The organism is Pseudomonas gozinkensis (assembly GCF_014863585.1).
GTDB lineage: Bacteria > Pseudomonadota > Gammaproteobacteria > Pseudomonadales > Pseudomonadaceae > Aquipseudomonas > Aquipseudomonas gozinkensis.
Window position 1 is genome coordinate 4,869,778 of the sequence record NZ_CP062253.1, and the last position, 56,091, is coordinate 4,925,868.

Consider the following 56,091-nt stretch of genomic DNA (forward strand, 5'->3'; position numbering starts at 1 on the left):
TCCAACCCGCGTACCGGCCTGATCGCAGGTTCCGGCGGCGCATCGACCCTGAACCAGATGGAAGCGCTGGACATCCTGCGCGAGAAAGGCGTCAAGCGCGTCGGCCCATACCGCGTAACGCGGACCATGAGCAGCACCGTTTCGGCTTGCCTGGCCACGCCGTTCAAGATCAAGGGCCTGAACTACTCCATCGCTTCTGCCTGCGCCACCAGTGCTCACTGCATCGGTACCGCCATGGAACAGATCCAGATGGGCAAGCAGGACATCGTTTTCGCCGGTGGCGGTGAAGAAGAGCACTGGAGCCAGTCGTTCCTGTTCGACGCAATGGGCGCTCTGTCCAGCAAGCGTAACGACACCCCTGAACAAGCCTCCCGTGCCTACGACGCCGACCGTGACGGTTTCGTCATCGCTGGCGGTGGCGGCATGGTGGTGGTCGAGGAGCTGGAACACGCTCTGGCCCGTGGCGCGAAGATCTACGCGGAAATCGTTGGCTACGGCGCGACTTCCGATGGCTACGACATGGTGGCTCCAAGCGGCGAAGGCGCAATCCGCTGCATGCAGCAGGCGCTGTCCACCGTCGACACCCCGATCGACTACCTGAACACCCACGGCACTTCGACTCCGGTCGGCGACGTCGCGGAAATGAAAGGTGTGCGTGAAGTGTTCGGCGACAAGGCCCCGGCCATCAGCTCCACCAAGAGCCTGTCGGGTCACTCCCTGGGCGCCGCCGGCGTTCACGAAGCGATCTACTGCATGCTGATGATGGAAGGCAACTTCATCGCCGGTTCCGCCAACATCGACGAACTGGACCCTGAAGTGGCCGATCTGCCGGTGCTGACCAAGACCCGCGAGAACGCCACCATCAACACCGTGATGAGCAACAGCTTCGGCTTCGGTGGCACCAACGCCACCCTCGTGCTGAAGCGCTGGGAAGGCAAGTAATTCCCTCCCGCTCAGCCGCACATGAAAACGCCCCGACTGGTTCGGGGCGTTTTTTTTCGCCTGGAGAAAAGCGCTTGTCCCTGTGGGAGCTGGCTTGCCAGCGATGACGTCGGCACTGCAAACATCCCTGCCGACTGACACTCCGCAATCGCTGGCAAGCCAGCTCCCACAGGGTTCTTTGGAGCGTCTGAAGATGAAACGTTTGTCATGCAACTTACCGCCCTGCGACTGAATGTCGCGGATTCTGCGGGCTCCAGCGCTGTTGCAGATTTCGCAAGAATACATTGCATAAATCGGGCGTTTACTTAGCAGGCTAACAAAATCTATAAATGAAGCCTGCACACGCCTTGCTGCAGATAACAGAGATTGGAGCTAGCAGATGACTGTAAAAGTAACTGAACGCGACGATTCACACATGTCCCATGAAGGCGTAGCCGCCGGCGTACGGATCTGGGATGTGCATCAACAAGACTTGCTGGTCGGCATGTTCCACAACGAGATCGACGCCCACAACTACAAGGCCGAACTGGAACTGCAAGAACGCCAGCGGGATCTGAAATCCGCCTGAAGCAAAACCACAGCATTGAAAACGACAAACCCCGCCATGAGCGGGGTTTGTCGTTCTACCTCAGGGCCACTTCGCAGCCAGGTAAAGTCTTTACCACATCAGATCATCAGGGATCACATAGGCCGCGTACGGATCGTCCTCGGCATTGACCTCTTCGACCTTCTCGTTGAGCTGCACGATGCGCTGTGGATCGCGTTCCTGGATCTTCAGGGCCGCCTCACGAGGAATCACTTCATAGCCGCCGGCATGGTGCACGATCGCCAGCGAACCGCTGCTGAGCTTGTTGCGCATTAGCGTGTTGACGGAGATGCGCTTGACCTTCTTGTCGTCGACGAAGTTGTAGTAGTCCTCGGTGGTCAGCTTCGGCAGACGCGAGACTTCGATCAACTGCTTGACCTGGGCGGCGCGGGCCTTGGCTTCCGCCTTCTCCTGCTGCTGACGGTTCAGCTCCTGGTCGCGCTTGACCTTCTCGGCCTGGGCTTCCTGGGCAGCACGCTGCTGGGAGTCGTCCAGTTCGATCTGGCCCTTGTGGGCCAGGCGCTGCTGTTTCTGTTTGTCTTTGCTGACCTGCTTGGCCTGCTTTTGGTTGACCAGCCCTGCTTTGAGCAACTGGTCGCGAAGGGAAAGGCTCATTGATGCTTACTCACTTAGGCAACAGCTCAGCCGCAGCTGGGCAAATTCTTTTCCTGACGTTTGGCTTCGCCCCACAGGGCGTCCAACTCTTCGAGGGTGCAATCTTCCATGGGGCGGTGGGTGTCGCGCAATGCCTGTTCGATAAAACGGAAACGTCGTTCGAACTTGCCGTTGGCGCCACGCAGTGCGGTTTCCGGATCGACCTTCAGATGCCGGGCCAGATTGACCACGGAAAACAGCAGATCGCCGATCTCGTCCGCCACCGCTTGCGGGTCATTTTCGGACATGGCTTCAAGCACTTCATCGAGCTCTTCACGCACCTTGTCCAGCACCGGTAACGCGTCCGGCCAGTCGAAACCGACTTGCCCGGCGCGCTTCTGCAATTTGGCCGAGCGGGACAGTGCCGGCAATGCGGCCGGCACATCGTCGAGCAGTGACAGTTGCTGCGGCTCGGTGGATTTCTCGGCGCGTTCTTCGGCCTTGATCTCCTCCCAGCGCTGCTTGACCTGCTCCTCGTTCAGACGCGGCACGTCCAGCGGCGCATACAGATCGCCAGTGGGAAACACGTGCGGATGGCGACGGATCAGTTTACGGGTGATGCTGTCGACCACCCCGGCAAATTCGAACCGCCCCTCTTCCCGTGCCAACTGGCTGTAATACACCACCTGAAACAGCAGATCGCCCAACTCGCCCTGCAAGTGGTCGAAGTCGCCGCGCTCGATGGCGTCGGCGACTTCGTAGGCCTCTTCAAGGGTGTGCGGGACGATGGTCGCGTAAGTCTGCTTGATGTCCCACGGGCAACCATACTGCGGGTCGCGCAGACGGTTCATCAGGTGCAGCAGGTCTTCAAGGCTATACATCATATTCTGTCTCACCACAAAACCTTGTGGGAGCTGGCTTGCCAGCGATGCAAGCACCTCGGTGTTCAGGATAATCGAGGTGATGCATTCGCTGGCAAGCCAGCTCCCACAGTTGATCGGGGTCGTTCATCAAGGAGTACGGTTACGCCGCGTTTCGATGATGTTCGGCAACTGGGAAATCCGCCCCAGCAACCGCCCCAGTGCGTCCAGCCCCGGAATCTCGATGGTCAGGGACATCAGCGCGGTGTTGTCCTCCTTGTTCGAGCGGGTGTTGACCGCCAGCACGTTGATCCGCTCGTTGAGCAGCACCTGCGAGACGTCACGCAGCAGACCGGAACGGTCGTAGGCGCGGATGACGATGTCCACCGGATAGGTGAGCACCGGCACCGGGCCCCAGCTGACCTGGATGATCCGCTCCGGTTCGCGCCCGGCCAGTTGCAGCACCGAGGCGCAGTCCTGACGGTGAATGCTCACGCCACGGCCCTGGGTGATGTAGCCGACGATCGCATCGCCCGGCAACGGCTGACAGCAGCCGGCCATCTGGGTCATCAGGTTGCCGACGCCCTGGATCTGGATGTCACCGCGCTTGCCCGGCTTGTAGCCGGTCGCCTTGCGCGGGATCAGTTCCAGCTGTTCGTTGCCGCGTTCCGGCTCGACCAGTTGTTGTGCCAGGTTGACCAGTTGCGCCAGACGCAGATCGCCAGCGCCCAGGGCGGCGAACATGTCTTCGGCGGTTTTCATGTTGGCCTTGTCGGCCAGCTTGTCGAAATCCACCGCCGGCAGGCCGAGGCGATTGAGTTCGCGTTCGATCAGGGTCTTGCCCGCCGCGACGTTCTGATCGCGAGCCTGCAACTTGAACCAGTGCACGATCTTCGCCCGCGCCCGGGACGTGGTGACGTAGCCGAGGTTCGGGTTCAACCAGTCACGGCTCGGAGTGCCGTGCTTGCTGGTGATGATCTCGACCTGCTCACCGGTCTGCAGGCTGTAGTTGAGCGGGACGATGCGCCCGTTGATCTTCGCGCCACGGCAGTTATGACCGATTTCGGTGTGGACGCGGTAGGCGAAGTCCAGCGGCGTCGCGCCCTTCGGCAAGTCGATGGCGTGACCGTCAGGGGTGAAGATGTAGACCCGGTCCGGCTCGATATCGACCCGCAGCTGTTCGGCGAGGCCACCAATGTCGCCCAGTTCTTCGTGCCACTCGAGCACCTGACGCAGCCAGGAGATTTTCTCTTCGTAGTGGTTCGAGCCCGACTTGACGTCGGTGCCCTTGTAACGCCAGTGCGCGCAGACGCCGAGTTCGGCCTCTTCGTGCATCGAATGGGTACGGATCTGGACTTCCAGCACCTTGCCTTCCGGACCGATCACCGCCGTGTGCAGCGAGCGGTAGCCGTTCTCTTTCGGGTTGGCGATGTAGTCGTCGAATTCTTTCGGGATGTGCCGCCACAATGTGTGGACGATACCGAGCGCGGTGTAGCAGTCGCGCATTTCCGGCACCAGCACGCGCACCGCACGCACGTCGTAGATCTGGCTGAATTCCAGACCCTTGCGCTGCATTTTGCGCCAGATCGAATAGATGTGTTTGGCCCGGCCGCTGATGTCGGCTTCGACGCCGGTAGCCTGCAATTCGTCCTTGAGCTGGGTCATCACGTCGGCGATGAATCGCTCGCGGTCGAGCCGCCGCTCATGCAGCAGCTTGGCGATCTGTTTGTATTGATCGGGTTCCAGGTAACGGAAGGACAAATCCTCCAGTTCCCATTTGATATGACCGATGCCGAGTCGATGCGCGAGCGGCGCATAGATGTCGAACACTTCCCGGGCGACCCGGTTACGCTTTTCGTCGTCGGCGGTTTTCACCGCGCGGATCGCGCAGGTGCGTTCGGCGAGCTTGATCAGCGCGACACGCACGTCGTCGACCATCGCCACCAGCATCTTGCGCAGGTTTTCCACCTGGCCCTGGGTGCCGAGCACCATCGACTGACGTGGGCTAAGGCTGGCACTGATCGCCGCCATGCGCAGCACGCCGTCGATCAGTTTGGCGACCACCGTGCCGAAGCGCTGGCTGACGGCCGCGAGTTCGATCTGGCCTTCGCGCACACCGCGATAGAGAACCGCGGCCACCAGCGAATCCTGATCGAGCTTGAGGTCGGCAAGAATCTCGGCGATCTCGAGGCCGGTGCTGAAACTGCCGCTGCCTTCGGACCAGAGATTCTTCGCCGCATTGGACTGTTGCTCGGCCTGGCGAGCGTACTCGCAGGCCTCTTTCAAGGCTTCGCGATCCAGTGCCAGATCGACACTGACCGCATGATCGAGCCAAGCCTCGAGATTGATACTGCCGTCAGTGTTGATCGGCTGGTGTGCTCTCACCTGTACCATCTTGCTTTACCTTCCCTACGACGCAGATTCAATGCGTCAAATCACTGACCTTCAATGCCCGCTCGCGCTCGCAGGGCCAATGCGAGCGCTACGGACGACCAGTCGGATCAGACGAGCCATCCTGGCTCGCTTCAAATAACGCCATGGCCTCGACATGTGCCGTTTGAGGAAACATATCGAGAATCCCGGCACGTTTTAACCGGTAGCCCTGCTTGATCAATTCGACCGTATCGCGCGCCAGAGTTGCAGGGTTGCACGACACGTACACCAACCGTTTGGCGCCCAGGGTCGCCAGCTTGCGCACCACCTCGAAAGCACCGTCGCGCGGTGGGTCCAAGAGTACCGCAGAAAAGCCGTTTCCGATCCACTGGGCATCGGTCAAAGGCTGGGATAAATCGGCCTGAAAAAACTTTGTGTTATGCAAATTGTTGCTAGCGGCATTCGCCGCCGCGCGATCGACCATGGTCTGTACGCCTTCGACCGCCACCACTTCACACGCGGCTTTCGCCAGTGGCAGGGCGAAGTTGCCCAGGCCGCAGAACAGGTCGAGCACGCGCTCATCGGCAGTCGGTTTCAACCAGTCCAGCGCCTGGGCGACCATGGCCTCGTTGACGCCAGCATTGACCTGGATGAAATCCCCCGGCCGGTAGGCCAGTTGCAGGTCCCATTGTTCCAGGCGGTAACCGAGCGACTGTGCTTCATCCACCGGCTGCGGTTCGCCTTCGCCATGCAGCCAGAGCTGCGCTTCATGGAACGCGCAGAAATCCTTGAGGATCGTCAGATCGGCCTCGGACAGCGGCGCCATGTGACGCAGCAGAACGGCGAGTGACGAGCCACTGAACAATTCGACATGCCCCAGCGCCTGAGGTTTGCTCAAGCGACGCAGCATCTCCGGCAAGCGGGTCATGATCGGTTGCAAGGGCTGTACCAGCACCGGACATTCGCTGATCGCGACGATGTCCTGGCTGCCGGCGGCGCGGAAACCGACTTCAAGCTTTTTGGCCTTGCTGTCCCAGCGCACGGCGATTCGGGCGCGGCGACGGTAGCCGAATTCGGGACCGGTCAACGGCGCCGCCCACTCCTCGGGTTCGGCACCGGCGACTCGCGACAACTGCTCGGCGAGCATGCGCTGTTTCAGGGCAAGCTGTTCGTCGTGGGGCAGATGCTGAACGCTGCAACCGCCGCAACGGCCGGCGTGCTGGCAAGGTGCGGGACGACGCAGTTCACTGGCGGTGAACACGCGCTCGGTGCGCGCCTCGACCACTTTGCCGTGAGCGCCGAGCACCCGGGCTTCGACCTCTTCACCGGCGAGGGCGCCGAGGACGAACCAGGTCTTGCCTTCAAAAAACGCGATGCCGCGACCGTCATTGGCCAGGCGCTCGATGCTCAGGCGCTGCTTTTTGCCGGTCGGGATTTGCGGGGCCTTGCTGCCGCCGGTGGGCTGGAAGCGCAGGCCTCTCTCATGCTTGGCCATCAGTTGGGCGCGTCGAAAATGCCGGTCGACAGGTAACGGTCGCCACGGTCGCAGATGATCGCGACGATCACCGCGTTTTCAACTTCTTTGGACAGGCGCAGCATCGCTGCCACCGCACCGCCCGAGGACACGCCACAGAAGATGCCTTCTTCGCGGGCCAGACGTCGGGTCACGTCTTCGGCTTCGCTTTGCGCCATGTCGACGATACGGTCGACGCGCTCGGCCTGATAGATCTTCGGCAGGTATTCCTGCGGCCAGCGGCGGATGCCGGGAATGGCCGAGCCTTCCATCGGTTGCAGACCGACGATCTGCACGTTGTTGTTCTGCTCCTTGAGGTAGCGCGACACGCCCATGATGGTGCCGGTGGTGCCCATGGAGCTGACGAAATGGGTAATCGAACCCTGGGTCTGACGCCAGATTTCCGGGCCGGTAGTGGTGTAGTGCGCTTCAGGATTGTCGCCGTTGGCGAACTGATCCAGCACCTTGCCACGGCCTTCGGCTTCCATCCGCTGGGCCAGATCGCGAGCGCCTTCCATGCCCTCTTCCTGGCTGACCAGAATCAGCTCAGCGCCATAAGCGGTCATCGCCGCTTTACGTTCGGCGCTGGAGTTGTCCGGCATGATCAGGATCATCTTGTAACCCTTGATCGCGGCGGCCATCGCCAGGGCGATCCCGGTGTTGCCCGAGGTCGCTTCGATCAGCGTATCGCCTTCGTGGATCTGCCCGCGCAACTCGGCACGAGTGATCATCGACAGCGCCGGACGATCCTTGACCGAACCCGCCGGGTTGTTCCCTTCGAGCTTGAGCAAAAGGGTGTTGCTGGTGACACCGGGCAGGCGCTGCAAACGCACCAGCGGCGTGTTGCCGACGCAATCGGCGATGGTTGGGTACTGCAAGGTCATGGCGTTTTTCGCAATCCGGACAGCGGGGGCGCCTATCATACCGGCAAACCTGCGCAGGCCATATCACGCAAAGTGTGGTGCTTATGGTTTCTTGGAATAAGCAATAAAAGTCGCGCCAGTGGTGAGACTTTTTGGTGATGCAAAAAGCCTCATCGCTGGCAAGACAGCTCCCACAAGGGGAAGTGCCGTTGATGGAAAGTCTCACCAGTGGTGAGACTTTTGCGGTATTCACACAATCTGCGGGCGAGTCATGTGCACGGTGGGAGCTGGCTTGCCAGCGAAGACGTCGGGACTGACAGCACTGTCATCCGCCACCAACCGAAGATTCAAGCGCAATCCCGACGGGCCGTTCTCGGCCCACAGGGTTCCGCCCTGACGTTGCACCGCGTTCCTCGCGATGCTCAGCCCCAGACCAAATCCACCATCCCCCGGCCGCGAACCATCGAGTCGGGTGAAGGGCGAGAAGATCCGCTCAAGATCCGCTTCGGCCACGCCGCCGCCCTCGTCCTCCAGCCACAGGTGCCAGTAATCGCCATCTCGTCGCCCGTCGAGCCGCACGATGCCGCCCGGTGGCGAATGACGAATGGCGTTGCGCAGAATGTTTTCCAGGGCCTGGGCCAGGGTGTTGAGATTGCCGCGCACCCAGCAGGAAGCTTCAACGCCGCACTGCAACTGCCCGACCGGGCAGCAGCTTTCGTAGCAGGCGTTTTCGGTGAGCATTTCCCACAGCGCCTGAATCTGGATCGCCTCGTCCGGCAACGGTGCGCGTTCGGTGTCGAGCCAGGCCAGTTGCAGGGTGTCTTCCACCAGCCGTTGCATTACGTCGACTTCGCGACCGATGCGTTCGCGCAACGGTTGCAGCTGCTGCTCGCTTTCGCTGGCGACCCGCAGCCGGCTCAAGGGTGTGCGCAGTTCGTGGGACAAATCGCGCAGCAATTGCTGTTGCAGGGCCACGGTGGATTGCAGGCGTTCGGACATCGAGTCGAAGGCACGGGCCAGTTCGCCGAGTTCATCGGGGCGCTGGGTGATGCCGCTCGACAACCGCACATTCAGTTGATCGGCGCGCCACGCATTGGCCTGCTCGCGCAGATTGTTCAGCGGCACCACCAGCAGGCGATACAGGCCGACGCACAGCAGCAAGGTGAACAGACCGGGAATCACACCGTTGGTGATGACCCGCCAGAACACCCGGTATTTTCCCGGCAGGAATCTTTCGGGCAATTCGATGACCAGACTTCCGGCGGCAGGCTCAGTCGGGAACGGCACACGCAGCCATGGCCGACCTTTCTTGTGAATCGGCCAGTCGAGGCCGCGTAGAAAGGTCAGGTGCTGGATTTCCTGTTCGTTCAGCGGATCACTGCTCAGCGACTGCAAGTTACCGCTGATTACGCCAACCCAGCCGGCTTCGCGCATCTCCATGCTCTGCAACCAGCTATCGATGCCTTTGCGTTCGCCCTGCTGCCAGGCTCGCTCTGCCTCGGCGGCGTAACGGGTCAACGTGCCACGGGCCTCGTCGGAGAGGAACTGGTTGCGCTCCTCCATGTACCGGCCCCAGGACCAGCTCAGCCAGATCATCAACAGACAGAACGCCACCAGCAGACAGGCGAGTTTCCAGAACAGCGAGTACCGGCCCGGCAGGTCAGACACTTTCATCGACGGCACTCAGTACGTATCCCTTGCCCCACACCGTGCGCACTTCACGCTCGGTGTAACCGACCGACTTGAGTTTGCGGCGGATCTGGCTGATGTGCATGTCGAGGCTGCGGTCGTGGGCCGCATAACCGCGCTGCAGAACGTGCTGATAAAGGAAGGCCTTGCTCAGCACTTCCTCATCGTTGCGGTTGAGGGTTTCCAGCAGGCGGTATTCGCTGCGGGTCAGGCCGGCGGGTTGATCGAGGTAAAACACCTCGCACTGCTCGTCGTCGAAACGCAGCCCGCCGACCGGCACCACCGGGGTGACAGTAGCCGGACGACGGTCGAGGGCGACGCGGCGCAGGATCGCTTCGATCCGTACATGCAGCTCGGCCATGCTGAAGGGTTTGGGCAGATAGTCGTCGGCGCCGAGGCGGAATCCGCTGATACGGTCGGCCTCGGCTCCCAGCGCCGACATCAGCAGCACCGGCGTGGAATGACTCTGACGCAGTTGGGTCAGGACATTCAATCCGTCCAGCCCCGGCAACAGAATATCCATCAGCACCACATCGAACGGCTGGCGTCGCGCGATGCTCAGGCCTTCGCTGCCGTTCTGGCACCAGGTGACCTGAAAGCCGCTGCGGCCCAGTTGTTCATGGACATAGGCACCGAGGACGGGATCGTCCTCGATGGAAAGAATGCGGGGCTGGCCAATAGAGACAGGAGTCATGACTATCTGCAAATAATTCTCAGTTGGGCGATTATTCAAGATTGCCCGGCGCCCGGCAACCCAAGCTTGACCTGTCGGACAGATGACCGGCCTGCGAGTGAACAACCACGACATCATTTTTCCCAAGATTGCCCGCAAGCAAATCGCTACACTGCGCCGATACCGCGTGCCGGACGCACGTGTGAGTCAACGATCAGCGGGATGCAGGAGAAAGGCGTGCTCAAGAAACTGGGAATCAAAGGTCGCGTATTGTTGCTGACCCTGTTGCCGACCAGCCTGATGGCACTGGTGCTGGGCGGGTATTTCACCTGGACGCAGCAGTCCGACCTGCAAGCCCAACTGATGCAGCGCGGCGAAATGATCGCCGAGCAACTGGCTCCGCTGGTGGCACCGGCCATGGGCCACGGCGATGCCGAACTGCTCGAACGCATTGCCACCCAGTCCCTCGAACAACCGGACGTGCGCGCCGTGACCTTCCTCGCGCCCGACCGCTCGCCCCTCGCCCACGCCGGCCCGACCATGCTCAATCAGGCGCCGAGCGGCGACAGCGCGCATTTGCTGCGACGCAGCGGCAACGATGCCACTCGCTATCTGCTGCCGGTCTTCGGCAAACACCGCAACCTTGCCGGCGAACTGATCCCCGCAGAATCCGACCGCCTGCTCGGCTGGGTCGAACTGGAGCTGTCGCACAACGGCATGCTGTTGCGCGGCTATCGAAGCCTGTTCGCCAGCCTGCTGCTGATTGGCGCAGGCCTGGCCGGCGCCGCACTGCTGGCCTTGCGCATGGGCCGCACGATCAACCGCCCGCTGAGCCAGATCAAACAGGCCGTCGCGCAGCTCAAGGACGGTCACCTGGAAACCCGCCTGCCACCGCTGGGCAGTCAGGAGCTGGATGAACTGGCGTCCGGCATCAATCGCATGGCCGGCACCCTGCAAAACGCCCGGGAAGAGTTGCAGCACAGCGTCGATCAGGCCACCGAAGACGTGCGCCAGAACCTGGAAACCATCGAGATCCAGAACATCGAGCTGGACCTGGCCCGCAAGGAAGCGCTGGAAGCGAGCCGGATCAAGTCCGAGTTCCTGGCCAACATGAGCCACGAGATCCGCACGCCGCTCAACGGCATTCTCGGCTTCACTCATCTGTTGCAAAAAAGCGAGCTGACCCCGCGCCAGCTCGACTACCTGGGCACCATCGAAAAGTCCGCCGACAGCCTGCTGGGGATCATCAACGAGATCCTCGATTTCTCGAAGATCGAGGCCGGCAAACTGGTGCTCGACCATATACCGTTCAACCTGCGCGACCTGTTGCAGGACACCCTGACCATCCTCGCCCCCGCCGCCCACGCCAAGCAGCTGGAACTGGTGAGTCTGGTCTACCGCGACACGCCGTTGTCGCTGGTCGGTGATCCGCTGCGGCTCAAGCAGATCCTGACCAACCTGGTGAGCAACGCGATCAAGTTCACCCGCGAGGGCACCATCGTCGCCCGCGCCATGCTCGAAGAAGAACACGAAGACAGCGTGCAATTGCGCATCAGCATTCAGGACACCGGCATCGGCCTGTCGAACCAGGACGTGCGCGCGTTGTTCCAGGCTTTCAGCCAGGCCGACAATTCGCTGTCGCGCCAGCCCGGCGGTACAGGTCTGGGGCTGGTGATTTCCAAGCGCCTGATCGAACAGATGGGCGGCGAAATCGGGGTCGACAGTACGCCGGGCGAAGGCTCGGAATTCTGGATCAGCCTGAACCTGCCCAAGACCCGCGACGACGCCGAAGACCTGCCCGCCGCGCCGTTGCTCGGGCGCCGGGTGGCGGTGCTGGAAAACCACGAACTGGCGCGTCAGGCCCTGCAGCATCAACTGGAAGACTGCGGCCTTGATGTCACGCCGTTCAATACCCTGGAAAGCCTGACCAATGGCGTCACCGGCGCCCATCAGACCGATCAGGCCATCGATCTGGCGGTGCTCGGTATCACCAGCAACGACATGCCGCCGGAACGCCTCAATCAGCACATCTGGGACCTTGAGCACCTCGGTTGCCGGGTGCTGGTGTTATGCCCGACCACCGAGCTGACGCTGTATCACCTGTCCGTGCCCAACCCCCACAGCCAACTGCAGTCCAAACCGGCCTGCACCCGCAAACTGCGCCGGGCGTTGTCGGACATGGTCAACCCGCGCCAGTCGCGCAGCGAACCGGGCGAACCGTTGTCGAGCCGCGCGCCGAAAGTGCTGTGCGTCGATGACAATCCGGCCAACCTGTTGCTGGTGCAGACGCTGCTCGAAGACATGGGCGCCAAGGTGCTGGCCGTGGAAAGTGGTTATGCCGCGGTCAAGGCGGTGCAGAACGAAACCTTCGATCTGGTGCTGATGGACGTACAGATGCCCGGCATGGACGGACGCCAGAGCACCGAGACCATTCGCCAGTGGGAAAGCGAGCGGCATTGCACGCCGCTGCCGATCGTCGCCCTCACCGCCCACGCCATGGCCAATGAAAAACGTGCGCTACTGCAAAGCGGCATGGACGACTACCTGACCAAGCCGATCAGCGAACGCCAACTGGCGCAGGTCGTGTTGAAGTGGACGGGCCTGGCGCTGCGCAATCAGGCGCCGGACCGTGGCGGTGAAAGTCTGCTGGGCAATCAGGAACTGCCAATTCTCGATCACGAAGAAGGCTTGCGCCTGGCTGCCGGCAAGGCGGATCTGGCGGCGGACATGCTGGCGATGCTGCTGGCTTCGCTCGAGGCCGATCGCGAGGCCATCCGCAACGCCCGCGACAATCAGGATCAGAACGGTCTGCTCGAACGGGTGCACCGCCTGCATGGCGCCACCCGTTACTGCGGCGTGCCGCAATTGCGCGCTGCCTGCCAGCGCAGCGAAACCCTGCTCAAACAGCAGGATCCCAAGGCCTCGACCGCGCTGGACGAGCTGGAGCGGGCGATCAATCGTCTGGCGGCCCAGGCGAAGATCAGCGCCTGATCCACGGCAATGCCGGTCAACGCCGGCGCGGCTACAGTTGTCGCGGGTGATTTGCGCCCGCGTCGATGCTCCAGGAGGATTTCATGCGCACGATCGTTTTCAGCAGCCAGACCTACGACCGCGACAGTTTCCTCGCCGCCGACTGCCCGGCCGGGATCGAACTGCACTTCCAGCCGGCCCGGCTCAGCCTCGACACGGCGGCGCTGGCCGAACATCACGAGGTGGTCTGCGCGTTCATCAACGATGACCTCAGCGCGCCGGTGCTGGAACGTCTGGCCGCCGGCGGCACACGCCTGATCGCCCTGCGCTCGGCCGGCTATAACCATGTTGACCTGGCCGTCGCCAAACGCCTTGGGCTGGCCGTCGTGCGCGTTCCGGCCTACTCGCCCCACGCGGTGGCCGAGCATGCGGTGGCGTTGATCCTCGCCCTCAACCGACGTCTGCACCGCGCCTACAACCGCACCCGCGAGGGCGATTTCAGCCTGCACGGTCTTACCGGTTTCGATCTGGTGGGCAAAACGGTCGGCATTGTCGGCACCGGGCAGATCGGCGCGACCTTCGCGAAAATCATGCACGGCTTCGGCTGCGAACTGCTGGCCTACGACCCTTACCCGAATCCCGCCGTCGAAGCCTTGGGCGCGCGCTACCTGAGTCTGCCAGAGCTGCTGGCACAGTCGCGGATCATCAGCCTGCACTGCCCGCTCAACGAACAGAGCAAACACCTGATCAACCGCGACTCGCTGGCGCACATGCAACCGGGGGCGATGTTGATCAATACCGGGCGCGGCGGGTTGGTGGACACGCCGGCGCTGATCGACGCCCTGAAGGACGGTCAGCTCGGTTATCTGGGACTGGATGTGTATGAAGAGGAAGCGCAGCTGTTTTTCGAGGATCGCTCCGACTTGCCGCTACAGGATGACGTGCTGGCGCGGCTGCTGACGTTCCCGAATGTGATCGTCACCGCGCATCAGGCGTTCCTGACCCATGAAGCGCTGGGCGCGATTGCCGCGACCACCTTGCACAACATCGCGACCTGGGCGGCAGGCAAGCCGCAGAACCAGGTCGAAGGCTGAACGATCGGACTCAGACCGGGGGCGGCGTCGGAGAGATCGCCACGCACAGGATCAACAGCGCCAGCCAGCCGAACCCCAGGAAGCGCTGCTTGAGGGAGTGCCCGCTACGCAGCAGGAACCAGACAAACACCATAGGCATCAGGAACACCATGATCTTCAGCCAGCCTTCCACCGGGCGCGAGCCGTCCGGGTTCACCACCGGCTCGACGGGCTGGGTACGGCGGCGTCGCCCCGCAGCAGCCGGCATCACTTTCGGCCGCTCGGGGGCCGGCGGCGGAACGTGAGCTTCAGGCACTGCCTTGTTGCGCGGCAGGCTGCCAAAGGAAATCGTCGACGTTCCCTTTTCGGCGTAAGGAGCCTGCGCCTCTGCCAGCGGAGCTCCGCAATGAATGCACGCTGTGGCTTCGGAGCTGATGCTCCGCTTGCATTCATAACATTCGATCAGCGCCATGTTCCGTTCCTTGCAAATGAAGGCGGCAGTTTGCCACGACTGCGGTGTCGATTTGAACCGGATCGAAGGTCGCACGCGCGCATCATTCTGCAATCCGGCCCGTGCTAGCATGTCGCGCATATTTGGAGGACCCATGGTCGAACACGATTTCCGCTACACCCTGATGAACCCGCAACACACTCTCACCGAATGCCGCGCCCTTGTTCCGGGCCGCTATCAGGTCACCGGCAACGGTGGCTCGATCCGCATCGGCGATGTGCTGGTCGTGACCCTCAAAGGCAGCAAGGACTTGTCCATGCGCCTGACCGTCGACACCGTCCGCCACCTGATCAACCCGCCGGGTCAATGGACTGCCATGACCACCGGCCCGGTGTTCGGTGAACTGGCGATCCACACCTGGCAGGTCAACTGCGACAGCTGCGCCAAGGAGCTGAGCTTCGAATTCGCCGTGGACGCCAAACTGGGCAAGCCTGCGGAAAAACCGGCCGCCACGGCACGTATTGCGGAGCTGGGCTGGAAAGCCGTCGGCGACAAGCACCTGTGCCCGAAATGCCAGGAGCCGGCGTGATGAAACACCTGGCCCTGACCGCCGCTGTCGGCGCTGGCCTGATGGGTTGCGCCGCGGAGCCTGTGCAACTGCAACAGAACCGCAGCTACATTCTGGAATGGATCGGCGAGCGTCCGCTGATGGACTATAGCCACCTGACCGTGACCCTCGGCGACGATGGCCGGGCGTATGGCAATGGCGGCTGCAACCACTGGTTTGCGCCGTACACCCTGGAAGGCGACAAGCTGAGCTTCGGCAAGATCGGCAAGACCCGCAAACTCTGCGCACCGGCGCTGATGGAGCAGGAACAACGCTTCCTCCAGGCCCTGGAACACGTGGAACGCTGGGACATTTCGCCGATCGAGCAGATGCGCTTCTGGCCTGCCGAAGGCAAGCCGTTGCGCTGGTGGCTGGAAGAAGGCTGAGCCTTCGAATCGTTCCCACGCACAGCGCGTGATCGCTCTCACACTCTGCGTGGTAACGCCGCCCCGGACGCTCCGCGTCCGCTTTGACGCAGAGCATCACGGGATGCATTCCCACGCGGAGCGTGGGAACGATCAGCGACGATCAGCCAAGGCGAATCAGTTGGTCGCCTGCAACGCCTCAAGCTTGGCCATCACCCCCGCCGCCGTCTGCTCGCCCATCAACTGTTCCCGCACCTTGCCCTTGTTGTCGATGATGTAAGTCACCGGCAAGGCTTCACTGCGCGGCAGTTCGAACAGTTCCGACGGATCCTGCGCCAGCACGGTGAACTTGATGCCCAGTTTTTCGCTGGCGCTCTTCAGTTCTTCACCCTGCACGTTGTCGAAGTTGACCCCGAACACGCCGATCTTCTTGCCCTTGAGCTCGTCGGCCAGGTGATTGAGTTCCGGGATTTCCGTGCGGCACGGGCCGCACCATTCGGCCCAGTAATTGAGCACGACCCATTGTTTGTCGAGGCGCTCGGACGCCACTTTCTGCCCGTTCTGGTCGATGCCGTAGTCGTTACCGCAGCCCCCCAGCATCAACGCCCCGATGATCGTCAATGCCGCTGCCAGTGCCCGTGTCATGTCGTGTTCCTTGTGAAAAATTGAATGCGCCTGCGACCCATCGCCTCCCAAGGTTCTGGATTGCGCGCTGCACAGTTAGAATAGCCGCCACTCTACGCAAGAAGCGACCCGCCCATGACCGATCTGACGCTTTATCACAACCCGCGCTGCTCGAAATCCCGCGGTGCGCTCGAACTGCTCGAAGCCCGTGGCCTGACACCGAACGTGGTGCGCTACCTCGAAACCCCGCTGGACGCCGCGCAGATCAAGGCCTTGCTCGGCAAGCTGGGCATCAGCGCACGGCAACTGCTGCGCACCGGCGAAGACGAATACAAGACCCTGAACCTGGCCGATGCCAGTCTCACCGAGAAACAATTGATCGAAGCCATCGCGGCGCATCCGAAGTTGATGGAGCGACCGATTCTCGAAGCCGGTGACAAAGCCGTCATCGGCCGTCCACCGGAGCAGATCCTGGAGCTGCTGCCGTGAGTGCGCCGTACATTCTGGTTCTGTATTACAGCCGCAGCGGCTCGACCAACGAGATGGCCCGGCAGATTGCCCGGGGCGTCGAGCAGGCCGGCCTCGAAGCGCGCCTGCGCACCGTGCCGGCGATCTCCACCGAATGCGAAGCCGTGGCACCGGACATTCCGGATGAGGGCGCACTGTACGCCACGCTGGATGACCTGAAGAACTGCGCCGGCCTGGCCCTCGGCAGCCCGACCCGTTTCGGCAACATGGCCGCGCCGCTCAAGTACTTCCTTGATGGCACCAGCAACCTGTGGCTGACCGGCGCGCTGGTCGGCAAACCGGCCGGGGTGTTCACGTCCACTGCCAGCCTGCACGGCGGTCAGGAAACCACCTTGCTGTCGATGATGCTGCCGCTGCTGCACCACGGCATGCTGATCACCGGCCTGCCCTACAGCGAATCGGCGCTGCTGGAAACCCAGGGCGGCGGCACGCCGTATGGCGCCAGCCATCACGCCGGGGCCGATGGCAAAAGCGGCCTCGATCAACACGAAGTGGCGCTGTGCCGCGCCCTCGGCGCACGCCTGGCCAAGACGGCCCAGAAACTGGGGAACTGAGATGGCCAGAAAGCCGAAAGTCCTGCCCGCCGTCGATTGGCTGGAGCCACGGGTGCGGGCGATGCGGGTGATCAGTCTGCTGTGCTTTTTCGGCCTGGCCGGACTGCTCGCCGCTTATTACCTGGTGTTCGCCGACCTGCATGGCGCGCGGCCGTGGGTGATTCTGCTGATCGAGCTGATTCCGTGGATCGTGCTCGCGCCGGGCATGATCATGGGCAGCGCACGCGGACATTCGTGGATGTGCTTTGTGGTGAACCTGTATTTCATCAAGGGCGCACTGGCAGCGTATGACCCGAGCCGGCAGCTGTTCGGCGTGCTGGAGATGATCGCCAGTCTGGCGGTGTTCTGCTCGGCGCTGTTGTATGTGCGGTGGCGGTATCAGTTGAACCGCAAACTGGCGGGCGAAGGCGAGATCAGCGTCGCCTGAGCGGACGCCTTCGCGAGCAAGCTCGCTCCCACAGATTTTTAGGTAATACACAGAGGTTGTGAACACCTCGAATACTGTGGGAGCGAGCTTGTTCCGGGCGGCGTTCCGACGATTGGAGCGACCAGGTCTCAATGGTTGACGGTGTAGGCCAGCATCATCGAGATCTGGCTCATCGGCCGTCCGCCGCTTTCTTCATGCCACTGATTGAACGCGTTCTGCACCGTCGCCAGATCCCGCAGGCTGGTCGGTGCCTTGTCGACGATCTTCTGTGCATTCAGCGCCGCGACCACGTCGTAGCTCGGCACAAACGTATCCTTGCCGACCATCCGCAAGAAACGTGGCGCCGACAGGCCGCCCAATTGGTGGCCGTGCTTTTTCAGGTAGGTCCACAGGCCGACGATATCGGTCACCGGCCAGTCGGCCAGCAACGCGCCGAAACTGCCCTTCTCTTTCTCGACGTCCAGAATGAACTGCGCATTGCGCGGCACGCTTTTGAGTTTGCCCAAGTGACGGATGATCCGCGCGTCCTGCATCAGCCGCTCAAGGTGTTCGGCGCTCATCAGCACGACTTTTTCCGGGTCGAACTTGAAGAACACTTCTTCGAAGGCCGGCCACTTGGCGTCCACCAGGCTGTGCTTGAGCCCGGCACGGAACACCCGCAGGGCCATGGTCGAGAGATATCGGTCGTCGCTGATCTTGCGCAATTGCGCCGGGGTCTTGGGAACGGGCAGATGGGCTTCCAGTTCAGCCGCCGAACCGAAGCGGTTCAGACAGTATTCGTGCAGCCACTTGTAGTCGCGCATGCCCTCTCCTTTTGAATGAAACGAAAAACCAATGTGGGAGCGGGCTTGTTCCGGGCGGCGATCCGACGATTGCGGTGTGTCATCCAGTGTTGATGCCGGCTGACACGACGCTTTCGCGAGCAAGCTCGCTCCCACAGTGACGGTGTTTACAGGTTTACGACGTTGACGAATCGCGAAGCCGCCGTCTCGTCGATCTTCAGGCTGGTGAAGTCGAACAGGTTACGGTCAGCCAGCTGCGACGGGATCACGTTCTGCAGGCTGCGGAAAATGCTTTCGGTACGGCCCGGGGTCTTGCGCTCCCAGTCCACCAGCATTTCCTTGACCACCTGACGCTGCAGGTTTTCCTGGGAACCGCAGAGGTTGCACGGGATGATCGGGAATTGCTTGAAGTCCGAGTAGGCCTGGATGTCTTTCTCGTTGCAGTAGGCCAGCGGACGGATCACCACGTTGCGGCCGTCGTCGGCGCGCAGCTTCGGCGGCATGGCCTTGAGGCTGCCGTTGAAGAACATGTTGAGGAAGAACGTCTCGACGATGTCGTCGCGGTGATGACCGAGGGCCATTTTGGTCGCGCCGATTTCGTCGGCGAAGGTGTACAGCGTGCCGCGACGCAGGCGCGAGCACAGCGAGCAGGTGGTCTTGCCTTCCGGGATCAGTTCCTTGACCACCGAGTAGGTGTCCTTCTCGACGATGTGGTACTCGATGCCCAGCTCTTTCAGGTAGGCCGGCAGCACGTGCTCGGGGAAACCCGGCTGCTTCTGGTCCATGTTCACGGCGACGATCTCGAACTTGATCGGTGCAACCTTCTGCAGGTGCATCAGCACGTCGAGCATGGTGTAGCTGTCCTTGCCCCCGGACAGGCAGACCATGACCTTGTCGCCGTCTTCGATCATGTTGAAGTCGGTGACGGCTTCGCCGGCCAGGCGGCGCAGGCGCTTTTGCAGTTTGTTCTGGTTGACCGTAAGAGTGCCCATGACGCGAAATCCGTGAGGTGTGACGAAAGGCGGGCATTTTACGCAAAAACACCGGGGTTGTGGCCACAGGTTGTCGCCCCCTCGAATGCCCGTTTGCACAGACCCCGACGCGATTACCCCGAGATTTTACAGCGCGATTTGCTCTAAGCCCCTATCACCTGTGCGGTTAAGACCTTTCTATACTGCGACATAAGGTCGCACACAATCTGAAGACCTGTATTTGCTCGGCCGCATTGGCCCGTAGGCGCTCCGCTGGGGGGCGATGGCAATAACGAGAGGAGTGACTGGCATGATCCATCACGTAGTGGGACTTTTTACCCACCCCGATCAGGAATGGAAAGAAATCCGTGGCGACCAGGAAGAAAGCATCAGCCACATGTACCTGACGCACACACTGATTCTGGCGGCGATCCCCGCTGTTTCGGCGTTTATCGGCACGACTCAGGTCGGCTGGGTGATCGGCAACCGCGCACCGGTGATGCTCACCGTCGAAAGCGCGTTGTGGATGACGATCATGTCTTATCTGGCAATGCTCGGCGGGGTCGCGGTCATGGGTGCCTTCGTGCACTGGATGGCCCGCACCTATGACGCCAACCCGAGCCTGGCCCGTTGCGTGGCGTTTGCCACCTACACCGCGACACCGTTGTTCGTCGGCGGGCTGGCGGCGCTCTATCCGCACATGTGGCTGGGGATGATCGTCGGCACGGCGGCCATCTGCTACACGGTGTACCTGCTGTATGTGGGGCTGCCGACCTTCATGAACATTCCGTCCGACGAGGGCTTCCTGTTTTCCAGCTCGGTGCTGGCGGTGGGTCTGGTGGTGCTGGTCGCCATCATGGCGTTTACCGTGATTGTCTGGGGACTGGGCGTGGGTCCCGTCTACACCAATTAGCGACCGGGTTCTCCCGAGAAGAACAAGATCCGCCAACACAGGCCGCCGCGAGGCGGCCTTCTCGTGCCGGTTGAAAAAGAGCGACGACCATTCGGCAGCTCGACGATTCGCAACGCTGCGGGGTTGCGGCATACTCGACGCCTCTGGAGATCCATCAAGCATGCCCGAGCAACTCAATACCCGCGTCGAAGACTGTTTCCAACTCGCTGAATCCTTTTTCAAACGTCCTTTCAAACGCCCCGTGGTGAGCCTCAAGCTGCGCGGGCAAAAAGCCGGGGTCGCGCATCTGCACGAGAACCTGCTGCGCTTCAATCCGCAGCTGTACCGGGAAAACACCGAACACTTCCTCAAGCAGACCGTGGCCCACGAAGTCGCGCACCTGATCGCCCATCAACTGTTCGGCGACCGCATCCAGCCTCACGGCGAGGAGTGGCAACTGATCATGCGTGGCGTCTACGAATTGCCGCCGGACCGTTGCCACACCTATGAAGTCAAACGGCGTAGCGTGACCCGATATATCTACAAATGTCCGTGTGCGGATAGCGATTTTCCGTTTTCGGCGCAGCGCCATAGCCTGGTCCGGCAAGGGCGGCGGTATCTGTGCCGGCGCTGTCGCAACACCCTGGTATTCAGTGGCGAGATGCGGGTCGAGTAATTCCCCATCTCGTTCCCACGCTCTGCGTGGGAATGTATCCCGTGACGCTCTGCGTCACAGTGGACGCGGAGCGTCCATGGCGGCATTCCCACGCAGAGCGTGGGAACGATCTGCTGACCGGGAGCTGCGAGCTACGCGACGACTTTCGCGGCACGCAGTTCGGCAATTCGCTCAGGACTCAACCCCAACTCCGTCAACACCTGATCCGTATGCTGCCCCAACGCCGCACCAACATGCCGCGGCGCCGGTAATGCTTCGGAAAACTTCAGCGGGCAGGCGATCTGCGCCTGCACCGAGCCATCCCCACGCGGCACCTGGGTCACCAGTTCCCGCGCCTGCAATTGCGGATGCTGCACCGCCTCGCCCAGGTTCAACACCGGTTCGACACAGGCATCGATCCCGGCGAACAATTCGCACAGTTCAGTAAAGTCATGCTTCTCGAATTCGACCTTCAAGGCGTCCTTGAGCGCCCGTTGTTGCTCAGGCTTGGGTGACAAGCCCTGCGCCGCCAGTTCCGGCCGGCCCAGCGCCGCACACAGTTGCTGCATGAAGGCCGGCTCCAGACTGCCCACCGACATCCAGCGCCCGTCCCGGGAGCGGTAGTAATCGTAGAAGCTGCCGCCATTGAGCATCTGCTCCTCCCAGCCCGGTTCCTCGCCGCAGGCCAGATACCCGGCGCCGGCCATGGCATTCAGACTGAATGCACAGTCGGTCATGCTCACGTCCAGATGGGTGCCCTGCCCGGTTTGCTGGCGGGAAATCACCGCTGCCAGCAAGCCGATCACCCCATGCAGCGAGCCGCCAGCGACATCCGCGACCTGCATGCCCAGCGGCAACGGCCCGCTGTCGACACGCCCGGTGTAACTGGAGAGCCCGGCCAGCGCCAGATAGTTGATGTCGTGGCCGGCGCGATCCTTGTACGGGCCGGTCTGGCCGTAACCGGTGATCGAGACATAAATCAGCTTCGGATTGATCGCCTTCAGTGCCTCGTAACCCAGCCCCAGCCGCTCCATGACACCGGGGCGAAACTGCTCCAGCACGATGTCGTAATCCATCAGCAATTGCTTCACCAGCTCCAGCGCCTCGGGTTGCTTGAGATCCAGCGCCAGGCTGCGCTTGTTGCGGTTGAGATAAGCGTGACTGGCCGAGACGCCGTGATCGTGGGGCGGCAACACTCGCACCAGGTCGAGTCGGGTCGGCGACTCGATGCGCAGCACCTCGGCGCCCATATCCGCCAGCAACAGCGAGGCGAACGGCCCCGGCAGCAGGGTCGAGAAATCCAGAATCTTCAGTGAGGCCAGCGGTGCAGACATGGGCGATCTCCATCAACGATGCATGCAGCCTAGGCAGCCATCGACGATGAGGCAATTACCGGATCCATCCGTTGCGCTGACCGTTGCGCTCAAATCGTGCATTTAAATCGCAGGCAAGAAAAAACCCGCCGAAGCGGGTTTTTCCATTCAAGCGATGCTTACTTCACATTGCTTGGGGTTGGGCCTTCGGCCACGCCCAGGTCATCTTCAGGACGGGTATCGGCGATACCGCGACCGCCCGAGGCCAGCTCGGCGTCCAGTACGTCGGTGTCCAGCTCCTTGACCCACTTGGCCACAACGATGGTGGCAACGGCGTTGCCGACCAGGTTGGTCAGGGCACGGGCTTCGGACATGAAGCGGTCGATACCCAGGATCAGCGCCAGACCGGCAACCGGCAGGTGACCGACCGCCGACAGGGTGGCCGCCAGCACGATGAAGCCCGAACCGGTCACACCGGCTGCGCCTTTGGAGGACAGCAGCAACACCACCAGCAGGGTAATCTGGTGAGTGATGTCCATGTGGGTGTCGGTCGCCTGAGCGATGAACACCGCAGCCATGGTCAGGTAGATCGCGGTACCGTCGAGGTTGAACGAGTAACCGGTCGGGATCACCAGACCCACTACCGATTTCTTCGCACCCAGACGCTCCATCTTGATCAGCATGCGTGGCAGTACCGATTCCGAAGAGGAAGTACCCAGCACGATCAGCAGTTCTTCACGGATGTAGCGGATCATCTTCAGCACGCTGAAACCGTGCATGCGGGCGATACCGCCGAGCACGATCAGGATGAACGCCAGGCAGGTGATGTAGAAGCAGATCATCAGTTGACCCAGCTGCACCAGCGAGCCGACGCCGTAGGCACCGATGGTGAACGCCATCGCACCGAAGGCACCGATTGGCGCGAGCTTCATGATCATGTTGATGATGTTGAACATCACGTGGGCAAAGCGATCGATGAAGTCCAGGATCGGCTTGCCGTAGGCACCCAGGCGGTGCAGGGCGAAACCGAAGATCACCGAGAACATCAGCACTTGCAGGATGTCACCGGTGGCGAACGCGCCGACGATGGTGGTCGGGATCACGTTGAGCAGGAAGCCGACAACGCTCTGGTCTGCGCCTTGAGCCACATAGGTTGCGACTTTCGAGGCGTCGAGGGTGCTGACGTCGATGTGCATGCCGTTGCCCGGTTGCACGATGTTGACCACGATCAGGCCGACCAGCAGGGCGATGGTCGAAACGATTTCGAAGTACAGCAGTGCGTAACCGCCGGTCTTGCCGACCGATTTCATGTTCTGCATGCCGGCGATGCCGCTGACCACGGTGCAGAAGATGATCGGGGCGATGATCATTTTGATCAGTTTGATGAACCCGTCACCCAGCGGCTTTACGGCCACGCCGAACTGCGGGTAGTAGTGGCCGAGCGCAATACCGATACAGATTGCGACGATCACCTGGAAATACAGGGATTTGTACAGTGGCTGACGAGTCGTCATTGCAAAGTTCCTCAAGAGTCCCGCGCGGCAACATCCATCTGTTGTACGCGACACTTGAATTGCGAACCCTCCTGCACTGGAGGGATTTGTTGTGTCGAACGGCGCTTTTCCGGACCGGCTCGGCGCACGCTTCTGTCGCTCTTATCGCAAACGTCGTGCCACTTTGGTGCAAATCGCTGCAAGCCTTTTGATATCAGGGGATACGGGTTTTTCTGTGTCACCGTTCGGTTACTCAAGTGTGGCGGATTTCCGCCAACTCGCCCGACCTCGTCCTACAATTTGGCGGAAATCCGCCTTGTTACCGATCAAAGGCAGCCGCTACCATCGGTCGCCAGAGGAAGGATCTGCCGCTCATGCGCGAACGCACCATCGCCAGTCACTTTGCCCGCGCCGCCCTCGGTGGCGCGCGGCGCTCGGGTTACGACTATTCGGACCTGCTGCAGCAACTGGGCATCAGCCCCGAACTGCTCGACGAGCCGCGCGCGCGGATCGCCCCGGAGCAATTCACCCAACTGATCCAGAACCTGTGGCTGGCCCTGGACGACGAATACCTGGGCTTCGGCAACGCGCCGAGCAAACCCGGCAGCTTCGCCATGATGTGCCACGCCATCATTCATTGCCGCAGCCTGGAGAAGGCTCTGCAACGCGGCTTATTGTTTTATAGCCTATTCCCGGAAGCCCCGCGCCTGACCCTGACCCATGAAGACGAATGGGTGCGCCTGAGCCTCGACGATGCGCAATTGTGGGACCCGGATCACTTTCTCAGCGAGAGCCTGCTGGTGATCTGGCACCGCCTCGGCAGTTGGCTGATCGGCCAGCGGATTCGTCTGGAACAGGCAAGTTTCAGCTACCCGAAACCGGCGCACGGGGCGGAATACGATCTGCTGTTTTCCTGCCCGCTGGAGTTTTCGGCAACGCAAAGCAGCCTGGTGTTTCACAGCCGCTATCTGCACATGCCGCTGTTGCAGGACGAACGCACCCTCAAGCATTTTCTCGAGCGCTCCCCCGCCGACCTGCTGTCCCGCCCGGATGACGGCAACAGCCTCAGCAGCCGGCTGCGCCGTTTGCTCAGCCATGACAGCACACGCTGGCCGGACCTCGAAGCCGTGGCCGCGCACCTGCACATCAGCCCGCAAACCCTGCGCCGGCATTTGCGCGAGGAAGGCACCAGTTTTCAGGAATTGAAGGATCAGTTGCGGCGGGACATTGCGATTTATCACTTGGGGCGGGCGGATCTGTCATTGCAACAGATCGCCGAGCAGCTCGGCTTTTCCGAGCCGTCGGCGTTTCATCGGGCGTTCAAGAAGTGGACGGGGCTGACGCCGGGGGCTTATCGGGCGCAGGAGCAGTAAGGCAATCAACAATCCTGTGGTGAAGTCACTGGCCCCATCGCTGGCAAGTCGAGTCGTCGCACCGCAGCTCCCACAATGTCCAAGCCGTACCTCAAAACCTGTGGGAGCTGGCTTGCCAGCGATGGGGCCCGAAAGGCCACCACCTAAACCGCCGGGAAATGAATCCTGAACGCCGCCCCGCCCATCGGCGAATCCCCCAGGGTCAGCTTGGCGCTGTAGCTCTCGATGATGTCCTTGACCACCGCAAGACCAATCCCCTGCCCCGGATGCTGGCGGTCCAGGCGTTCGCCGCGCTCGAGAATCCGTGCGCGCTGATCCGGCGGTACGCCGGGGCCGTCGTCTTCGATGCAGAGTTCGATTCCGGAATGGCTTTCACGCACGCTGATGCGCACTTCGCCCAGGCACAGGCGATAGGCGTTTTCCAGCAGGTTGCCCATCATCTCCAGCAAGGCGCCCTGCTCGATCGGCACGTAGCAGTGCTCCGGCAGATCGAAGGCGACGCGCACGTGTTTGTCGCGGTAGACCTTGTCCAAGGTGTCGCAAAGGCTTTGCAGCACCGGGCGCAGGCGCACCTGATGGCGCACCAGACCGCTTTTGCGCAGGCTGGCGCGTTGCAACTGGTAGCCGATCTGCTGGCTCATGCGTTCGATCTGGGTGTGCAGCACCCACGCCTGATCGCGGTCTTCGGGGCGCTGGGCCATGTCTTCGCTGACGCCTTGCAGCACCGCCAATGGCGTTTTCAGGCTGTGGGCCAGATCGTCGAGGGAGTCGCGGTAACGGCTGCGCTGCTGGCGTTCGCTGTGCAGCAGGCGGTTGAGGGAACCGGTCAGGCGCAGCAGTTCACGTGGGTGCTGTTCGCTAAGGCTTTCGAGGGTGCCGCCTTCGATTTCGTCGAGTTCCTGACTGAGCCGGCGCAAGGCTTTCAGGCCCCAGGTCAGGCCGATCCACAGCAGCGCGAGCAGCACCAGGAGCGCCGCACCAAAACCGAGGTAGAGATTTTCCCGCAGGCCTTCGAGGGTGATTTCGTACTCGCGCACCGGTTGCAGGGCCACGATACTGAAGGCCGCGCTCTTGCCACCGAGCAGTTTGACTTCGACGTCGTAGACGAAGAATTCCTGACCGTTGGCCTCGCGGATCCGCGCGAACTCGTTGCCGAGGCCGTCGTAGCGCGGCGTGTAGTTGATCTTCTCTTCCTGGGTACCCTTCGAACGCCAGACCAGATGCCCTTCGCGGTCATAGATGTAGCCGAGCAAGCGGTTGTCCGTGAGGTTGAAGCGCTCGTCGGGCAACTGTGCCGGCATCATCAAGCGGTTGTTTTCAACCCGCGCGGCGGAGATCAGCGTGGTGACGTCGGACGCCAGGCGCTGCTCGATCGAGTCCTGCAGCGCGAGGCTGAACGCGCCCTGCATCGCCGGGAGCAACGCGAGCATGAACAACACCGCCAGGGTGGTGGCGGCGAGCATCAGCCGAACGCGAAGGGAACGGATCAAGTGCAGCGCTCATTGAACAGGTAGCCGAGGCCGCGCACGGTGTCGATCGGCTTGAACCCGGCCGGGCCTTCGAGCTTGCGGCGCAGTCGGCCGACCAGCACTTCGATCACGTTCGGATCGCGCTCGTCGTCATCCGGGTACAACTGCTCCATCAGCCGATCCTTGGGCACCACTTGCTGGTGATGACGCATGAGGTATTCGAGGATCCGGTACTCATAGGCGGTCAACGCCAGGGGTTGTTCGTCGAGGGTCGCCTGCTTGCGATTCAGATCCAGCAACAGTGGGCCGGCGACGATGGTCGACTGGGTGAAGCCGCTGGAGCGGCGCAGCAGCGCATTGAGCCGCGCCTCGAGCTCTTCGAACTGGAACGGCTTGACCACGTAATCGTCGGCGCCGGCGGCCAGGCCTTCGACCTTGTCCTGCCAGTTGCCACGCGCGGTGAGGATCAGGATCGGAAAGGTCTTGCCGCCCGAGCGCAACTGGCGGATCAGGTCGAGCCCGCCCATGCCCGGCAGGCCAAGGTCGATCACCGCCAGGTCAAAGTTGAATTGGCCGGTCTGGTACAACGCCTCTTCGGCGTTGGCCACGGACTCGACCACGTGACCGCTCTCCGTCAGGCGGGTTTGCAGGTGATGGCGCAACAGCGCTTCATCTTCGACGACCAACAGTTTCATGACGCTCTCCCGGGTAAATCGACAACTCCAAAGGCTTTCGCCTCACATGGCTGCGCCGGGTCGCCCCTCGAAGGACGACCCGGCGCGGGCCTGACGCCAATCGCTTAGAAAGCGTAGTTGGCCGACAGGTAAGTCTGGGCGCTGCTGGTCAAATCCAGCGAGCCTTGCTTGCTGCCGCCGCTCTCTTTCATCTCGGTGCTGGCGTTGCTGCGCAGGTAACGGTAACCGAGTTCGACCGAGGTGTTCTGCGAGACTTGCTGCAGCACACCGAACTGGCCGCCGACGGCGTAACCGATGTCGCTGTCGCGGCTGTAGCTCGGCGAATCCTGGGTCAGCTTGGTCAGACCGGCCGTGGCGCCGCCGAACAGCTTGGTGCTGCTGCCCACCGGGTAGAACAGATCGTAGCTGCCCAGCAGGTTTTCCTGGCGCAGTTTAATGCCATTGTGCGAGCCGGACACATTGTCGTAGGTGGCGTAGTAGCGACCCTGGCTGTTTTGCTGGCCCAGACGCACGCCGTAGGTGTTGTTACCGTCGATGGCCGCCGTGGCGTCCGGGTGGCCGAGGTTGTCGTTCAGCGCGTTGGATTTCTTGATCTTGTCGCTGGTCTGGCCAAAGGTCAGGCCGGCGAAGTTGGTGGTGGTGTCGGCATGGGCGGCGATGCTTGCGCTCATGACAGTGAAAGCCAGCAGCAGTTTGTTCAAACGAGTCATTGAGTGTTCCTCAGTTGTGCTCTTCGGGTATGGCGCAAGGTTACTGAGCTTCCCCTGTACCGCCCCTGAACGCTCTCTGAACCTGGCCTGAATGAAATGAACTAGGCTGGTTTGACCCCTTATTGTCAGGAGACCCGATCATGCGCCTGCTTCTAACCCTCGCCCTCCTTGTCTTCAGCGGCCTCAGCCAGGCGGCGATCAAGACCGAGGAAATTCCCTACCAGAGCGCCGACGGCACGAAGCTGATCGGTTACTACGCCTACGACGATGCGATCAAGGGCCCGCGCCCCGGCGTGGTGGTGGTGCATGAATGGTGGGGACTGAACGACTACGCCAAGCGCCGCGCCCGGGACCTTGCCGGGCTCGGCTACAGCGCGCTGGCCATCGACATGTACGGTGAAGGCAAGAACACCGAGCACCCGAAAGACGCGATGGCCTTCATGCAGGCGGCCACGCAGAACGCCGATGCGGCCAGCAAGCGCTTTCAGGCCGGCCTTGATCTGTTGAAGAAACAGCCGCAGACCGACAAGGATAAAATCGCCGCCATCGGTTACTGCTTCGGCGGTGGCGTGGTGCTGAATGCCGCGCGTCAGGGTGTGCCGCTGGCCGGCGTGGTGAGTTTCCACGGTGCGCTGGCCACCAAGACTCCGGCGACGCCGGGCAGCGTGAAGGCGAAAATCCTCGTCGAACACGGCGCGCTGGACAGCATGGTCACCCCGGACAACGTCGCGGCGTTCAAGTCGGAAATGGACAAGGCCGGTGCCGACTATCAATTTGTCAGCCTCGACGGCGCCAAGCACGGTTTCAGCAATCCCGACGCGGATCGCCTGAGCCACGGCGATCACGGTGGCCCGGATATCGGCTACAACAAGGCCGCCGATGAAAAATCCTGGGCGGACATGCAGGCGTTCTTCAAGAAGATCTTTGGCTGAACCCCTGTTGCTGATCGTTCCCACGCTCTGCGTGGGAATGCATACAGTGACGCTCCGCGTCACACAGCGAAGGGACGCGGAGCGTCCCGGGCGGCATTCCCACGCGGAGGGTTCGACGCCTCGACGTGGGAACGATCACAGGCCGAGGCCGCAGCGTCGGAACGATCACGGTTCGACGGTTCGGCGTAGGAGCGATCACGTCGACACTATCCAGCCCGAAGACAACCCGGCAAAATGCCCGACATGACTGCCAGCCCTTTCCTCCCCGCCTGCTGCACCCCGCTCAATGCCCATTGGCCGCTGCCGACGGTGTTGCCTGACACTGTGCTGCTGAGCACCCATTTCGATCCGTCGCAACTGCTCGGCGATGACTTTCGCCGCAGCGCCATCGAGCCGCCGCCGAGCATCCAGCGCTCGGTGGCCAAACGGCAGGCGGAATTCCTTGCCGGGCGGATTTGCGCCCGGGCGGCGTTGCAGCAACTGGAAGGCTCAAGCAGTGTTCCGGCCATCGGCGAGGACCGCGCCCCGGTGTGGCCGGCGCACATCTGCGGGTCGATCACCCACAGCACCGGCCGTGCGGCGGCGATTGTCGCCAACAAACAGCACTGGCGGGGGCTGGGCATGGATCTGGAAAACCTGCTCAACGCCGAACGCGCCGAGCGTTTGGCCGGAGAGATCCTGACCCCGCCGGAAATGCAGCGCATGGCCGCCGGCTCCCGGGATCAGATCGCGCTCTGCGTGACCCTGACCTTTTCGGTGAAGGAAAGCCTGTTCAAGGCGCTGTACCCGATTGTGCAGCAGCGCTTCTACTTCGAACACGCCGAAGTGCTGGAGTGGAATGAACAGGGTCAGATCCGGCTGCGGCTGCTGACGGATCTGTCCAGCGAATGGCGCAACGGCACGGAGCTCGATGCGCAATTCGGCGTGCAGGACGGGCAGTTGCTGAGCCTGGTCAGCATCCCTGCCTGAAGTTTTTAGCGCCTGTTCGGGCCTCATCGCTGGCAAGCCAGCTCCCACAGGTTCGAAGGTGTACACAAAGTCTGAGTTCATCGCAGGCACAGTGGGAGCTGCGGTGCGACGATTCGACTTGCCAGCGATGAGGCCAGTGAAACCCACACAACCTTCAGCGCCGCTCCTGATTCCTCGGCCAGCTCAGGCTGAAACACGCCCCGCCCAGACTCTTGCTCTTGCCGATCAGCGCCCGGCCGTCGTGCCAGTGAATGATCCGCCGCACGATCGACAGACCCAGGCCGTGCCCCCCGGACGCCCGGGTGCGACTGTCGTCCAGGCGCAGGAACGGCGTGAAGATTTTCTCCCAGGCGGTTTCCGGCACACCGGGGCCGTCGTCCTCGACATCCACCCGACAGCGCATCTGCCCGACCTGATAACTGACCGTGACCTTCGAGCGCGCATGGCGCATGGCGTTGCTCACCAGATTCTGCAGAGCGCGGTGCAGGTAACGCGACTCAGCCTCGACCCAGGCGTCATCGCAATCGGCCGCCGACAGGCACAGACCGCGTTGCACCGTGACTTCGGCGCGCAGAGGCGCCAGTTCTTCGATCACCTGATTGACCAGTGCATCCAGGTCGATGCGCTGGAACGTCAGCGCTGGCGAGCCCTGCTCCAGCCGGGCGTACGTGAGCATTTCGTCGACCAGTTTGTCGAGGTCCTCGATGTCGTGATCCATGCCCTCGCGGTATTTCTCCAGCGCCTGCGGCGTGGTGGCCGAGCCGATCATCTCCAGACCGAAACGCAGGCGCGCCACCGGTGTGCGCAATTCGTGGGACACCGCGCGCACCAGTTCACGCTGGATCGCGAGCAGCTGCTGCAAGTGCTCGGCCATGCCGTTGAACGCCGCCGCCAGTTTGCCCACCGAGTCGGCACCACGGGCCGGCACCCGGGTTTCCAGACTACCTTTGGCGATGCGCGTGGCCGCGGCTTCGAGCCCGCGCAAACGCCGTTCGAGCTGACGTACCAATAAATAGACGATCAGGCCGATCAGGGTCAGGCCGAGGGCGGCGATCAGCACCAGCCATTCCGGCGGGTACGGATTCATCTGATACAGCGGCCCGATTTCCAGCACCCACGGCGTGCCGACCATGCCGGCGAACACCCGGATCGAATCGCCGCCCTTGCCCAGCGCCATCACCGTATCGCCCTCGGACACCCGACGGCTCTGGTCTTCGTCCATGTCGGCATCGCTGACGGTGACCAGCCGCAAATCGAAGCCGAAGCCTTTGTCTTCCTTCAATTGCGCCAGCCGTTTGGGTTGCTCACCCACGGGCACCCGCACCAGTTCATCGGCCAACAGGTAAATGGTTGCCCGGGCCAGTTGCTCGCTGATCTGCTGCACCTCGCCCACCAGCACCCGTTGTTCCTTGTCGCTGACCAGTCGATAGACCTTGGCCGCGTGCGGGCCGGTCTGTTCGACCAGCGCCTGGCCACGCTGCACGCGGGTCCGCTGGGTCAGGTCGAGGTCGGTCTGTGCGAAGGTCTTCAGCGCCAACGGAATCCCGAGCAGCCGTTCCCACACCAACAAGGCGCGATGGCGCTCGGTTTCGTTCATCGGTTGCAGGTTGTCAGCCATCAGCGAAAACGTGCCGTGGGCCAGACGTTCGCGGTATTGCTCGCTGCGCACCTGATTGAGCAGGTGCAACGCCAGCACGCCGAGCACCGCCACCAGAATCAGCGCCGCGCACATGCCGCCGTAGATGCGCAGGAAGATCGAATTCACAGCGGCAGGTCTGCGCAGGCTTCCGGCACGAACAGGTAGCCTTTGCTGCGGATGGTCTTGATCAGGCGCGGGTGATCGGGGTCATCACCGATCTTGGGCCGGATTCGCGAGATACGCACATCGATCGAACGGTCCTGACCGTCATAACCGATGCCGCGCAGTGCGGTGAAAATTTCTTCTCGGGACAAGATCCGTCCGGCGTTGGACACCAGCAGCCAGAGCAGGTCGAATTCGGCGCTGGTCAGCTCGATGCCGCTGTCACTGAGCCAGGCTTCGCGCAACGCGTTGTCCACCAGCAGCGGGCCGAATTGCAGCCGACGCGGATTACCTGCCGACGGCTCCGGTGTGTCACTGCGTCGCAGCAACGCCTGGATGCGCGCCAGCAGCAGCCGTGGGCGCACCGGTTTGCACACGTAGTCATCGGCGCCGAGGTCGAGACCGAGAATCTGGTCGGCGTCATCGGTGCGCGCAGTGAGCATCAGGATCGGCCCGTCGTAGCGGTCGCGCACCTTGCGGCAAATGCTCAGGCCGTCTTCGCCGGGGAGCATCAGGTCGAGGATCACCAGGTCCGGCTGTTCCTTGATGATCCGCGCCGCCGCCAGCGCGCCGTTGCCTTCGATCTCCACGCGCAATCCGTTGGCTTGCAGGTATTCACGGGTCAGTTCGGCCAGACGCTGGTCGTCCTCGACTATCAATACCTGCCAGGCTTCTTGCTCCACGGGTGACCTCTGCTTGCCGATACATATAAAGGAAGGATCCTCCCGTCTTTTTGTCATCTTTAAGGAGGATAAGAATGCATGCGCATGGGCCGATTGTATAAACGGCGAACAACCAGAACACAAGTCGGTAAATGCGTTCGGACAAGGCGGATTTTTGTGATAGGGTTCGCGCCCTCAAAATTCCGCCGCGGCATTTTTTTGCGGTGGAAAACAGTGACAAACGGTCTAGCTCAGCAGGTTCGCGGCCTACACGTGAATTCGACATTTCGCACACAATTTACGCACAGGGTTATCCACAGGCTGTCCGTTGCAATCCTCCCCCAAAACGCATTATCTTGTAGCCCGCGCTTGAAAAAACCCTACATGTAGGGGTTGAGGCCAAAAAACCAAACACAAACCGGACAGTGAATTCAAGGCTTTTTATTGCCATTGTCGGGTTGAACCAAACGTATTTTCAGAAGCCCAAACCGCGCCTGCGGATGGCTACCGTTTTTCAGCCGATCACGGCGTAAACGGTACGGGTGTTGCAGTCCCAAACTGCTCCCCGAAAGGAATGCGGTTTCACGCGTATCGCGCGAACCGAAGACTTCGGCATGGAAGCGGCGCCCACAAGGCCCCCTTCCTGAACTGTCCCGAAGTCGTTACCCGGCAACTGCCGGTCGTAGTGCTTCAGGACGGAACGGTGGGCACCGTGATGGTGCCCAAACAAACATAGAGAACGTGGAGACACCCATGCAAACCGACACAACTCGCGAGAACCCGCAGGGCACCTTGCCGCAGGCCGCCGATTCGAATTCGGATCTGGCTGCCACCGCGCCTGGCCAACTGCGTGTGATCAAGCGTAATGGCACTGTCGTTCCTTACACCGATGACAAGATCACCGTCGCTATCACCAAAGCGTTTCTCGCAGTTGAGGGCGGCACCGCTGCTGCTTCGTCGCGAATCCACGACACCGTTGCCCGCCTGACCGAACAGGTCACCGCAACCTTCAAGCGTCGCATGCCATCGGGCGGCACCATCCACATCGAAGAAATCCAGGACCAGGTCGAGCTGGCCCTGATGCGTGCCGGCGAGCAGAAAGTGGCTCGCGACTACGTGATCTACCGTGACGCCCGTTCCAAGGAACGCGCCGTTCGCACCACCGCCGAAGCTCCGGTACAGGCGCACCCGTCGATCCGCATCACCCGCGCCGACGGCAGCCTCGCGCCGCTGGACATGGGCCGCCTGAACACCATCGTTACCGAAGCCTGTGAAGGTCTGGCCGAAGTCGACGGCGACCTGATCCAGCGCGAAACCCTGAAGAACCTGTACGACGGCGTGGCCCTGAACGACGTCAACACCGCGCTGGTGATGACCGCCCGTACCCTGGTCGAGCGCGAGCCGAACTACTCGTTCGTGACCGCCCGCCTGCTGATGGACACCCTGCGTGCCGAAGGTCTGGGCTTCCTGGGCGTGGCCGAGAGCGCCACTCACCACGAAATGGCCGACCTGTACGCCAAGGCGCTGCCGGCCTACGTTGCCAAAGGTATCGAGTTCGAACTGCTGAACCCTGTGCTGGCCTCCTTCGACCTGGAAAAACTGGGCAAGGCGATCAACCACGAGCGCGACCAGCAATTCACCTACCTGGGCCTGCAGACCCTGTACGACCGTTACTTCATCCACAAGGATGGCGTGCGCTTCGAACTGCCGCAGATCTTCTTCATGCGCGTGGCCATGGGCCTGGCGATCGAAGAGAAGCAGAAAGAAGACCGTGCGATCGAGTTCTACAACCTGCTGTCCTCGTTCGACTACATGGCTTCGACTCCGACCCTGTTCAACGCCGGTACCCTGCGTCCACAGCTGTCGAGCTGCTACCTGACCACCGTGCCGGATGACCTGTCTGGCATCTACCACGCGATCCACGACAACGCCATGCTGTCGAAATTCGCCGGTGGCCTGGGCAACGACTGGACGCCGGTGCGTGCACTGGGTTCTTACATCAAGGGCACCAACGGCAAGTCCCAAGGCGTGGTTCCGTTCCTGAAAGTGGTGAACGACACCGCCGTTGCCGTTAACCAGGGTGGCAAGCGCAAAGGCGCTGTCTGTGCCTACCTGGAAACCTGGCACATGGACATCGAGGAGTTCATCGAACTCCGCAAGAACACCGGTGATGATCGTCGTCGTACCCACGACATGAACACTGCCAACTGGATTCCTGACCTGTTCATGAAGCGCGTCTTCGATGACGGCAAGTGGACCCTGTTCTCGCCGTCCGAAGTACCGGACCTGCACGACCTGACCGGCAAGGCCTTCGAAGAGCGCTACGAGTACTACGAAGCCCTGACCGAGTACCCGGGCAAGGTCAAGCTGTTCAAGACCATCCAGGCCAAAGACCTGTGGCGCAAGATGCTGTCGATGCTGTTCGAAACCGGCCACCCATGGCTGACTTTCAAAGACCCGTGCAACCTGCGCAGCCCGCAGCAGCACGTCGGCGTGGTCCACAGCTCGAACCTGTGCACCGAGATCACCCTGAACACCAACAAGGACGAGATCGCGGTCTGCAACCTGGGCTCGATCAACCTGCCGAACCACATCGTCGACGGCAAGCTGGACACCGCCAAGCTCAAGCGCACCATCGATGTAGCCGTGCGCATGCTCGACAACGTGATCGACATCAACTACTACTCGGTGCCGCAAGCGAAGAACTCCAACTTCCGCCACCGTCCGGTCGGTCTGGGCATCATGGGCTTCCAGGACGCGCTGTACCTGCAGCACATCCCTTACGGTTCCGACGCTGCCGTCGAGTTCGCCGACAAGTCGATGGAAGCTGTCAGCTACTACGCGATCCAGGCTTCCTGCGACCTGGCGGACGAGCGCGGTTCGTACGAGACGTTCCAGGGTTCGCTGTGGTCCAAAGGTGTACTGCCGCTGGATTCGCAACAGATCCTGATCGAAGCACGTGGCCAGAAGTACATCGACGTCGACCTGACCGAGTCCCTGGACTGGGCACCGGTTCGCGCCCGTGTACAGAAAGGCATCCGTAACTCGAACATCATGGCCATCGCACCGACCGCGACCATCGCCAACATCACCGGCGTATCGCAGTCGATCGAACCGACCTACCAGAACCTGTACGTGAAATCGAACCTGTCGGGCGAATTCACCGTTATCAACCCGTACCTGGTTCGCGACCTGAAGGCTCGCGGTCTGTGGGACTCGGTCATGATCAACGACCTGAAGTACTACGACGGTTCGGTTCAGCAGATCGAGCGCATCCCGCAAGAACTCAAAGAGCTCTACGCGACCGCGTTCGAAGTGGACACCAAGTGGATCGTTGACGCCGCCAGCCGTCGTCAGAAGTGGATCGACCAGGCCCAGTCGCTGAACCTGTACATCGCCGGCGCATCGGGCAAGAAGCTGGACGTGACCTACCGCATGGCCTGGTACCGTGGTCTGAAAACCACCTACTACCTCCGTGCCCTGGCCGCGACCAGCACCGAGAAGTCGACCATCAACACCGGCAAGCTGAACGCTGTTTCCAGCGGCGGCAACCACGGTGACGATTCGGTCCTGGCAGCCCCTGCCGGCCCGGCTCCAGTACCGAAGGCTTGCGCCATCGACGAGCCGGATTGCGAAGCTTGCCAATAAGCTGAGCTGAATCGGGCGTTGCGAAACGCCTGATCCGAGAAGCCCCCGACAGACCTCTGGTTTGTCGGGGGCTTTCTTTTGCCCGAGAGAAAAGCCTCCCCACCTGCCTCGGCAAACCAAAGGATGAGCATTAGTCTGATTGCTCCCTTTGCCCCGCCCTTCCCCTGCTTCCAATCAAAAAACACAGGCATAAAAAAGCCCCTCAACAAGAGGGGCTCCTTCACAGCCGGCTACCAGAATCAGGTCATCTGAATGATGGTCTGCATGATGGTGCTCTGAGTGGAAATGGTCTTGGCGTTCGCCTGGTAGTTGCTCTGGCCCTTGATCAGGTCCACCAGCTCGTTGGTCAGGTTAACGTTGGACTCTTCCAGAGAGTTGGATACCACTTCACCCAATGTGCCGGTTTTCGGGGCATCGTAGCCCGGAACACCCGAAGCGAATGTCTCTTTCCAGCTGGTGCCACCGATCGGCTGAAGGCCTTGCTCGTTGGTGAAGCTGGCCAGTGCAACCTGGCCGATGGCCTTGCTCTGGTTGTTGCTGAAGTTGGCGAACAGCGTGCCGGTGCCGTCGATGGTCAGGTTGGTGATCTGGCCAGTGGCGTAACCATCCTGAGTCGGGATCGAACGCGCGGTGTCAGCGTTGTATTGAGTGGTCTTGGCCAGGGAAATGGTCACACCAGCCGGGTTTGCTGCCGCGCCGTTAGGGGTGAAGACGCCGTTGGTCACGGTGCCCGGTACCCAGCCAGTCAGCTTCAAATCGCTGCTGATGATCGGGTTCGGCGCAGGAGGCGGCAACGTGCTTGGCGTGCTGACTTGCAGCAGCTTGCCGGAGCTGTCGAACGTCAGGGTCGACGCGACAGGAGGAGTAGTGACCGGGTTGCTACCGGTTGCGTCCGGGTTGCGACCGTCGACCAGGGTGTAAACCTTCCAGGTGTTGTCGGAGGTTTTCACCATGTATTGATCCATGACGTGGGAGTTACCCTGGGTGTCATAGATCGGCGTGCTGAACGACTTGGTGTACGACTCGAGCTTGGCCGGATCGAACGGGAAAGCGGTCTGGTCGATCGGTTTTTCCGACGAGTTCAGGTTGATCGTCGACGTCACGGACGACGTGGACTTCGGCGCCAGGTTCGAGGTGTCGATCTTCAGGTCGGTCAACACGCCGTTGATGATCTTGCCGTTGGAATCCACACCGTAACCCTGCAGGCGCGAGGTGTAGTCGGTGTTGGTGATGTAGCCGGCGTTGTCGACCTTGAACGTACCGGCACGGGTGTAGGAGATCGAGCCGTTGTTGCTCATGGTGAAGAAGCCGGAACCGTTGATGCCCATGTCCAGCACGTTGCCGGTGTTGTTGATGTCACCCTGGGTGAACTGTTGGGAAACGTTGGCCAGACGCACACCGTTACCGATGACCTTGCTGCCGCTGCCCAGACGGGTCGACGAGTACACGTCTTCGAATTCCGCGCGGGAGGATTTGAAACCGGCGGTCGCGACGTTGGCGATGTTGTTGCCGGTCACGTCCAGTTGCTTGTTGGCTGCATAGAGACCGCTAAGGCCGATATTGAAAGACATATTCCACTCCTTTGTGCCGGTTAGTCGGCTCTATATACCAATGGTTTGTACTTTGGACAGGGCGACCGTGCCCTTGCCGGACAGGTTGAGCATCAGCTCGCCGCCGGTCTGGCTGATGGTCACGCTGTTGACAGTGGCCGGCAGGTAAGTTGCCAGGTCCGTCGCGGTGCCGTTGATCGACGCGTTGGCCTTGAAGGTGTAAGTACCGACTGGCACCAGGGTGCCGGACGAATCCTTGCCGTCCCAGGTGAAGCTGGCAGGGCCGGCGGCGCGACTGCCCAGATCGATGGTGCGTACGGTTTTGCCGCTGCTGTCGGTAATGGTCACCGTACCGCCGGCGATGGAAGACGGAACAGTTGCCGTACCGGTCAGGCCCTTGCTCGGATCATCGAGCTGCGCAGTGTTGGTCTGCACGATCACATTGCGGCCAACCAGCGAAGAAGCCTGCAGGGCTTGCGACGAGTTGTAGTTGCCGGCCAGCGAACTGACGGTGCTGTTGAGGGTAGTGATTCCCTCGAGGCTGCTGAACTGCGCCAACTGGGCAACGAATGCACTGTTGTCCTGCGGGTCCAGCGGGTTCTGGTTTTTCAGCTGGGTGACCAGCAGTTGCAGGAACGCATCCTTGCCCAGGGCCTGGCCGCCGGTCGCGCTGTTGGTCGCCGAAGCAATGCCGCCGGTGGTGGTGCTACTGGTCTTCTTCGAAGAGTTGGCCAGTATGTCCTTCATCGTCAGGCTGCTGGTGGTATCGGAAACACTCATGGCAGTCGCCCCTTATCACTGACCGAGGGTCAGTACTTTCTGCATCATGGTTTTGGCGGTGTTCATCATTTCGGCGTTGGTCTGGAACGACCGGCTCGCGGAAATCATGTCAGCCATTTCTTCCACCACGTTGACGTTCGGGTAGTAGACGTAGCCCTTGGCGTCGGCTGCCGGATGATTCGGCTCGTAGCGCGCTTCAAGGTTGCTCTGGTCTTCGACCACACCCATGACCTGCACGCCTTGACCGGCTGCATCCTGGTTCTGGAACAGCGAATTGCTGCCGCCGCTCTGACCGCCCTGGAACATGGTGGCGAACACCGGGTGACGGGCGCGGTAGGTCTGGTCGATGCTCGACGAGACGGTCTCGGCGTTGGCGATGTTCGAAGCCACGGTGTTGAGACGGGTGGTCTGGGCGCTCATGCCGCTGCCGGCAATGTTGAAAACGCTGGACAGGGACATGGATTACTCTCCGCGCAGGGCTGACACCAGCCCTTTGAATTTGCTGTTGAGCAGGGTGAAGCTGGCCTGGAAGCCGACGGCGTTTTCCGCGTAGTTCGACTGTTCCAGTTGGGCGTCCACAGTGTTCTGGTCGATCGACGGCTGCATCGGCGTGCGATACATCAGCGACTCGTCGCCATTGCCCAGGCCTTCAGCTTCGATGTGACGACTGTTGGTCATGTTCAGGGCGATGGTGCCGTTGGCGCTCTTCTGGCTCTGTGCTTCGAGCACTTTGGAGAACTCCAGATCCCGCGCCTTGTAGTTCGGGGTGTCGGCGTTGGCGATGTTGTTGGCCAGCACTTCGGCACGCTGGGCGCGGAAGCCCAGAGCCTTTTCGTGAATGCCGAGCGCTTTATCGAAGCTGATGCTCATGTCGGGAACCTTCAGGTGACCGGATTTTTCGTAACAGGGTTATAGCAAGCGTCGTGCCAGTTTCAAAAAGCCCCGGATTACGGGGCTCTGAACGGAGTCGGCAACACGGCAATGCCAGAAAAGCGGCAACCGGTTTCCGCCACATGCCGCTTTTCTGCCGCCTGCTGCCACCGGAAAAACTGCAGGCATAAAAAAACGGGAGCCCTGAGGACTCCCGTTTCTTGTGTTGCCGGTCTTGATCACTTCGCCTGGTAGATGATCCCCGGGCTGCACTGAACCATCTGGTAATGATCCGGCAAACCGTTCAGCGCTTCGGAAGCGCCAAGGAACAGATAACCGCCCGGCTTCAGTGTGCTGTGAATGCGCAACAGGATGTCCTTCTTCACCTCGGCGGAGAAGTAGATCAGCACGTTGCGGCAGAACACGATGTCGAACTTGCCAAGGCTTGCGTAGCTGTCGAGCAGGTTGAACGAGCGGAACTCCACCCGGTTCTTGATCGGCGCCTTGATCACCCAGCGCCCCGGCCCTTTCGGGTCGAAGTAGCGCTGCAGGCGATCGGCGGACAGACCGCGACCGATCGCCAGGCTGTCGTACTCGCCGGTCTTGCAGTTGGTCAGCATGCTGCCGGACAGATCGGTGGCCACAATCTGCACGCCCATCTTCAACTGGCCGATGTTGGTCCGCTCGAACTCGTCGATCGACATCGACAGCGAATAGGGCTCCTGCCCCGACGAGCAGGCCGCCGACCAGATCCGCAGACGCTGGTTGGGAGCAGCCTTGATGGCCTCGGGCAGCACCTTGTTCTTCAAGACTTCAAACGGATAGGTGTCGCGAAACCACAGGGTTTCGTTGGTCGTCATGGCATCGACCACCTGCTCGCGCAAACCGCTGCGCGGCTGGGTCTGGATGCGCTGTACCAGCTCACCCAGGGACTTGATGCCTTGCTGCTCCATCAGTTTGTTGAGACGGCTCGACACCAGGTACTGCTTGTTTTCACCGAGCAAAATGCCACAGGCTTTTTCCAGGAAGACCCGGAACTGTTCGAAATCCAAATTACCCGTAGACAAATGATGCCGCCTCTTAAATCGTGTTGAACGCCAGGGGCAGAAGGCCCTTAGCTGATATCTGCTGCTCTGATCCGGTCGACTACCCGGGATGCCAGGTCATCAGGACGGAATTTGGCCAGGAAGTCATCGGCACCGACTTTCTTGACCATCGCCTGATTGAACACACCCGACAACGAAGTATGCAGGATGATATGAAGCTTTTGCATGCGAGGGTCGCTGCGGATCTCGGCCGTCAGGGTGTACCCGTCCATCTCCGGCATTTCGATGTCGGAGATCATCATCAGGAACTCTTCTTCCGGCTTCTTGCCCTCGTCGACCAGTTTGCGCAGGTAATCCAGCGCTTGCCGGCCGTCGTTCAACGCCACCACTTCGACGCCGACCGTCTGCAGGCAACGCGTCACCTGCTTGCGTGCCACTGACGAGTCATCGACCGTCAGAACCCGCAACGACAACGCCTTGCTCTGGGTCTCGACATCCACCACGCCGACCGAAATCGCTTCCGGTGTCGGCGCGACTTCCGCCAGCACCTTCTCGACGTCGATGATTTCGACTAACTGATTGTCGACCCGAGTCACAGCGGTCAGGTAATGATCGCGTCCGGTGCCCTTGGGCGGCGGATGAATCTCTTCCCAGTTCATGTTCACGATACGTTCCACCGAGCGCACCAGGAAACCCTGGGTCTTGGTGTTGTATTCCGTGATGATCACGAACGGACTGTTCTTGTCTTTCAAAGCACCGGAGCCGGTCGCCATCGCCAGATCAAGGATCGGAATGGTCGCCCCCCGGATATTCGCCACCCCGCACACGACAGGACTGGACTTGGGCATCACCGTCAATTGCGGGCATTGCAGCACTTCCCGAACCTTGAACACGTTGATCCCGTAGAGCTGCTGGCCGTCGAGACGGAACAACAACAGCTCCAGGCGATTCTGCCCCACCAGTTGCGTGCGCTGGTTCACCGAATCCATTACACCAGCCATGCCCAGACTCCTACACCAACGCCAAGTGTTGTTGCGACGCACATTCATTGCTAAACGGCACGGCGCTTGCTTTTTAACTCGTATGAACGCTCAAACGACATTTTTCCGACGCCTGACATCTCCCCTCCGCAGAGGGCTTTGCGCGATGTCCGCCGTTTGCCTGTTTTTCGCTGGCAGCCCTGCCATTGCTGATGCGGTTACCTTGCCTGACATGCTTATCGGCGTCACTCAGGGCTTTCTTGAATTCACCGTAGAAGACTATCTGGCTACCAGTCAAACGGAAGGGCGTTATGAAATCGAGGTCAACCAGCTCGATCCGCGCATGCGCATGCCTATGTGCGACAAGGAATTGACAGCGACACTGGAGAGTCCGGCACGTCCTCTGGGCCGTGTCACGGTCAAGGTCCGCTGCGAAGGCGCCTCCCCCTGGACGGTGTTCGTGCCCGCTCAAGTCCGCCTGTTTCGCGAGATTGTCACCACCACTCGCCCGCTCAAGCGCGCCGGCATCATCGAGCCTCAGGACGTGACCTTGCGCGAACGCGACGTCAGCACGATCAATCAGGGCTTCCTGACGTCGGTGGATGAAGCCATCGGACAGAAATTGACCCGACCAACGGTCGCCGATCAAGTCATTACCCTGGTGCATCTGGAACAGGCGGAAGTGGTGCGCAAGGGCGATCAAGTGGTGATCACCGCCCGCAGCGGTACCCTCGCCGTACGCATGCCGGGCGAAGCGCTGGCCAACGGCGGCCTGAAAGAACAGATTCGAGTGAAGAACCTCAACTCCCAGCGGGTCATCAAGGCGCAGGTTGTGGCGCCCGGCCAGGTGGAAGTAGCGATGTAAGCGGCGAGTGAGCGGCAAGATGAACGGATATTTGAAAAGCCCCTGAGCTTTTGGCAGAAAACTGGCGCTGACCAGAGCTGTTCCCTAAACTGTGCCGCAGCAGGATCTGCAACGGCGCATGCAAGCTCATTGCTAAATGGGCCTAAAGTTTTCCAGGGGATGGCCGAAAACATGGCAAGCGTCCAAATTCCCAGAGGTTTTTAACATGGTCATCGATTTCAGCCGTTTGAACAGCTCCTCGTCACTTACGGGCAGTACACGTACCAGCAACGCCAAGGAAACCGCCGAAACCGGCACCTCCGCGCCGCTGAATACCCCGGCCGAACAGGCCAGTGCCGCAAAAAGCGGGGAATCGGTACACCTCAGCAATGAGGCTCAACAGTTGCAGAAGGTCACTGACAAGCTGCGCGATCAGCCTGCCGTCGACAAGGCCCGCGTGGCCGAGTTGAAAGCAGCGATTGCCGATGGCAGCTACAAGGTCGACAGCAACCGTGTAGCCAGCAAACTGCTCAATTTCGAAGCCCAGCGCTAGGCCTCGGTCAGCGCCAGGCTTTTGGACGCTTAAAACCCAAGGCCAGCCATGCACGACACTAATTTATTGCAACTGATCACCGACGACTTTGCTCCAGCTCAACAATTGCTGGAGTTACTGCAAACCGAGTCCCTCGCCTTGCACGGTCGCGACATGCCTCTGCTGGAAGAAATTCTGGCGAACAAGCAGGCATTGATCATTCTGCTCGAACAGCATGGCCGCAAGCGCAGCGAAATCCTCGCCAGTCTCAATCTGTCCCTCGACCGCGCCGGCCTCGAACAACTGGCCAGCCAGTCGAGCATCGGCGATCAGTTGCTCAGCCAGAGCGATGTCCTGACCGATCTGATCGCCCAGTGCCAGGCAGCCAATGCCAGGAATGGCCAGTCGATCGTCATGCAGCAGGCCGCCACGGCCAATCAGCTGAAAATCCTCACCGGCGGCGAGCCACCTGCGCTCTACGATGCCAGTGGCACCTTCTCCAAACTGCAGAAACCGCGCGCGCTCAGCCAGGCGTGATGCTTTCTTCTATGCTTGCGCCCTATCAACGTGCGAAACATGCTGGCAAAATACTGGCCAGCCGTAGTCAAATTTTGTCTGGAGATTGATTTAACGTGTCCAACGATGACGCTCCGCAGCCCCCAAAGGTGCTCACCACGCCCCTGGAGATCTCCAGCAATCTGCGCCAGCTGCAAGAGAGCCACGATCCGCTGATCATTACGTTCCACGAGCGCAGCCAGCGCTTCCAGAGCTACCTGATTGAAGTCGATCGCGAAAACGGTTCGATCAAGCTTGATGAAATGATTCCGCGGGACGGCGAACGTTTTCTGGAAGCAGGCGAACCGTTCAAGGTTGAAGGTTTTCATGATGGCGTGCGCATTGCCTGGGAATGCACAGGGACGCTGAGCATCAAAGACTCCGACGGCGACCGCTTCTACACCGGCGACCTGCCCACCGAAGTGGTTTATCACCAGCGCCGCAATGCCTTTCGCGCCGCACTGAAACTGACCGACCTGGTCAGCGTCGTGCTCGGCGGCGAAAAGCTCAAGGCACCGCTGGATGGCAAATTGCTGGACATCTCGGCCACGGGTTGCAAGCTGCGCTTTGAAGGCGATATCACCGACCGCCTGCAACTGGGCCAGGTCTATGATCGCCTGATCGCCGCGCCGCTATTCGGCAACCAACCGGTATCGGTCGAGCTGCGTTACCTGCACTTCGAAGAAAAACTCAACATCACCTTCGCCGGCCTGCGCTTTCACAACATCAGCGGCCCGGCTGCCCGCAACGTCGAGCGTTTCGTTTATCAACTGCAACGCGAAGCGCGTCGGTTCGATAAAGACGATCTCTGATCGGCAGGCATTAAAAAACGGGCAGTCACTGCGGTGACTGCCCGTTTTTTTTATGCCTGGATCAAGGCCTGGCAGTGCTGATGTCGGGCCCCTCGCCCTCGACTGTCGAATCGGTTGGCACAACAGGCTCGGGCTCCGGTTCAGGCTCTGGAGCGACCGTATTCTGCATCTGCTCCTGCACCACTTGTTCATCAACTCGCGGGTCCAGCGCTGCCACCAACGGCGAACTGGACATGCTGTCCGGCATCGCCACGTGATGCAGTGGTGCATCGTCGACCTGGTGCAGATTGGTCACGGCTTTCGGCCGGATCCGCCACACCAGCACCAGCGCGAAAAAGGTGAAGAACGCATACAGGCTTTGCGGCCCGAACATCTTCATCAGTACCCCCGCCGCCAGCGGCCCGATACTGGCGCCCACGCCGTAGGTCACCAGCAACATCGCCGTCAGCGACACCCGACGCTCGCCCTCGACGTGGTCGTTGGAGAACGCCACCGCCAACGGATACAGGCAAAACTGCACCAGCGAGCAGAGGAAACCGACCACGAACAGCACCTCCAGCGGCACCTGCGGCAGGATCGCCAGCGGCAACGCGGCAACCGCCAGGAACAACGCGAAACAGCGGATCAGCAAGGCCCGGTCATAACGATCCGACAACCAGCCCAACGGCCACTGCACCAACAGGCCGGCAAAAATACAGCTACCCATGAACAGACCGACCTGCTCGGTCGACAGCCCTTGCTGGGACGCATACAGCGGCGCCAGACCGTAGAACGAACCGATGATCAGCCCTGCGCCGAGCACCGTGCTCAGGGACTGCGGCACGCGCTTGATAAAGAAGCGCGGTTCCATCGGGGCCGGATGCAGCGGCGCCGGGTGAATCCGCCGGGTCAGCGCCACCGGCACCAGACACAGGGCGAAGCACAGCGCGACCAGCATCAGCAGTTCCAGGCCAAGACCCGGATGCATGACCAGAATCAGTTGACCAAGCACCAAGCCCAGGTACGACGCGATCATATAGCCACTGAACACCAGACCGCGCTGATTGGCGTCGGCCTGCTCGTTCAGCCAGCTCTCGATGACCATGTATTGGCACATCATGCCGAGGCCGACGATGGTCCGCAGCACCAGCCAGGCCGGCAACCAGTCCACCAGCCCATGACCGAGCACCGCCGCGCCGACGATCCCAGCACACGCCGAGTAGGCACGGATATGCCCGACCCGGGCGATCAGACGGTGACCGATCTTGCCGCCCAGCACCAGACCGAAATAGTTGGCCGCCATCAACGCACCGACCCACAACCCGTCAACATGGTCGGCAGCCAGACGCAAAGCCAGATAAGTAGAAAGAAGGCCCGAGCCGATCAACATCATCAGCGAGGCGAAATACAGCGCTCGAAAGGATTTCCAGATTTGGCGCATCGGCGTTCCGAGCGGCTCCTTGCGGTAAGTATCGGGCTATCAAACGATAGCCCGACGGCGACATTTCGTCAGGCCTGGGCTGCTAGAACACGGCGTTCCCAGGGAGTGATTTCATCAAAGAAACTGGTCAACTCCATGGTCTTCGAAGCGATGTAGCCTTCGATGAACTCCGTGCCGAACAGTTCCTTTGCAAGCTGGCTGCGTTTCAGACGTTCGAGCGCCGCGTGCAAGGTACACGGCAGCGAAAGATTGTCCGGCACTTCGAACTCGCCCTGAATCGCTTCGCTTGGCTCGAGCTCATGCTCGATGCCGTACAAGCCGGCGGCCAGACTCGCGGCAATCGCCAGATAGGGGTTGGCATCGGCCCCCGGCAAGCGATTCTCGACACGGCGTGCGACCGGCGAACTGGCCGGAATGCGCAGGCCGGCGGCGCGGTTGTCGTGGGACCAGCAGGCATTGTTCGGCGACGCAAACGGATGACACAGCCGTTGGTAGGAATTGACGTTCGGTGCAAACAGCGCGGTGAAATCAGCCATGCCCGCCTGCTGTCCGCCGATGAAGTGGCGGAACATCGCGGTCGGCTGACCGTCGGCGTCGCTGAACACATTCTTGCCACTGCCGATCTCGACGATGCTCTGGTGAATATGCATCGAACTGCCCGGCGTGTGCGCCAGCGGCTTGGCCATGCAGACCACGGTCAGGCCGTGCTTGAGCGCGACTTCCTTGAGCAAGTGTTTGAACAGGAAGGTCTGGTCGGCCAGCAGCAGCGGATCGCCGTGCAGCAGGTTGATCTCGAACTGGCTGACGCCCATTTCGTGCATGAACGTATCGCGCGGCAGGCCGAGAGCCGCCATGCATTTATAGACTTCACTGAAGAACGGCCGCAGTCCGTTATTGGAACTGACGCTGAACGCCGAATGACCGTCCTCGCGACGTCCGTCGAGGCCCACTGGCGGCTGGAACGGCTGGGTCGGGTCGGTATTCGGAGCGAACACAAAGAATTCGAGTTCGGTCGCCACTACTGGCGCCAGGCCGAGAGCTGCGTAGCGGGCAATGACTTTCTTGAGCTGGCCACGAGTCGACAGGTTGGAGCTTTCGCCGGTCAATTCATCGGCATCGCAGATTGCAAAGGCCCGCGGCTCGTCACTCCATGGCAACGGGTGAATCTGCGCCGGATCGGCCACCAGCGCCAGATCGCCGTCATCACTGCCATAGAATTTGGCGGCGGGATAACCGCCCATGATGCATTGCAGCAGCACCCCCCGGGCCAACTGCAGACGCCGCCCTTCGAGGAAACCCTCGGCGGTCATTACCTTGCCCCGTGGCACGCCGTTCAAATCCGGCGTGACACATTCAATCTCATCAATGCCCGTCAATCGCTGCGCGAGTGAACGCTGGCCATCGGTTGTCATGACGCAATCCTTGTTATTGTGCGAGCCGCGAACGGCGACCCGGACAAAATAGGCTTCGGCTGTTCGGAATATCAAGCAGCAGCCAACAAAAAGAATTCCGGTCGATGAATCCGTGATTCAGGGCAGGTAAATACTGAACACGCCGCCGCCCAAAGGGCCGCCGTTGCGGATTTCGGTTCGCCCGCCAACACCGTTGCGCTGATGCAAAGCGGCAATCCGCCCGGCAAAGTACAGACCAAGGCCGGTACTGCCACTGCTGTGGTTGATGCCCTGCACATAATCGGCCTGACGCTCGAGCATCTCGGCCGGGTAACCGTCGCCATCATCGTTGATGCTCAGCACCAGTTGCCCGGCTTCGTCGCTGACAGTGATCAGCAACGATTCGCGGGCATAGCGGATGGCGTTGTTGATGCAATTGCCCAGCACCGAGGCGATCAGTTCGCGGTCGAAGAAACCCAGGGGACTGAGCGGGTCGACTTCGTAAGTGGCGATGATTCCACGACTGGCGAACACTTCCTGATGCGCCGCCAGTTGCGCTTCGATGAAATCGTCCAGCTCGTGGTAGGCCGGCTGCAACGGCATCTGATTGACCCCGAGCTTGTACAGCCCGAGCAGTTGCACCAGCATGCCGTTGAGATGGGCGAACTCGAAGTCGATCACGCCCTGCTCCGGCCCTTGGCGCTGGGCCTCGGGCAGGCGCGCCAGCCATTGGCTGTGGGCCTGCATCAGCATCGCCAGGGAGTTCTTCATGTCGTGCACGGTGGAGGCGATCACCGTGGAAAAATCCAGTGCCTGCTCGTTTTGGTTCATTCGCCAAACGCCTTGCTTTTCAGCTTCTGATAACGCGGATAACGCGCGTCGGTATCGGGCATCATGCCCACCAGTTTCAGGCAGGCCCGACATTCTTCCAGCTCCGCCGACGGCACATTGGTGTCGGTGCCGTGCAGCAGCGACTGGGCCATGTTCAGCGCAATACTGATGTTCTTTGGTTGCATCTTCAGCGCCTTGCGGAACACCTCGCGGGCCTCCACCAGGTTGCCGGTCTTGTACACGCGCACGCCCTGACGGTTGAGATCGGCGGCCGCGTTACTGGAGCTGAGAATAGTCGGGTCGTCGGTGAGCTTGGCGATGTCTTTCATCACCGTCGGGTCATCGCCGTAGATTTCCGCACAGCTCTTGAGCATCGAGGTGCCCGCCTCGGCCTGACCGAGCATCTGCAATTGCTTGGCCACCAGCAACGCCGCCTCGGGGCTCATGAACTGCTCCATGCCGTCGAGGCGCATCAGCGCTTGTTCGGTGAGCTTCTCGGCGGTCTCGGCGTCGTTGAGCAACAGGCTCGTGGCCTTCATCAGACGCGCGCGAATCTGCAGGCCCGGATCGGTCGGGTTTTCCTTGGCCACTGCACTGAGGGTGGTGTTGATCTCCAGGCGCGTACGCGTATCGAGACCACGCTCGCTGCCCTTGCTGATCAAGGCATGGGCCAGGCCCAGATTGCTTTCCGGATCCTTGAACCGCGATTGCGCACCCTGACTCACCGCCTGACGATAAGCCCGGGAAGCGGTGTCGAAATCTTCGTTGGCCATCGCCAGCTTGCCCAGCAACGCCTGACGACGTACCGCCAGCGGCGACAGGCGAATCGCCTCCTCCAGCACTTGCTGCGCACCTTTGGTATCGCCTTCGGCGACCAGCACGTCGGCCATGCCGTCATACAGCGCCGGCATCATCGGGAAGACCTTCAGGGCTTTTTCGTAAACGCCCTTGGCCTGGGCCACCTGCCCACGCTTGAACAGCAATTTGCCCAACCCGGCAAACGCCCACGGTAACGGCCGATCGGCGATGATGCTGTCGTAAAGGCGCTCGAGCGCTTCGTTCTGGTTCATGTCGCGCAACGCATCGGCGCGGTAGCGCAGGCACAGCGGCGAATAACGGATGTCCTGTTTGCACAAGGCGATGCAGGCGTTGAGCACTTCGACCGGTTTGCCACGGTCGAGAGCTTGCAGAATCGGCTTGAGCAGCGTCTTGCGCTGCTCCAGACGCTCCAGGCGCTGAGCCAGGCCGGAGCGGTTGAATGGCTTGGTCAGGTACGCGTCCGGCTCGTGCTCCAGGGCACTGAGCACCATCGCCTGACTGGTCTCGGCGGTGACCATCACGAATACCGCTTCGTGACTGATCAGCTTTTCCAGCATCAAGTCTTCCAGCACCTGCTGACCGTTCTTCTTGCCGTCACCGAGATGGAAATCCTGGAGGATGAAATCGTAGGACTTCTGCGCACACATTTTCAGCGCCTGCTCACCGGTGTCGGCGGTGTCCACATCCTTGACGCCCAACTCGCGCAACATCGAACGCACGGAACTGCGGAAATCCGAGAAATCATCGACGATCAGAAAACTCTTTTGGTGATACGACAGCATCGAGGATTTCCAGGCAATTGAAGAGGATGGACCATTTTCAGGCGCGCAGATGATAGCTGCCGGCCAAATGCTATCAAGCGATTTCGCGCGACTCTGAAGTCACCGAACGGGTTATCGGCCGGATCAGCGGTTCTCTTGAAGCGGGGGTTCAAGATTCGTTGCGCGGGATTAGCCTGCGCGGCTGGTCTCAACTTCAAATGCGGTTATTTCAAAGAACACGGCATCGCGTCGGCCTATACGCTTGCCTTCAGCCTGCTCGCTCCAACCGCCGGATTGGACTGCGCCAAAAACAAAAAAGCCCCACCAGATTTCTCTGCATGGGGCTCTCCAATCGACGGCGTCCCTCAGACCTCCGCCACCAACACATCAGCGATCCGAATGCTCAACGCCGCACCTGTCAACGTCGGGTTCACGCAGGAGGACGATGGCATGACGCTGGTCCCTGCGATGAACAAGTTCGAATGGTCGTGACTGCGGCAATCGCGGTCCACCACCGAGTCTTTCGGATCATCGCCCATGATGGTGGTGCCCATGATGTGCTGACGGTTCTGGAAACCCGTGTCCGTACTGAGGATGTCGGCGTCGAGCAATTTCGCAAACTGTTTGAAATCCTCCAGCGCCTTTTCTTTACCGGCGTGCCAGTAGTCGGGAACGCTGTAATAGATCTCGGGAACCGGCAGGCCGATTGCGTCGAATTTGGTCTTGCTCGGGGTGACCCGGTTTTCCGGCAATGGCAGGGTTTCGAAGTCCACAGCCCAGTTCAGGGAGCGCGCCGATTGCAGTCGGATCTGCTCGTCGAGCTTCGAGCCCAGCACGCCTTTGGCGATCAGGTTCGAGGTAATTTGTGATGTCGGCACGGTGTTGCGCACCTTGATCTTGTAGCTCGGATAATCGTTGCGGAACGCGCCATCGCGACTGTTCAGATAGACCAGCAATTGCGTCGGCCCCTCGCCCGGCCACATGTCTTCCTTGGTCATGACGTTCATGCTGATGCCGGTGTGATCCATCAGGTTGCGTCCGACCTGATCCGACGAGTTGGCGATCCCGTTCGGATACTTTTGCGAGGTCGACATCAACAGCAACTTCGGCGACTCGATACCGTAAGCCGCCAGCACAAAGGCCCGCGCGGTCAGTTTGTGTTTGGACTTGTCGGGGCGCATGTACCAGATCGCGGTGATCTTGCCGTCATCGCCCGCCTCGATCTTGTAGACGACGGAGTTGTCCAGCACCTTGGCGCCATGGCGCTCGGCTTCATCGATATGCATCGAACCGTCGTACTTGGCGGCAATCGGACACACCGGGTTGCAGTTGTTATTGCCAGCGCAGGGAGGTCGCTTGCCATAGGGGCGGGTCGCCCGGCCATTCGGCTCGAGGATCGGGTTATACCCGCCCTTGCCGAGCAATTCGGAAAGGCGCTTGAACATGTAGCTCGGTTTCAGGCCTTCCATCGGATAGGGAATCGAGCGCGGAGGATAGGCCTCGCCGCCCTGCCCGCTTTCGTCCTGGCCGTCGACACCGGAAACACCCAGTTCGATTTCAGCCCGAGCGTAATAGGGTTCGAGTTCGTCATAACTGATCGGCCAGTCACGACCACGGCCATACAGCGACTTCAGACGAAAATCGTTGGGCAGCATGCGCCACAGCGAAGAACCGAAATGCCAGGTGGTGCCACCCACCACTCGCAGATAAGAGGTGTTGTATTTCACCGGCCCTATCTGCTGCAAATAGTCGCCGTAGGTCGACGGCGCGTGTGGCAGGCTCGGGTAGGGCGACCCGGCGCCCTGCAGCTTGGCATTGGCCAGCGAGAGTTTCACCGGCGCATTGCGGAACGTTTCCACCACATCACGGCGATTCACCCGGGGACCGGCCTCGAGCACGATCACCGACTTGTTCGCCTTGGCCAGGCCCGTGGCGATCAGACCGCCCATGACACCGGAACCGATGATCACCACATCGGCATCGAATTGATCGCTGCTCATACTGTCGAGTCCTGAATGACTGCGGGTTTGGGACCCCATGAATCCGGGCCGCCACCGTAGGTTGGAATGATGAGAATGCCGTGAGTGGGCTGATACATCATGGCGAGTGAATAGCTGATCAGCTCCGCATCCGCCGGCTCACCGACGATGCCCAGATACCAGGCGGAAATGATGCTGGTGGCCGTCGCCCGCAGCGATGGATCCGGGTTCGGCTGCGCGAGATATTCATCGACATGCCTGTAACCCTGAGTGCTGATCAATTGCTTAAGCGCAATTACATTGGTCGAAAAATTCGGTGCGCGCTTGTCCAGCGCAGCGTAATAACGACCGGCCAGAACCGGATTGACCGCACGGCTGACCAGAAACTGCGACAGCGCAATGAAATCGTCGCTGGAGACCTGGGCTGCCAGCACCGACTGCCAGGGCATCGCACTGCCGATCATCGCCGCCAGCCCCAGCGTCACGGAACCGCGCAACAGATTGCGACGAGTGAGCCCGGTCGAGCTTTCGGTTTGAGTTGTTACGTGTTTGTGCGTCATTGAAGTGTCCATTGCTCAAGCCTCCTTGCGCCGACGTGCAATCAAGGCCCATGCGCCCAGGCCGATCAGCAAGCACGCGAGAATGATGACCGGGATCGTAAACTTCGCCATCACCGCCAATGGCGCCTGGGGTCCACCGTTACGTACCTGTGCCACATCGGCGGCCGTGACAATGGTGTCGGCATTGCCGTAGCGCGACAGCACGTAGTTGCTGACGTCGGCAATCTGCTGGTCGTTCAGGCGGTCGGTGAACAGTGCGTCCGGGCCGAATGCCGGCATGTCGATGGCCACACCGTCGACTTCACGATGCACCCCGTACACGATGGCCGCGATCAGGTTGTCGCTGCGACTGGTGGCCGTGTTGTGAAACAGTGATGGATATTCCCGGGTGCCCTGACCGTCCGGCTGATGGCAATTGGCGCAAGTGCCACTGAAAACATGCCAGCCCGGGTTGTCCCCCGGCTTGCCTCCGCGCAGCGTCAGCTCATCGACCGAAGCCTGACCGTACTCATGCCGGGCCTTGCTCTCCCCGGTCTTGATCGGCGTCGTCTGCAACAGATAGGCCGCGATGGCTTTGAGATCCACATCGCTCAGATGCTGCAGACTGTTTTCCACCGCCTCGGCCATCGGCCCCGCTGCCTGGGCCTTGCCCTCGACGTGACCGGTGCGCAGATACGCCACGATCTCATCGCTCGACCAGGCACCGATGCCGCTGACCTTGTCGGAAGTGATATTGGGGGCATACCAACTGCCCAGTGATCCGCCGGCCAACGGTTTTGCGCCGTCGGCCGCCATCAGGACATTGCGCGGCGTGTGGCAGGTATCGCAGTGAGCCAGGCCGTTGACCAGATAGTCGCCACGATTGACCTCGGCGGACTTGGCCGGATCCGGAGTGAAGCGTGTTTTGCTGTGGAACAGCGCGTTCCAGCCAATCATCGATGCACGGATATTGAACGGGAAATCCAGCGCGGTTTTCTGGTTCTGCGTATCGACCGGCGTCACTTCATGCATGAAGTAGTCGTAGAGCGCAGCAATGTCACTGTCGGTGATTTTCGAATAAGAGGTGTAGGGCATTGCCGGGTACAGTCGAGTGCCGTCGGCCGCCACCCCGTCACGCACCGCGCGAGCGAATTGCTCTGAGGTGTAATCGCCGATACCCGCCGTTTTCGAAGGCGTGATGTTGGTCGAATAAATGGTGCCCATCGGTGAACTGAGCGGATAGCCGCCCGCAAAAGCCTTGCCGCCTGGCGCCGTGTGGCAAGCCACACAGTCAGCCGCTACCGCCAGACGCTTGCCCACCGACGCAGTGCTGTCGAGTGCCTCGCCATGTGCTGCCCCGGCCGTGGCGATCAACAGCGTAACCAATCCGGCAAAGGCGTACCCCCTGCGTTTCCCTTTATCAATGCGACGCGACATGAGTCCTACCCTAGGCTGCTTCGTTCTTTTTTTTCACGGTTCTGGAAATCACGAACACGGCATCCTCGCCATCTTGGAGCCAAGGACGAAGAGGTACGATGTCGTACGTATTTTTTGGAATATTCCACACAATGTAACACTTGGCAATAAATAGAAAAGGCCAAGTGCCATCTTTTGTATGTGTGTGCTGAGTGCTCTAAATCAGTAGTTACAAGGGATTCAATGCAGAATATATTTGGACAAGAAACAACTGGTAACCCTCCAGTTGTGGACTCAGCAGCCGAAAGATGTACGACGACTATCCATTTTCCTACGAGCTGTGCTCGATATTGTCCCGCCCCCCAAACATGTCAGCAGGATGCCTTTATGACTTGGTTGAATGACGCAAGACTCTCCACGAAATTGATCACGGCCTTTGCGGCGTGCGCCTTCATCACCTTGGGGGTAGGCCTGCTGGGCAGCCGAGGAGTGACCGAGCTCTCGACGAGCCTCAGATCGGTGTTTGGCAACAACCTCGTCGCCGTCGCCAACATCGCGCAGACCAAAATCAAGGCCGTCGGACAGACCCGCGACATGTATCGGCTTTACGTCGCCACTGCCGCCAACCTGCCACAGAGCACCAAGGACGAATTCCTCGCCTCGATGAGCGCCAACCAGTTGGCAAGTGAAAAAGCCTTCGCCGAATACCGAAAAACCGAGCTTGCCGACGACGAACGTGCAGCCGGTGACCGAATGGAAAAAGCCTGGCCCGTTTACCAGGCGATCGTGCAAAGGTATCTGGCCCTGATGAAGGCTGGCGACCTGGAAAACGGCCGCGAACTGCTGCTCGGCGACCTGCAGAAAACCTACCGCGTCGTCATGGACGAATTGACCATCATGTCCAATTCGAACGACCTGCAAGTCAGCGAAGCCGCAAAGCAATCGGTTCTGACGGAGTCCTCCGCCAAGACGTCTCTGTATATCGGCATCGTGCTGGCCTTCATCACAGCAATTCTGCTGGGTCTGTTCATCAGCCGACTGATCAGCCGCCCCATTTCCAAAGCCGTTGAAAGTGCCCGGAACATTGCCGGGGGCGACCTGACTCAGCACATCGTCAGCACCGGCCGCGACGAGGCCGGGCAGTTGCTAACAGCCCTGGCCGAGATGCAGGGCAGCCTGAAAAGCACTATCCAGCAGATCGCCAGCGCAGCAGACCAACTGGCTTCAGCTGCCGAAGAACTCACCGCCGTCACTGACAATGGAAGCCGTGGCCTGATACGTCAGAACGACGAGATCCAGCAGGCTGCAACCGCTGTCACGGAGATGACCTCCGCCGTGGAGGAAGTCGCGCGCAACGCCGTATCCACTTCTGAGGCCTCCCAAGCCACCAGCCGGGAAGCCGGCAATGGACGCGATCAAGCGCGAAGCGCCGTCGCCGCGATCAACCATGCAACCACGGAAATCGCCACCTCCACCACGATGGTCAAAGACCTGGCGGAGAAAGTTCGAGACATCGGCAAGGTCCTGGACGTGATCAGGGGAATTGCAGAGCAAACCAATCTGCTGGCACTTAACGCAGCCATCGAAGCCGCACGTGCGGGTGAGCAGGGTCGAGGTTTTGCTGTGGTCGCCGACGAGGTACGAGCCCTGGCGGCAAGAACCCAAGCTTCGACGGGGGAAATCGAAGGCATGATCAACGATGTGCGCAACAGTGCAGACGAAGCCGTTGGCGCCATGGGGAAAAGCCAGGCGCTGGTCAGCGAAACCCAGTCACTGGCACAAGCGACCGGCCAGGCACTGGAACTGATCGCCGACGGCATCTCGCAGATCAATGATCGCAACCTCGTCATCGCCACAGCCTCGGAAGAACAGGCACATGTTGCTCGCGAAGTGGATCGCAATCTGGTCAACATCCAGGATCTGTCCACCCAAACGGCGGCAGGTGCGCATCAGACCAGCGCCTCGACCCAGGAATTGTCCAACCTGGCGGCGTCGTTCAACACGATGGTCAGTCGCTTCCGCCTGTAAATCCGATCGCAATAAAAAGCCCCACCAGATTGCTCTGCGTGGGGCTTTTTCATAGATGGTGTCCCAGGGCAGGTTCGAACTGCCAACCTTCCCCTTAGGAGGGGGATGCTCTATCCAATTGAGCTACTGGGACACAGGACTGTCGGTGCGACAGACGGCGTGCATGTTAACGGCCGGGCCCTGATTTGTCATGTCGTCCGCAGGGCTTTTTAAGTGTAGGCAGGCGCCCCGCAAGGGTGACGGACGTTTTACCGTGCAATTTGCATCACCGCAAAAAGCCATCATTGCAGATTGCAATGCGCCCCGCTCGAAAAACCCTGTTAAATGCTTGTTTTTAAAGGACTTAACAGCAGTTAGACTATTGGCACGACGGCTGCTTTATCGGTTCTTATACAAGAACAATCGGAGACTCGTCTCATGAGCAGCGCCCTGGTGTTCGCAAATGCAATCGCACTGGCCGTCCTGGTGGGCTTTCACTTTGTCCCTGAGGATAACGAAAAAGTGGCCGGGCGCATGCCACATTACCTGCAAGTGCAGAAGGCGCCGCAATGGGCGGTGTTGAGCGATCAGGACTTCGCCCCGAAAGCGGTCAGCGAGCCTGAACAGGCGTTGCCAGCGAATTCGACTGAACGTCTGGTTTTTTGAAATATCTTCAGGAGTACAGCATGTCCAAGTCAGCTGCAGGATTTCTTATCCTCGCCTTATTGAGTGGCCTCGGACATTTTTCACTGTTCGAGGAAACCGAAATATCCCTGCCCCTGATCGGTTGCGGCGTTTTTTCGGCGTTGTTCGTTTTGGCGCTGGTGGCCGGGCGCAAGATCAAGTTTGATCCGGTATTGCGCTGAACCTGACCAGCTCCAGCAAATGATGGACCGCGTCGG

54 protein-coding genes and 1 tRNA gene (2 of these 55 cut by a window edge) are annotated in these 56,091 nt (G+C 60.8%); 22 read left to right on the forward strand and 33 right to left on the reverse strand.

Going from position 1 to position 56,091, the window contains the following annotated elements; genetic code table 11:
• Positions 1 to 942, forward strand: the 3' portion of a protein-coding gene (gene fabB / locus IHQ43_RS21615) for a beta-ketoacyl-ACP synthase I (RefSeq protein ID WP_015096439.1). The gene continues 279 nt to the left of window position 1, outside the view; 942 of the gene's 1,221 nt are visible here — the last part of the coding sequence; its start codon lies off the left edge, out of view; it ends in the stop codon at positions 940 to 942.
• 379 nt (positions 943 to 1,321) lie between these two features.
• Positions 1,322 to 1,510, forward strand: a complete 189-nt coding sequence (locus IHQ43_RS21620; protein WP_007957795.1) for a hypothetical protein — start codon at positions 1,322 to 1,324, stop codon at positions 1,508 to 1,510.
• A gap of 90 nt (positions 1,511 to 1,600) precedes the next feature.
• On the opposite strand, the gene IHQ43_RS21625 is transcribed toward IHQ43_RS21620, so the two are convergent.
• The 7 genes from IHQ43_RS21625 to IHQ43_RS21655 all read right to left on the reverse strand — a co-directional run bounded on the left by IHQ43_RS21625 (position 1,601) and on the right by IHQ43_RS21655 (position 10,114).
• The gene (locus IHQ43_RS21625) at positions 1,601 to 2,143 is read right to left on the reverse strand and encodes a DUF2058 domain-containing protein (RefSeq protein ID WP_007957793.1); all 543 of its coding nucleotides are present in this window, start codon (positions 2,141 to 2,143) and stop codon (positions 1,601 to 1,603) included.
• Positions 2,144 to 2,169: 26 nt separating this feature from the next.
• A complete protein-coding gene (gene mazG, locus IHQ43_RS21630; RefSeq protein WP_192565040.1) occupies positions 2,170 to 3,003 on the reverse strand; it encodes a nucleoside triphosphate pyrophosphohydrolase in 834 nt (277 codons plus the stop codon).
• A gap of 129 nt (positions 3,004 to 3,132) precedes the next feature.
• On the reverse strand, positions 3,133 to 5,376 hold the full coding sequence (gene relA, locus IHQ43_RS21635) for a GTP diphosphokinase (protein ID WP_192562048.1): 2,244 nt from the start codon (positions 5,374 to 5,376) through the stop codon (positions 3,133 to 3,135).
• A gap of 88 nt (positions 5,377 to 5,464) precedes the next feature.
• Positions 5,465 to 6,850: a 23S rRNA (uracil(1939)-C(5))-methyltransferase RlmD gene (gene rlmD, locus IHQ43_RS21640; RefSeq protein ID WP_192562049.1), complete on the reverse strand. Its 1,386-nt coding sequence runs from the start codon at positions 6,848 to 6,850 to the stop codon at positions 5,465 to 5,467.
• A complete protein-coding gene (gene cysM / locus IHQ43_RS21645; RefSeq protein WP_192565041.1) occupies positions 6,850 to 7,752 on the reverse strand; it encodes a cysteine synthase CysM in 903 nt (300 codons plus the stop codon). Before cysM ends, rlmD begins: the two co-directional genes overlap by 1 nt.
• A 228-nt stretch (positions 7,753 to 7,980) precedes the next feature.
• Positions 7,981 to 9,405 (reverse strand): sensor histidine kinase, encoded by a 1,425-nt coding sequence (locus tag IHQ43_RS21650; protein ID WP_192562050.1) that lies wholly within the window; start codon positions 9,403 to 9,405, stop codon positions 7,981 to 7,983.
• Complete coding sequence (locus tag IHQ43_RS21655; protein WP_192562051.1) at positions 9,392 to 10,114, reverse strand: response regulator transcription factor; 723 nt, start codon at positions 10,112 to 10,114, stop codon at positions 9,392 to 9,394. Before IHQ43_RS21655 ends, IHQ43_RS21650 begins: the two co-directional genes overlap by 14 nt.
• A 216-nt stretch (positions 10,115 to 10,330) precedes the next feature.
• Between IHQ43_RS21655 and IHQ43_RS21660 the strand changes: the two genes are divergently transcribed.
• Entirely contained in the window at positions 10,331 to 13,084 is a 2,754-nt protein-coding gene (locus IHQ43_RS21660) for a response regulator (RefSeq protein WP_192562052.1), read from the forward strand.
• Between the two features lie 83 nt (positions 13,085 to 13,167).
• Positions 13,168 to 14,157 (forward strand): 2-hydroxyacid dehydrogenase, encoded by a 990-nt coding sequence (locus IHQ43_RS21665; RefSeq protein ID WP_192562053.1) that lies wholly within the window; start codon positions 13,168 to 13,170, stop codon positions 14,155 to 14,157.
• A 10-nt stretch (positions 14,158 to 14,167) separates the two neighbouring features.
• Here IHQ43_RS21665 and IHQ43_RS21670 read toward each other — a convergent pair whose 3' ends face one another.
• Positions 14,168 to 14,608 (reverse strand): hypothetical protein, encoded by a 441-nt coding sequence (locus IHQ43_RS21670; RefSeq protein WP_192562054.1) that lies wholly within the window; start codon positions 14,606 to 14,608, stop codon positions 14,168 to 14,170.
• Between the two features lie 133 nt (positions 14,609 to 14,741).
• Here IHQ43_RS21670 and IHQ43_RS21675 point away from each other — a divergent pair, with 133 nt between their 5' ends.
• Positions 14,742 to 15,176, forward strand: a complete 435-nt coding sequence (locus IHQ43_RS21675; protein ID WP_007957770.1) for a hypothetical protein — start codon at positions 14,742 to 14,744, stop codon at positions 15,174 to 15,176.
• Positions 15,176 to 15,580, forward strand: a complete 405-nt coding sequence (locus IHQ43_RS21680) for an META domain-containing protein (protein WP_007957769.1) — start codon at positions 15,176 to 15,178, stop codon at positions 15,578 to 15,580. Before IHQ43_RS21675 ends, IHQ43_RS21680 begins: the two co-directional genes overlap by 1 nt.
• A gap of 156 nt (positions 15,581 to 15,736) precedes the next feature.
• Here the strand turns inward: IHQ43_RS21680 and IHQ43_RS21685 are convergent, their stop codons facing one another.
• Positions 15,737 to 16,204 carry a TlpA disulfide reductase family protein gene (locus tag IHQ43_RS21685; RefSeq protein WP_007957768.1) on the reverse strand — a complete coding sequence of 156 codons (468 nt, stop codon included), beginning with the start codon at positions 16,202 to 16,204 and terminating at the stop codon, positions 15,737 to 15,739.
• A 114-nt stretch (positions 16,205 to 16,318) separates the two neighbouring features.
• Here IHQ43_RS21685 and arsC point away from each other — a divergent pair, with 114 nt between their 5' ends.
• The 3 genes from arsC to IHQ43_RS21700 are packed head-to-tail and all read left to right on the forward strand — an operon-like array spanning position 16,319 to position 17,692.
• Positions 16,319 to 16,672: an arsenate reductase (glutaredoxin) gene (gene arsC, locus IHQ43_RS21690; RefSeq protein WP_011335489.1), complete on the forward strand. Its 354-nt coding sequence runs from the start codon at positions 16,319 to 16,321 to the stop codon at positions 16,670 to 16,672.
• The gene (gene wrbA / locus IHQ43_RS21695; RefSeq protein ID WP_007957765.1) at positions 16,669 to 17,265 is read left to right on the forward strand and encodes an NAD(P)H:quinone oxidoreductase; all 597 of its coding nucleotides are present in this window, start codon (positions 16,669 to 16,671) and stop codon (positions 17,263 to 17,265) included. The genes arsC and wrbA overlap by 4 nt, the downstream gene beginning before the upstream one ends.
• 1 nt (position 17,266) lies before the next feature.
• A complete protein-coding gene (locus IHQ43_RS21700) occupies positions 17,267 to 17,692 on the forward strand; it encodes a DUF2069 domain-containing protein (RefSeq protein ID WP_192562055.1) in 426 nt (141 codons plus the stop codon).
• Positions 17,693 to 17,820: 128 nt separating this feature from the next.
• Here IHQ43_RS21700 and IHQ43_RS21705 read toward each other — a convergent pair whose 3' ends face one another.
• Positions 17,821 to 18,495 carry a DNA-3-methyladenine glycosylase I gene (locus IHQ43_RS21705; protein WP_039772888.1) on the reverse strand — a complete coding sequence of 225 codons (675 nt, stop codon included), beginning with the start codon at positions 18,493 to 18,495 and terminating at the stop codon, positions 17,821 to 17,823.
• A gap of 146 nt (positions 18,496 to 18,641) precedes the next feature.
• Complete coding sequence (ttcA, locus tag IHQ43_RS21710; RefSeq protein ID WP_064598661.1) at positions 18,642 to 19,466, reverse strand: tRNA 2-thiocytidine(32) synthetase TtcA; 825 nt, start codon at positions 19,464 to 19,466, stop codon at positions 18,642 to 18,644.
• Positions 19,467 to 19,755: 289 nt separating this feature from the next.
• Here ttcA and IHQ43_RS21715 point away from each other — a divergent pair, with 289 nt between their 5' ends.
• Both IHQ43_RS21715 and IHQ43_RS21720 read left to right on the forward strand, forming a co-directional pair.
• Positions 19,756 to 20,358: a Yip1 family protein gene (locus IHQ43_RS21715; RefSeq protein ID WP_007957761.1), complete on the forward strand. Its 603-nt coding sequence runs from the start codon at positions 19,756 to 19,758 to the stop codon at positions 20,356 to 20,358.
• Positions 20,359 to 20,518: 160 nt separating this feature from the next.
• Complete coding sequence (locus IHQ43_RS21720; RefSeq protein ID WP_007957760.1) at positions 20,519 to 21,013, forward strand: SprT family zinc-dependent metalloprotease; 495 nt, start codon at positions 20,519 to 20,521, stop codon at positions 21,011 to 21,013.
• Between the two features lie 131 nt (positions 21,014 to 21,144).
• On the opposite strand, the gene IHQ43_RS21725 is transcribed toward IHQ43_RS21720, so the two are convergent.
• Positions 21,145 to 22,326, reverse strand: coding sequence for a CaiB/BaiF CoA transferase family protein (locus IHQ43_RS21725; protein ID WP_192562056.1), 1,182 nt, complete (start codon positions 22,324 to 22,326; stop codon positions 21,145 to 21,147).
• 158 nt (positions 22,327 to 22,484) lie between these two features.
• Complete coding sequence (locus IHQ43_RS21730) at positions 22,485 to 23,819, reverse strand: dicarboxylate/amino acid:cation symporter (RefSeq protein WP_007957758.1); 1,335 nt, start codon at positions 23,817 to 23,819, stop codon at positions 22,485 to 22,487.
• A 353-nt stretch (positions 23,820 to 24,172) separates the two neighbouring features.
• On the opposite strand from IHQ43_RS21730, the gene IHQ43_RS21735 reads away from it, so the two are divergent.
• Positions 24,173 to 25,171 carry an AraC family transcriptional regulator gene (locus IHQ43_RS21735; RefSeq protein WP_192562057.1) on the forward strand — a complete coding sequence of 333 codons (999 nt, stop codon included), beginning with the start codon at positions 24,173 to 24,175 and terminating at the stop codon, positions 25,169 to 25,171.
• A gap of 143 nt (positions 25,172 to 25,314) precedes the next feature.
• On the opposite strand, the gene IHQ43_RS21740 is transcribed toward IHQ43_RS21735, so the two are convergent.
• The 3 genes from IHQ43_RS21740 to IHQ43_RS21750 all read right to left on the reverse strand — a co-directional run bounded on the left by IHQ43_RS21740 (position 25,315) and on the right by IHQ43_RS21750 (position 28,045).
• Positions 25,315 to 26,661 carry an ATP-binding protein gene (locus tag IHQ43_RS21740; RefSeq protein ID WP_192562058.1) on the reverse strand — a complete coding sequence of 449 codons (1,347 nt, stop codon included), beginning with the start codon at positions 26,659 to 26,661 and terminating at the stop codon, positions 25,315 to 25,317.
• Entirely contained in the window at positions 26,658 to 27,335 is a 678-nt protein-coding gene (locus tag IHQ43_RS21745) for a response regulator transcription factor (protein ID WP_007957754.1), read from the reverse strand. The genes IHQ43_RS21740 and IHQ43_RS21745 overlap by 4 nt, the downstream gene beginning before the upstream one ends.
• Positions 27,336 to 27,439: 104 nt before the next feature.
• Entirely contained in the window at positions 27,440 to 28,045 is a 606-nt protein-coding gene (locus IHQ43_RS21750) for a hypothetical protein (protein ID WP_192562059.1), read from the reverse strand.
• Positions 28,046 to 28,185: 140 nt separating this feature from the next.
• On the opposite strand from IHQ43_RS21750, the gene IHQ43_RS21755 reads away from it, so the two are divergent.
• Together IHQ43_RS21755 and IHQ43_RS21760 are read left to right on the forward strand one after the other, a co-directional pair.
• Entirely contained in the window at positions 28,186 to 28,977 is a 792-nt protein-coding gene (locus tag IHQ43_RS21755) for a dienelactone hydrolase family protein (protein ID WP_192562060.1), read from the forward strand.
• A gap of 243 nt (positions 28,978 to 29,220) precedes the next feature.
• On the forward strand, positions 29,221 to 29,946 hold the full coding sequence (locus tag IHQ43_RS21760) for a 4'-phosphopantetheinyl transferase family protein (protein WP_208492424.1): 726 nt from the start codon (positions 29,221 to 29,223) through the stop codon (positions 29,944 to 29,946).
• Positions 29,947 to 30,100: 154 nt separating this feature from the next.
• Here IHQ43_RS21760 and IHQ43_RS21765 read toward each other — a convergent pair whose 3' ends face one another.
• Positions 30,101 to 31,711, reverse strand: a complete 1,611-nt coding sequence (locus tag IHQ43_RS21765; protein WP_192562062.1) for an ATP-binding protein — start codon at positions 31,709 to 31,711, stop codon at positions 30,101 to 30,103.
• Positions 31,708 to 32,430: a response regulator gene (locus IHQ43_RS21770; protein ID WP_192562063.1), complete on the reverse strand. Its 723-nt coding sequence runs from the start codon at positions 32,428 to 32,430 to the stop codon at positions 31,708 to 31,710. The genes IHQ43_RS21765 and IHQ43_RS21770 overlap by 4 nt, the downstream gene beginning before the upstream one ends.
• 732 nt (positions 32,431 to 33,162) lie before the next feature.
• Here IHQ43_RS21770 and IHQ43_RS21775 point away from each other — a divergent pair.
• The gene (locus IHQ43_RS21775) at positions 33,163 to 36,057 is read left to right on the forward strand and encodes a ribonucleoside-diphosphate reductase subunit alpha (RefSeq protein WP_192562064.1); all 2,895 of its coding nucleotides are present in this window, start codon (positions 33,163 to 33,165) and stop codon (positions 36,055 to 36,057) included.
• A 239-nt stretch (positions 36,058 to 36,296) separates the two neighbouring features.
• On the opposite strand, the gene flgE is transcribed toward IHQ43_RS21775, so the two are convergent.
• The 6 genes from flgE to IHQ43_RS21805 all read right to left on the reverse strand — a co-directional run bounded on the left by flgE (position 36,297) and on the right by IHQ43_RS21805 (position 41,304).
• A complete protein-coding gene (flgE, locus tag IHQ43_RS21780; protein ID WP_192562065.1) occupies positions 36,297 to 37,628 on the reverse strand; it encodes a flagellar hook protein FlgE in 1,332 nt (443 codons plus the stop codon).
• 30 nt (positions 37,629 to 37,658) lie between these two features.
• The gene (flgD, locus tag IHQ43_RS21785; protein WP_011335508.1) at positions 37,659 to 38,387 is read right to left on the reverse strand and encodes a flagellar hook assembly protein FlgD; all 729 of its coding nucleotides are present in this window, start codon (positions 38,385 to 38,387) and stop codon (positions 37,659 to 37,661) included.
• Positions 38,388 to 38,402: 15 nt separating this feature from the next.
• Complete coding sequence (gene flgC, locus IHQ43_RS21790; RefSeq protein ID WP_007960329.1) at positions 38,403 to 38,846, reverse strand: flagellar basal body rod protein FlgC; 444 nt, start codon at positions 38,844 to 38,846, stop codon at positions 38,403 to 38,405.
• A 3-nt stretch (positions 38,847 to 38,849) separates the two neighbouring features.
• The gene (flgB, locus tag IHQ43_RS21795; RefSeq protein WP_192562066.1) at positions 38,850 to 39,257 is read right to left on the reverse strand and encodes a flagellar basal body rod protein FlgB; all 408 of its coding nucleotides are present in this window, start codon (positions 39,255 to 39,257) and stop codon (positions 38,850 to 38,852) included.
• 239 nt (positions 39,258 to 39,496) lie between these two features.
• Positions 39,497 to 40,324 (reverse strand): protein-glutamate O-methyltransferase CheR, encoded by an 828-nt coding sequence (gene cheR, locus IHQ43_RS21800; protein WP_007960327.1) that lies wholly within the window; start codon positions 40,322 to 40,324, stop codon positions 39,497 to 39,499.
• 47 nt (positions 40,325 to 40,371) lie between these two features.
• Complete coding sequence (locus tag IHQ43_RS21805) at positions 40,372 to 41,304, reverse strand: chemotaxis protein CheV (protein WP_192562067.1); 933 nt, start codon at positions 41,302 to 41,304, stop codon at positions 40,372 to 40,374.
• An 82-nt stretch (positions 41,305 to 41,386) separates the two neighbouring features.
• Between IHQ43_RS21805 and flgA the strand changes: the two genes are divergently transcribed.
• From flgA to IHQ43_RS21825, 4 genes are all read left to right on the forward strand, one after another.
• Positions 41,387 to 42,148, forward strand: a complete 762-nt coding sequence (gene flgA / locus IHQ43_RS21810; RefSeq protein WP_084777063.1) for a flagellar basal body P-ring formation chaperone FlgA — start codon at positions 41,387 to 41,389, stop codon at positions 42,146 to 42,148.
• Positions 42,149 to 42,353: 205 nt separating this feature from the next.
• Positions 42,354 to 42,680, forward strand: a complete 327-nt coding sequence (flgM, locus tag IHQ43_RS21815) for a flagellar biosynthesis anti-sigma factor FlgM (RefSeq protein ID WP_179694058.1) — start codon at positions 42,354 to 42,356, stop codon at positions 42,678 to 42,680.
• A 48-nt stretch (positions 42,681 to 42,728) separates the two neighbouring features.
• Positions 42,729 to 43,196 carry a flagella synthesis protein FlgN gene (locus IHQ43_RS21820; protein ID WP_192562068.1) on the forward strand — a complete coding sequence of 156 codons (468 nt, stop codon included), beginning with the start codon at positions 42,729 to 42,731 and terminating at the stop codon, positions 43,194 to 43,196.
• A 95-nt stretch (positions 43,197 to 43,291) separates the two neighbouring features.
• Complete coding sequence (locus IHQ43_RS21825; protein WP_007960322.1) at positions 43,292 to 44,026, forward strand: flagellar brake protein; 735 nt, start codon at positions 43,292 to 43,294, stop codon at positions 44,024 to 44,026.
• A gap of 61 nt (positions 44,027 to 44,087) precedes the next feature.
• Here the strand turns inward: IHQ43_RS21825 and IHQ43_RS21830 are convergent, their stop codons facing one another.
• The 7 genes from IHQ43_RS21830 to IHQ43_RS21860 form a co-directional block, all read right to left on the reverse strand.
• On the reverse strand, positions 44,088 to 45,446 hold the full coding sequence (locus IHQ43_RS21830) for an MFS transporter (protein ID WP_192562069.1): 1,359 nt from the start codon (positions 45,444 to 45,446) through the stop codon (positions 44,088 to 44,090).
• Between the two features lie 68 nt (positions 45,447 to 45,514).
• On the reverse strand, positions 45,515 to 46,756 hold the full coding sequence (locus tag IHQ43_RS21835; protein ID WP_192565042.1) for a glutamine synthetase family protein: 1,242 nt from the start codon (positions 46,754 to 46,756) through the stop codon (positions 45,515 to 45,517).
• A 219-nt stretch (positions 46,757 to 46,975) separates the two neighbouring features.
• Positions 46,976 to 47,668, reverse strand: coding sequence for a sensor histidine kinase (locus IHQ43_RS21840; protein WP_192562070.1), 693 nt, complete (start codon positions 47,666 to 47,668; stop codon positions 46,976 to 46,978).
• Positions 47,665 to 49,269, reverse strand: a complete 1,605-nt coding sequence (locus tag IHQ43_RS21845) for a tetratricopeptide repeat-containing response regulator (protein ID WP_192562071.1) — start codon at positions 49,267 to 49,269, stop codon at positions 47,665 to 47,667. Before IHQ43_RS21845 ends, IHQ43_RS21840 begins: the two co-directional genes overlap by 4 nt.
• A 344-nt stretch (positions 49,270 to 49,613) precedes the next feature.
• On the reverse strand, positions 49,614 to 51,248 hold the full coding sequence (locus tag IHQ43_RS21850) for a GMC family oxidoreductase (RefSeq protein ID WP_192562072.1): 1,635 nt from the start codon (positions 51,246 to 51,248) through the stop codon (positions 49,614 to 49,616).
• Positions 51,245 to 51,799, reverse strand: coding sequence for a sorbitol dehydrogenase family protein (locus IHQ43_RS21855; protein WP_192562073.1), 555 nt, complete (start codon positions 51,797 to 51,799; stop codon positions 51,245 to 51,247). The genes IHQ43_RS21850 and IHQ43_RS21855 overlap by 4 nt, the downstream gene beginning before the upstream one ends.
• A gap of 3 nt (positions 51,800 to 51,802) precedes the next feature.
• A complete protein-coding gene (locus IHQ43_RS21860) occupies positions 51,803 to 53,203 on the reverse strand; it encodes a cytochrome c (RefSeq protein WP_192562074.1) in 1,401 nt (466 codons plus the stop codon).
• 366 nt (positions 53,204 to 53,569) lie between these two features.
• Here IHQ43_RS21860 and IHQ43_RS21865 point away from each other — a divergent pair, with 366 nt between their 5' ends.
• Positions 53,570 to 55,210, forward strand: a complete 1,641-nt coding sequence (locus IHQ43_RS21865) for a methyl-accepting chemotaxis protein (protein WP_192562075.1) — start codon at positions 53,570 to 53,572, stop codon at positions 55,208 to 55,210.
• Between the two features lie 56 nt (positions 55,211 to 55,266).
• On the opposite strand, the gene IHQ43_RS21870 is transcribed toward IHQ43_RS21865, so the two are convergent.
• Positions 55,267 to 55,343 (reverse strand) — tRNA-Arg (locus IHQ43_RS21870).
• Positions 55,344 to 55,627: 284 nt separating this feature from the next.
• On the opposite strand from IHQ43_RS21870, the gene IHQ43_RS21875 reads away from it, so the two are divergent.
• Together IHQ43_RS21875 and IHQ43_RS21880 are read left to right on the forward strand one after the other, a co-directional pair.
• Positions 55,628 to 55,855, forward strand: coding sequence for a hypothetical protein (locus IHQ43_RS21875; protein ID WP_192562076.1), 228 nt, complete (start codon positions 55,628 to 55,630; stop codon positions 55,853 to 55,855).
• Between the two features lie 20 nt (positions 55,856 to 55,875).
• Positions 55,876 to 56,055 carry a PA3371 family protein gene (locus tag IHQ43_RS21880; protein WP_007960291.1) on the forward strand — a complete coding sequence of 60 codons (180 nt, stop codon included), beginning with the start codon at positions 55,876 to 55,878 and terminating at the stop codon, positions 56,053 to 56,055.
• Here the strand turns inward: IHQ43_RS21880 and phnN are convergent.
• Positions 56,030 to 56,091 carry the final stretch of a phosphonate metabolism protein/1,5-bisphosphokinase (PRPP-forming) PhnN gene (phnN, locus tag IHQ43_RS21885; protein ID WP_192562077.1) on the reverse strand. The gene runs 508 nt beyond the window's last position, so only the last 62 of its 570 coding nucleotides appear in the window; its start codon lies beyond the right edge, outside the window — the gene reads right to left on this strand; it ends in the stop codon at positions 56,030 to 56,032. The two genes, IHQ43_RS21880 and phnN, sit on opposite strands and share 26 nt — an antisense overlap.

Excerpts from the sequence above, each read along its gene's own strand:
- IHQ43_RS21620 (WP_007957795.1), top strand. The coding sequence starts at position 1,322 with ATGACTGTAAAAGTAACTGAACGCGACGATTCACACATGTCCCATGAA.
- IHQ43_RS21625 (WP_007957793.1), bottom strand. The coding sequence starts at position 2,143 with ATGAGCCTTTCCCTTCGCGACCAGTTGCTCAAAGCAGGGCTGGTCAAC.
- mazG (WP_192565040.1), bottom strand. The coding sequence starts at position 3,003 with ATGTATAGCCTTGAAGACCTGCTGCACCTGATGAACCGTCTGCGCGAC.
- relA (WP_192562048.1), bottom strand. The coding sequence starts at position 5,376 with ATGGTACAGGTGAGAGCACACCAGCCGATCAACACTGACGGCAGTATC.
- rlmD (WP_192562049.1), bottom strand. The coding sequence starts at position 6,850 with ATGGCCAAGCATGAGAGAGGCCTGCGCTTCCAGCCCACCGGCGGCAGC.
- cysM (WP_192565041.1), bottom strand. The coding sequence starts at position 7,752 with ATGACCTTGCAGTACCCAACCATCGCCGATTGCGTCGGCAACACGCCG.
- IHQ43_RS21650 (WP_192562050.1), bottom strand. The coding sequence starts at position 9,405 with ATGAAAGTGTCTGACCTGCCGGGCCGGTACTCGCTGTTCTGGAAACTC.
- IHQ43_RS21655 (WP_192562051.1), bottom strand. The coding sequence starts at position 10,114 with ATGACTCCTGTCTCTATTGGCCAGCCCCGCATTCTTTCCATCGAGGAC.
- IHQ43_RS21665 (WP_192562053.1), top strand. The coding sequence starts at position 13,168 with ATGCGCACGATCGTTTTCAGCAGCCAGACCTACGACCGCGACAGTTTC.
- IHQ43_RS21670 (WP_192562054.1), bottom strand. The coding sequence starts at position 14,608 with ATGGCGCTGATCGAATGTTATGAATGCAAGCGGAGCATCAGCTCCGAA.
- IHQ43_RS21675 (WP_007957770.1), top strand. The coding sequence starts at position 14,742 with ATGGTCGAACACGATTTCCGCTACACCCTGATGAACCCGCAACACACT.
- IHQ43_RS21680 (WP_007957769.1), top strand. The coding sequence starts at position 15,176 with ATGAAACACCTGGCCCTGACCGCCGCTGTCGGCGCTGGCCTGATGGGT.
- IHQ43_RS21685 (WP_007957768.1), bottom strand. The coding sequence starts at position 16,204 with ATGACACGGGCACTGGCAGCGGCATTGACGATCATCGGGGCGTTGATG.
- arsC (WP_011335489.1), top strand. The coding sequence starts at position 16,319 with ATGACCGATCTGACGCTTTATCACAACCCGCGCTGCTCGAAATCCCGC.
- IHQ43_RS21700 (WP_192562055.1), top strand. The coding sequence starts at position 17,267 with ATGGCCAGAAAGCCGAAAGTCCTGCCCGCCGTCGATTGGCTGGAGCCA.
- IHQ43_RS21705 (WP_039772888.1), bottom strand. The coding sequence starts at position 18,495 with ATGCGCGACTACAAGTGGCTGCACGAATACTGTCTGAACCGCTTCGGT.
- ttcA (WP_064598661.1), bottom strand. The coding sequence starts at position 19,466 with ATGGGCACTCTTACGGTCAACCAGAACAAACTGCAAAAGCGCCTGCGC.
- IHQ43_RS21715 (WP_007957761.1), top strand. The coding sequence starts at position 19,756 with ATGATCCATCACGTAGTGGGACTTTTTACCCACCCCGATCAGGAATGG.
- IHQ43_RS21720 (WP_007957760.1), top strand. The coding sequence starts at position 20,519 with ATGCCCGAGCAACTCAATACCCGCGTCGAAGACTGTTTCCAACTCGCT.
- IHQ43_RS21725 (WP_192562056.1), bottom strand. The coding sequence starts at position 22,326 with ATGTCTGCACCGCTGGCCTCACTGAAGATTCTGGATTTCTCGACCCTG.
- IHQ43_RS21730 (WP_007957758.1), bottom strand. The coding sequence starts at position 23,819 with ATGACGACTCGTCAGCCACTGTACAAATCCCTGTATTTCCAGGTGATC.
- IHQ43_RS21735 (WP_192562057.1), top strand. The coding sequence starts at position 24,173 with ATGCGCGAACGCACCATCGCCAGTCACTTTGCCCGCGCCGCCCTCGGT.
- IHQ43_RS21745 (WP_007957754.1), bottom strand. The coding sequence starts at position 27,335 with ATGAAACTGTTGGTCGTCGAAGATGAAGCGCTGTTGCGCCATCACCTG.
- IHQ43_RS21750 (WP_192562059.1), bottom strand. The coding sequence starts at position 28,045 with ATGACTCGTTTGAACAAACTGCTGCTGGCTTTCACTGTCATGAGCGCA.
- IHQ43_RS21755 (WP_192562060.1), top strand. The coding sequence starts at position 28,186 with ATGCGCCTGCTTCTAACCCTCGCCCTCCTTGTCTTCAGCGGCCTCAGC.
- IHQ43_RS21760 (WP_208492424.1), top strand. The coding sequence starts at position 29,221 with ATGACTGCCAGCCCTTTCCTCCCCGCCTGCTGCACCCCGCTCAATGCC.
- IHQ43_RS21775 (WP_192562064.1), top strand. The coding sequence starts at position 33,163 with ATGCAAACCGACACAACTCGCGAGAACCCGCAGGGCACCTTGCCGCAG.
- flgE (WP_192562065.1), bottom strand. The coding sequence starts at position 37,628 with ATGTCTTTCAATATCGGCCTTAGCGGTCTCTATGCAGCCAACAAGCAA.
- flgD (WP_011335508.1), bottom strand. The coding sequence starts at position 38,387 with ATGAGTGTTTCCGATACCACCAGCAGCCTGACGATGAAGGACATACTG.
- flgC (WP_007960329.1), bottom strand. The coding sequence starts at position 38,846 with ATGTCCCTGTCCAGCGTTTTCAACATTGCCGGCAGCGGCATGAGCGCC.
- flgB (WP_192562066.1), bottom strand. The coding sequence starts at position 39,257 with ATGAGCATCAGCTTCGATAAAGCGCTCGGCATTCACGAAAAGGCTCTG.
- IHQ43_RS21805 (WP_192562067.1), bottom strand. The coding sequence starts at position 41,304 with ATGGCTGGTGTAATGGATTCGGTGAACCAGCGCACGCAACTGGTGGGG.
- flgA (WP_084777063.1), top strand. The coding sequence starts at position 41,387 with ATGAACGCTCAAACGACATTTTTCCGACGCCTGACATCTCCCCTCCGC.
- flgM (WP_179694058.1), top strand. The coding sequence starts at position 42,354 with ATGGTCATCGATTTCAGCCGTTTGAACAGCTCCTCGTCACTTACGGGC.
- IHQ43_RS21820 (WP_192562068.1), top strand. The coding sequence starts at position 42,729 with ATGCACGACACTAATTTATTGCAACTGATCACCGACGACTTTGCTCCA.
- IHQ43_RS21830 (WP_192562069.1), bottom strand. The coding sequence starts at position 45,446 with ATGCGCCAAATCTGGAAATCCTTTCGAGCGCTGTATTTCGCCTCGCTG.
- IHQ43_RS21835 (WP_192565042.1), bottom strand. The coding sequence starts at position 46,756 with ATGACCGCCGAGGGTTTCCTCGAAGGGCGGCGTCTGCAGTTGGCCCGG.
- IHQ43_RS21840 (WP_192562070.1), bottom strand. The coding sequence starts at position 47,668 with ATGAACCAAAACGAGCAGGCACTGGATTTTTCCACGGTGATCGCCTCC.
- IHQ43_RS21845 (WP_192562071.1), bottom strand. The coding sequence starts at position 49,269 with ATGCTGTCGTATCACCAAAAGAGTTTTCTGATCGTCGATGATTTCTCG.
- IHQ43_RS21850 (WP_192562072.1), bottom strand. The coding sequence starts at position 51,248 with ATGAGCAGCGATCAATTCGATGCCGATGTGGTGATCATCGGTTCCGGT.
- IHQ43_RS21855 (WP_192562073.1), bottom strand. The coding sequence starts at position 51,799 with ATGGACACTTCAATGACGCACAAACACGTAACAACTCAAACCGAAAGC.
- IHQ43_RS21860 (WP_192562074.1), bottom strand. The coding sequence starts at position 53,203 with ATGTCGCGTCGCATTGATAAAGGGAAACGCAGGGGGTACGCCTTTGCC.
- IHQ43_RS21865 (WP_192562075.1), top strand. The coding sequence starts at position 53,570 with ATGACTTGGTTGAATGACGCAAGACTCTCCACGAAATTGATCACGGCC.
- IHQ43_RS21875 (WP_192562076.1), top strand. The coding sequence starts at position 55,628 with ATGAGCAGCGCCCTGGTGTTCGCAAATGCAATCGCACTGGCCGTCCTG.
- IHQ43_RS21880 (WP_007960291.1), top strand. The coding sequence starts at position 55,876 with ATGTCCAAGTCAGCTGCAGGATTTCTTATCCTCGCCTTATTGAGTGGC.